The following is a 57,277-nucleotide window of genomic DNA, read 5'->3' on the forward strand; positions in this document are numbered from 1 at the left end:
CCCCGTCCGGGTAGACCGGGCGGATGTCCACGGGCAGTTCGGCCATGCTGGCGATCACCGCTTCGGCCTGCGGGTCCAGCTTCGCCCAGCGCGCCATGAAGGCCTTGGTGCCCTCGTAGTCGCCCTTGGCCTGGAGCATCAGCATGTCGTGCAGCAGGTCGCGCAGGCCGGCTTCCATCTTCGCGTCGTCAAACGTGTAGCGCTTCGTCGCCGCGTCGTAAGTGAAGGCACCCTTGGCGCGCAAATAGCCGTACTGAAGCGCCGCGCCCTTGCCATGCGCCTCCACCGCCCCGAAGCGCACCGCGCGGAAGATCCCGGCGACATAAGTGGCGAACAGCTGCGGCCGTTCGGCGGCGGGAATTTCGCCCTTCTTCATCATCAGCAGGATGTCCCAGACCCCCGCGACGTCGGCCTTGGCTTCCTCGATCGCCGAGTTCTGCTCCTTGAGCGCCTTGTCGACCGTGGTGGTCTGCCCGTTCACGACGATCGTGCCCGGCCCCAGGCTGTGCGACAATTCGTGGAACAGCGTTTCCAGCTGCATGTACTTGCGGTCGACCAGGCCCGCCTGTGCCGGCACCAGCACGAGCGCGCCCATCGGCTTCAGGATGCGCTCGAACTTGGCGCCCAGCACGTTGGACAGGATCACCTTCTTCGCACCCTTGGCTTCGCGCACGCGCTCGTCGTTGGGCAGGTTGAAGGCCACCGTCTGCGGCCCCGGCACGTTGTCTCCGCCGCCGCGGATCTGCTCGGCCACGGCGATCGGGCTCTCGAACCCGCGCTGGAAGTTCTTGTATTCCTCCGCGATCGGCAGGTTCGCCTCCATGTCGCGCAAGTAGTTCTTGTACTTGGCGAGCGAGGCCGATTCCTCCGGGTCCTTCAGCGTCACGAAGCTCTCGAACGAGGTTTTCGCACCCATCAGCCGATCGGTATAGACCTCGTAAGGCCCGATAGCGACTTCGATCGGCGTGTCCTTCAGGTCCATCCAGGCCAGTTCGCTGGCATAGTAGTCATCCGTGCGGAAGGCCTTGGCGCGCAGCGAGAGGAATGTCTTGAGGCTGGCATTGCTGGTCCGCGCCGCCGCCTGGTCGAGAAGCTGCGCCGCCGGCTCCAGCCACTCCTTGTAGGCCACCGAATAAGGCACCGCGACCAGCTTCGCGCCGTCACGGCGAACGACGGTATAAGGGCTGGTCAGCGCCGCCTTCTGCTCGGGATGGGCCGTCAGATAGGCCTCGAAATCGGCGCGCGTCAGGTCTTCGGGATAGAAGCCGGCGCCTTCCGGCATCGGTGTCGTGCCCCAGAACGGATGCAGGTCGGCCAGTTCGTCCCAGGGACCGAAATTGCGGTCGAACATTTCCACCAGCAAGTCCCGGTCGGCCCGGCGGTTCATCGAGATCGCGCCGCGAACCTGCGGATTCTCGGCATAACGCTGGCGCAGATAGACCGCGCTCATCAGGTCGGACGCCTTGATGAGCAGGTTCACCACGTCCCGCTCCTCGGCAGAGAGGAACTTCGTGTCCACCTCCATCGGGATCGTCGCCAGCTTCGCCTTCTGCGCGGCAAGATCGTAGGCCGGCTCGGCCGCGAGGACCGGTACCGAAACGAGGCTGGTCGCAGCCAGAAGCGCGGGAGCGAGGAGGAATTTGGGCATGATCGGGTCCGTATGGTGGGATTTGTCGGGGCGGACCCTAGGCTTCCTGTCCCGGGAAGAAAAGGCAGAAGCAGGGGACCAAAGCCCCCCCCCTGCACCCCCGGGAATGTCGAAGTCATGTCCAGCCTATCCGTCTGGCGCCCACGGCTGCGTCAGGAGACTTGATGGCTGCGCCGCAAGGAGCGCACCACGGGCAGGCAGCGCGCGAGGCTGACATTCCGAGGGTCCGGGGGATCATCCCCCGGGTCTTCCCTCTCTTCAAACGCCTTCCAGCAACCGATCCGCCTGCGCCCGCGCCTCTGCCGTCACTTCCGCGCCGGAGAGCATCCGCGCGATCTCTTCCTTGCGCTCGCCCTCGTCCAGCAGCGCCACCGAAGTGCGCGTCACGGTGCCCTCGCTGGACTTGGCGATCATGTAGTGCCGCCGTCCCCGCGCCGCGACTTGCGGGCTGTGAGTGACGGCCAGGAGCTGCCCTTCCGAGGCGAGCCGCGCCAGACGCTCGCCGATCGCGCTGGCCACCGCACCGCCCACGCCCCGGTCGATCTCGTCGAAGATCACCGTGGCCGCCCCGCCCTCTTCCGCCAGCGCCACCTTGAGTGCGAGGATGAAGCGCGAAAGCTCGCCGCCCGAAGCGATCTTGGCGAGCGGCGCGAAGTCGGCACCGGGGTTGGTGCTGATGAGGAATTCCACCGCATCCATGCCTTGCGCGCCCCAGCGCTCCTCGGGCAGGCGGATCACCGAAGTCTGGAAACGCGCGGCATCGAGCTTGAGCGGCGCCAGCTCCGCGGCCACGGCCTTGTCGAGCCGCTTGGCGGCCGAACGGCGAAGGTCGTGGAGCGCCTCGGCCTGCTCGCGGTAGACCAGCGCCGCCTTCTGCGCGCTGCGTTCCAGCCCGGCGACATGTTCTTCCCCGCCCTCGATGGCATCGAGCGCGCTGCGCATCTCGCGCATCTTCTCGGGCAGGTCGTCCACCTGGCAGCCCTGCTTGCGCGCGGCGGCGCGAAGGTCGAACAGGCGGGTCTCGATGCGGTCGAGTTCGTCGGGATCGAAAGCCAGGGCCTCGGCGGCGCGGTCCAGGCGGTCTTCCGCTTCGCTGGCCTCGATCACCGCGCGGTCGAGCGCTTCCAGCGCCTCGGCCAGCAGCGGATGCTCCCCGGCGATGCGGTCTAGCCGGCGCGATGCCCCGCGCAATGTTGCCAGCGCCGAATCGGAGCCGGTCCACAGGTGCTGCAGCGCCACGAGATCGTCGGACAGCTTCTCGCCCTTCTGCATCCCGGCGCGCGCCTCGGCGAGTTCTTCCTCCTCGCCTTCCAGCGGCGAGAGAGCGTCCAGCTCGGCCAGGTGCGCCAGGAGAAGGTCCTGATCCTCGGCCGCCTTGGCGACTTGCGCACGGGCGGCATCGAGCGCGTTCTGAGCGCTGCGCCAGGTCTTCCAGGCCGCTTCCACTCCGGCCACGTCACCCCCGGCGAACCGGTCGAGCAAGGCGCGGTGGCCCTTGGAATTGACGAGACCGCGATCGTCGTGCTGGCCGTGGATCTCCACCAGCGCAGGCGCGATCTCGCGCAGCAGGGCGACGCCCACCGGCTGGTCGTTGAGGAAGGCGCGGCTGCCGCCGTCGGCCTTGAGCTGGCGCTTGAGGATCAGCGGCTCGCCCGGCTCGATGTCGATATCGGCATCGTCGAGCACGGCGCGGACATGGGCGGGAAGCTGGGGAAACTCGAAACTGGCGGTCACCGTGGCGCGGCCTTCGCCGGCGCGGACGAGGCCGCTGTCGGCACGGTTACCGATGACGAGGCCCAGCGCGTCGAGCAGGATCGACTTGCCCGCGCCGGTCTCACCGGTGAGAACGCCCAGTCCCCTGGCGAAATCCAGGTCGAGCGCTTCGATCAGCACGATGTTGCGGATGGAGAGGCGGTTCAGCATGTTCGCGATCCGTTCTAACGAAAACCGTGCCGCCCGTCACGCCTCTTCGTGCGCCCGCCATCCTGCCGGCTCGGCGCAAGCACGGCAGGACTCTCGGGAATGCCGCAAGGGCACCCCCGAGGCAACCGTCAGGTCAGGTTGCTGGGCGCGTTCTTGTTCATCAGCTTGTAGGCACGTTCGTACCACTTGCTGCTGGGATAGTTGTGTTCGAGCACGGCGGCGGCCTTCTGCGCTTCCTCGGGAACGCCGAGTGCGAGGTAGCCTTCCACCAGGCGGAACAGCGCTTCGGGCGCGTGGCTGGTGGTCTGGAAATTGTCGACCACGTTGCGGAAGCGCAGCGTTGCCGCCAGCCACTTGCCGCTGGCCTCGTAGCCGCGGCCGATGGTCATTTCCTTGCCCGCAAGGTGATCGTTCACGAGGTCGATCTTCAGCTTGGCGTCCGAGGCGTAGGACGTGCCGGGATAGCGGCGCATCACGTCGGTAAGGGCCTGCTTGGCCTGCTCGGTGGTCTTCTGGTCGCGCGTCACGTCGCTGATCTGTTCGTAATAGCAGATCGCGATCAGGTAGTAGGCGTAAGGCGCGTCCTTGTTGCCCGGGTGGATCGAGAGGAAGCGCTGCGCCGACTGGATCGACTTGGTATAGTCACGCGAGGCGTAATAGCTGAAGGCGCTCATCAACTGGGCGCGGCGGGCCCAGGGGGAATAAGGGTGCTGGCGCTCGACTTCGTCGAACAGCGCGGCGGCCTGGCGGGTGCGGCCCTGGTTCAGGCGCTCCTGCGCGGCGGCGTAGAGCGTGTCCACGTCGCGGGCGACATAGGCAGTATCCTTGTTGCCGCCTCCGCGTCCGGCACATCCGGCAGTCAATACGAGCGCCCCGGTAGCGGCGGCAGCGAGGGCGATCTTGAAGCGCGAACGTTCGAACATGCGCCGGTCTATAGCCAGCGCTTTGCTGAACGCCAAGTGAAGTTGCAGGACGTTACGCACAAGAGCGTTGCGCCGATCCTCTCCCCGTCCAACCCCGGCCCCTCGTGAAGCGGCGTCAATCGCAGAAATACTCGGATTCAGGGCGGTTTGGCGGTTGTGCCGAGCGCCGTCCCTGCCATAGTCGCGGGAACATGGCCGGCACCAACGCACTCTCTTCCCCCGTCATGTCCGACGCGCTCGTGATCCTGGGCGCCGCGGGCATCGTGATTCCCGTCTTCAACCGATTCCGCATCACCCCGGTGATCGGGTTCATCCTGGTCGGCCTGCTGGTCGGTCCGTTCGGTCTCGGCCGGCTGGTCTTCGACCATCCCTGGCTGTCCTGGGTGACCATAACCGACCCGGACGGGCTGGAGATATTCGCCGAGTTCGGCATCATCCTGCTGCTGTTCTCGATCGGGCTGGAGCTGTCCTTCGGCCGATTATGGGCCATGCGCCGCTTCGTCTTCGGGCTGGGCTCGCTCGAACTGATCCTGACCGGCAGCGCCCTCACTTTCTTCTTCGCCGCGATCGGACAGGGCTTTTCGGGTGCCATGGCGCTTGGACTGGCGCTGGCGCTGTCCTCCACGGCGCTGGTGCTGAAGATGACGGACACCACCACCCCGGTCGGGCGCGCCGCTTTGGCGATGCTGCTGTTCGAGGATATCGCCCTCGTCCCCATCATCTTCCTGCTCGGCGCGCTGGCGCCCCATGCCAAGGGCGCGGGCATGGACGAACTGGTCCACACGCTCGTCTGGGGCACGCTGGTGGTCACCGCCCTGCTGGTGCTCGGCCGCTACCTGCTGCCGCCGCTTTTCGCCCAGGCCGCGCGCACCAAGAGCCCGGAGCTGTTCCTGGCCGCCAGCCTGCTGGTGGTGATCCTGGCCTCGCTGGCGACCGGCGCCACCGGCCTCTCGCCCATCGTCGGCGCGCTGGTGGCCGGCCTGCTGATCGCCGAGACCGAATATCACACCGAGGTCGAGCAGATCATCGAGCCGTTCAAGGGCCTTGCCCTCGGCGTGTTCCTGATCACCATCGGCATGAGCATCGACTTGCGCGTCGTGTGGGAAAACCTGGCCTCGATCCTGATCGCCACCGTCGGCGTGATCCTGCTCAAGTCCACGGTCACCGGCCTGCTGCTGCGCATGATGGGCGCCCGGCGCGGCACCGCGACCGAGACCGGCATCCTCATGTCGAGCCCTTCGGAAACCACCCTGATCGTGCTCAGCGCCGCGGGCGCCGCGCAGCTCATCCAGCCCGGCACCGCGATGTTCTGGCAGATCGTCACCGCGCTGGGGCTGACGGTGACGCCGCTGCTCTCCATGATCGGCAAGGTCCTGGCGCGGCAAGTGGACAGTGTGGAAACGCCGCATCAGCCCGCCGAAGCGCCCGACAAGCCCCGCGTCCTCATCATCGGCTTCGGCCGCGTCGGCCGGCTGGTCGCCGACATGCTGGCACGCCACGGCCGTCCCTACCTGGCGGTGGACAGCAATACCGATCTCGTCACCGACGGGCGCCGCCACGGCTACACGGTCGCCTTCGGCGATGCCGGCCGGGGAGACGCCATGCTGCGCTTCGGTGCGGCGGGCGCGGCAGCGGTGATCCTGACCATGGACGAGCCGGTCACCGCCCAGCGCATCGTCCGCAAGCTGCGGGCCGATTTCCCCGAACTGCCGATCATCGCCCGAGCCCGGGACGCCGAACACGCCGCCGTGCTCTACCGCGCCGGTGCCACGCACGCCGTGCCCGAAACGCTCGAAAGTTCGCTGCAGCTCTCCGAAGCCGCGCTGACCGAGATCGGCGTGGCCATGGGTCCGGTGATCGCCTCGATCCACGAAAAGCGCGACGAATTCCGCGAGCAGATCATGGAACAGGGCGGGCTTTCCCAAAAGCCGGCGCTCAAGTCGAGCCAGTTGCGAGAGCCTGAGAAGGCCTAGTTCACGGGCCTGCTCGGCGCCGCGGCGTCAACCGGCGCGCGGCTCGAACACGGACCACCCGGTGCGCTGGACGAGCCGCTCCAGCGCCATCTGGCCAAGCTGGGAATTGCCGCTCTCGTTGAGCCCCGGCGACCAGACCGCCATGCTGGCGATCCCGGGCGCGACCGCAAGGATACCGCCGCCCACCCCGGATTTGCCCGGAAGGCCGATCCGGTAGGCGAAGTCGCCCGAGTTGTCGTAATGGCCGCAGGACATCATCAATGCGTTTATTCGCCTGGCCCGCTTCTCGCTGATCACGCGGTGCCCGTCCGACCGGCCGCCGTTCATCAGGTAGCGCCCCGCCAGCGCCAATTGCCGGCAGCTCATGGTCAGCGCGCAGAAATGGAAATAAGTGCCCAGCACGCGTTCCACCTCGCCCCGGACATTGCCGAAGGCCCGCATGTAATTGGCCAGCGCGCGGTTGCGGAAACCCGTGGCACTCTCCGCGGCGGCCACGACTTCGTCGACGGCGATGGTATCGTCACCCGCCAGTTCCCGCACGAAGCGCAGCAACTGGCCGATCGCCTCGCGCGGCTCCAGGCGGCCGAGCAGCACGTCGGTCACGACGATGGCCCCGGCATTGATGAAAGGATTGCGCGGAATGCCGTGCTCGGTTTCGAGCTGCACGATCGAGTTGAAGGCGCTGCCCGAAGGCTCGCGCCCCACGCGCTCCCAGAGCTGATCGCCTACGGCTCCAAGCGCCAGGGTAAGCGCGAAGACCTTGGAGATCGACTGGATCGAGAACGGTTCGTCGGCATCGCCCGCGACGTGGACGGCGCCGTCCGCCATGACCACCGCCAGCCCGAACTTGTCGAGCGGCACCTGGGCCAGCGGCGGGATATAGTCGGCGACCGCGCCGCGGCTGCCGACTTGGCGCATTTCTTCCGCCACTTCGGTGACGATGGCGGCAATCGGCAACATTGATGCCCCTTCCCCGTCTTCCCGGACCAGACCCGAGACCGCTGGCCGTGAACGGCCCACCTCTTGGCAGGGCGCCCTGCCCAAAGCTATCGCCTCGGGAATTGCCGGCGGCCCCGGATCAAGTCCGGGACGACGCGCGAATTACCCCGCCAGCACCGCCTTCACCGCGGCAATGGCATCGGCAGCCTTGTCGCCGTCCGGACCGCCGCCCTGGGCCATGTCGGCACGGCCGCCGCCGCCCTTGCCGCCCAGTGTCTCCACGCCCTTGCGGACGAGGTCGACGGCGCTGATCGTGCCCATCAGGTCTTCGGTCACGGCCGCCGCGATCGAGGCCTTGCCCTCGTTCACCGCGACGATCGCGGCCACGCCCGAACCCATGCGTTGCTTGGCCTGATCGAGCAGTCCGCGCAGTTCCTTGGGATCGAGGCCTTCGAGCACCTGGCCCGAGAACTTCACGCCGCCCACTTCCTCGTCGGCCGCCTCGGACTTGGCGCCGCCGCCGCCAAGGGCGAGCGCCTTCTTCGCTTCGGCCAGCTCGCGCTCCAGCTTGCGGCGCTCATCGAGCAGCGCGGCCACGCGGGCCTCGACGTCTTCCGGCGTGGTGCGCAGTGCGCTGGCCGCAGCCTTGAGGGCTTCCTCGCGGGCCACGAGCCACTGGCGCGCACCTTCGCCGGTCAGCGCCTCGATACGGCGAACGCCCGAGGAGACCGCGCTTTCCGACACGATGCGGAACACGCCGATGTCGCCAGTGGCGCGGACGTGAGTGCCGCCGCACAGTTCGACCGAATAGTTGCGCTCCCCGCCTTCGGTGCGAGCGGTACGGCCCATCGAGAGCACACGCACTTCATCGCCGTACTTCTCGCCGAACAGCGCCATGGCACCCGCTTCGATCGCATCGTCGGGCGTCATCAGGCGGGTGAGAACGGGATCGTTGGCGCGGATTTCCGCGTTCACTTCGGCTTCGATCGCCGCAATGTCCTCGGCGTCGAGCGCCTTGGGGTGCGAGAAGTCGAAGCGCAGGCGCTCGGCCGCGACCAGCGAGCCCTTCTGGGTGACGTGATCGCCCAGGCGGTTACGCAGCGCGGCGTGCAGCAAGTGCGTGGCCGAGTGGTTGGCGCGCACGGCATCGCGGCGCTCGACATCGACCGTGAGGTTGACGGCGTCGCCCACCTTGATCGTGCCGGCTTCCACGGTGCCGCTCATGGCATGGAGACGGCCGAGCGGCTTCGCGGTGTCGACGATGGCGATCTTCAAGCCGCCGGCGCCGGCAATCGTGCCGCGATCGCCTTCCTGGCCGCCCGATTCGCCGTAGAACGGCGTCTGGTTGGTCAGCACGACCACCTGCTCGCCGGCCGTGGCCGACTGGACTTCCTTGCCGTCCTTCACCAAGGCCACGACCTGGCCTTCGCCGGTGGTCGAGGCATAGCCGGTGAATTCGCTGGCGCCTTCGCGCTCGGCGATGTCGAACCAGACTTCGCTGTCGGCAGCCTGGCCCGAACCCTTCCACGCGGCGCGGGCGGCAGCTTTCTGCTGGGCCATGGCGGCATCGAAGCCGGCACGGTCCACGGCGATGCCGCGCGAACGCAGGGCGTCCTCGGTGAGGTCGTAAGGGAAGCCGAAGGTGTCGTAGAGCTTGAACGCGGTCTCGCCGGGAAGTTCGCCGCCCTCACCCATGTCGCCGGTCGCTTCGTCCAGCAGCTTGAGCCCGTTGGCGAGCGTGCGGCGGAACTGCACTTCCTCGCGCTCCAGGGTTTCCTCGATCAGCGGCTGCGCGCGGCCGAGTTCCGGATAGGCCTGGCCCATTTCGGCCACGAGCGCCGGCACCAGGCGGTGCATCAACGGATCACGGGCGCCGAGCAGGTGCGCGTGGCGCATGGCGCGGCGCATGATGCGGCGCAGGACGTAGCCGCGGCCCTCGTTCGAGGGCAGCACGCCGTCCGCCAGGAGGAAGCTGGTCGAGCGCAAGTGGTCGGCGATCACGCGGTGGCTGGCGCGCTGTTCGCCCTCGGCGGCGACGCCGGTGAGGCTTTCGGAAGCGGCGATCAGGGCCTTGAAAGTGTCGATGTCGTAGTTGTCATGCACGCCCTGCATGACCGCCGAAATGCGTTCGAGGCCCATGCCGGTGTCGATCGAGGGCTTGGGCAGGTTGCCGACGATTTCGCCGGCCGACTGCTCGAATTGCATGAACACGAGGTTCCAGATCTCGATGAAGCGGTCGCCGTCTTCTTCCGGCGATCCCGGAGGGCCGCCCCAGATGTGGTCGCCGTGGTCGAAGAAGATTTCCGAGCACGGGCCGCACGGGCCTTCGTCGCCCATCGCCCAGAAGTTGTCCTTCGTGGGGATGCGGATGATCTTCGATTCCGGCAGGCCGGCGATCTTCTTCCAGAGATCGAAGGCTTCGTCGTCGGTGTGGTAGACGGTGACCAACAGCTTATCGACCGGGAGGCCCCATTCCTTGGTCAGCAGGGTCCAGGCGTGCGTGATCGCCTGTTCCTTGAAGTAATCGCCGAAGGAGAAATTCCCCAGCATCTCGAAGAAGGTATGGTGGCGCGCGGTGTAGCCGACATTGTCGAGGTCGTTGTGCTTGCCGCCGGCGCGAACGCACTTCTGCGAGGACGTGGCGCGCGGCGCGAAGGGCGTTTCAAGACCCGTGAACACGTTCTTGAACGGCACCATGCCGGCGTTCACGAACATCAGCGTCGGATCGTTGTAAGGAACGAGCGGCGCGGACTGAACGGCCTCGTGACCATTGCTGGCGAAATAGTCGAGGAAGGACCGGCGGATTTCGTTGGTCGTGTGCATGACCCGCGCCGATAATCCAGCGAAGCGGCGGCGGCAAGCGGCTTGCTGCGGTCAGACTGTTCGGTTCTCGCGATAAGCGGCAGCCACTTTGGCGGTGTTGCAAGCGTGCCACGGGTTTTGGCTGCTTCTCGTCCCGGACTTGATCGGAGATCGCCGGCAGTCCTTGAGGCGCGCGTTAGCGCGAGGGCGCCTTGCCGTGCGGTGGGCTGCTCATGGCCAGCGGTCCCGGATCAAGTCCGGGAAGGCGGGTTCCCTATGTAGGGCCTTAAAACAAAAACCCCGGCGCGATGGCCGGGGTTTTCTTCGTTCTGCGGGGACACGCAGATCTATTGGCCCAGATTTATTCGGCCCGGATTTACTCTACCCAGACTTACTCCGCGTCGTCTTCCGCCGAAGGCCCGACCATCATTTCTTCGGCAAGGCCCGCGGTCTGCGCGCGGATGGCCTTTTCGAGGCGGTCGGCGACCTCGGTGTTTTCCTTCAGGTAGTTCTTCGCATTTTCACGGCCCTGGCCGATGCGGATCGAATCGTAGCTGAACCAGGCGCCCGACTTCTCGACGATGCCGGCCTTGACGCCGAGATCGAGGATTTCGCCGATCTTGGAAATGCCCTCACCGTACATGATGTCGAATTCGACCTGCTTGAACGGCGGCGCGACCTTGTTCTTCACGACCTTCACGCGGGTAGCGTTGCCGACGATATCGTCGCGGTCCTTGATCTGGCCGGTGCGGCGGATGTCGAGACGGACCGAGGCGTAGAACTTGAGCGCATTGCCGCCCGTGGTCGTTTCCGGGTTACCGTACATGACGCCAATCTTCATGCGCAGCTGGTTGATGAAGATCACCATGCAGCGCGAGCGGCTGATCGAGCCGGTCAGCTTGCGGAGCGACTGGCTCATCAGGCGAGCCTGGAGGCCCACGTGGCTGTCGCCCATCTCGCCTTCGATTTCCGCGCGGGGGACCAGCGCGGCAACCGAGTCGACCACCAGCACGTCAATCGCGTTCGAACGGACCAGGGTATCCGTGATTTCGAGCGCCTGTTCACCGGTATCGGGCTGCGAGACGATCAGTTCATCGATGTTGACGCCCAGCTTCTTGGCATAGACCGGATCGAGCGCGTGCTCGGCGTCGATGAAGGCAGCGGTGCCGCCCGACTTCTGCGCTTCGGCAATGACATGAAGGGCGAGCGTGGTCTTGCCCGAGCTTTCCGGCCCGTAGACTTCAATCACGCGGCCGCGCGGAAGACCACCGACCCCCAGCGCGATGTCCAGTCCCAGCGAGCCGGTGGAGATCGCTTCGACCTGCATCGCCTCCTTGGAACCCAGCTTCATCGCGGAGCCCTTGCCGAACGCCTTGTCGATCTGCGCAAGCGCGGCTTCGAGCGCCTTCTGACGGTCCATGTTGTCCTTTTCCTTGCCTTCCTGGATCAGCTTGAGCTGAGCAGCCATGTCACTTCCCCTTTGCTACCGGCCTGACCGGAAAGGTCAACGTCGCGGGGATCTATGTATCGCCTTTGTTCTCATGGAACAAGAGGGGAACGTCGGCTTATTTCCTATTTTTAACGCCGCCTGCCGTGCGTGCGAGAACATCCCCGACTTTTTCGGAGAGCTGCTGCACCGAGAACGGTTTGGGCATGAACCAGGCATTGGCGATGCCGATTTCCTTGCGCAGCTGCTCCTCGGCATAGCCGGACATGAACAGCACCGGCAGGTCTGGCGCGATGCGGCGGATCTCGCGCGCCATGGCCGGGCCGTCGAGCGAGGGCATCACCACATCGGAGACGACGAGATCGAACCGGCCGCCTTCCTCCACCAGTTCGAGGCCTTCCTCGCCGTCGCGGGCGCAGGTCACTTCATAACCCTGCCGCGTCAGCGCGCGTTCGGCGACGATGCGGACGGGATCCTCGTCTTCCACCAGCAGGATCGCGCCGCCCCCGGCCCACTGGCTCGGCTCCGCCTCCGGCTCTTCCACCGGCGAGGGCTCGGGCGCCGCGCCCGGCGCGACGTGATGGACCGGCAGGTAGACCACGAAGCGAGTGCCCCGCCCCGGCTCGCTTTCCGCGAAGATGAAGCCGCCGGACTGCTTGACGATGCCGTAGACGGTGGAAAGGCCGAGGCCGGTGCCCTTGCCCTGCTCCTTGGTCGTGAAGAACGGCTCGAAGATCTTGCCGAGATGCTCGGGAGGGATACCCCCGCCCGTGTCTTCCACGAAGAGCGCGGTATAGTCGCCGGCGGGAATGATCTCGCTGCGCATGGCCCGCACGTCCGTGTTGCTGATGCGGCGGGTCGCGAGCGTCAGGATGCCCGCGCCGTCGCCCTTCATCTGCATCGCATCGCGCGCGTTCACGGCGAGATTGACGATCACCTGCTCCAGCTGCGTCGGGTCGGCGCGAACCGGCCCGAGATCGCGATCGTGACTGACGACGAGCTGGATCTTTTCACCGATCAGGCGGCGCAGCATCTGCGATACGTCCGCCACCACGTCGGGAAGCTGGAGCACTTCGGGGCGCAGTGTCTGCTGGCGCGAAAACGCCAGAAGCTGGCGCGTCAGCGAGGCGGCGCGGTTCGAGTTGGCGCGGATCTGCTGGATGTCGTCATAGTCGGAATCCCCCGGCGTATGGCGCATCAGCATGAGGTCGCAGGTGCCCAGGATGGCCGTGAGCACATTGTTGAAATCGTGTGCGACGCCGCCGGCGAGCTGGCCCACGGCCTGCATCTTCGTCGCCTGCGCGACCTGGCGCTTGAGGCGGGTTTCCTCCGATGTGTCGGTCAGCCCGAGAAGCACGGCCGCCTCGCCAAGCCCGCGAACACCGGCAAGGCTGAGGGAAACCGGGTCGTCCGGCTGCGCGGTCAGGCGCACGGCGATGTCGCCGGCAGCGGCGGGGCCCTGCGCGAAACGGCGGATCGCTTCCGAGAGCGCGCGCTTGTCGTCCCGCACGACCAGGTCTGTCGGGTAGCTTGGCGGATGCTGGCCTTCCTGCCCGGCGGCGCGCATGAAGGCCGGGTTGGCGAAGAGCAGGCGTCCATCGCGGTCGGCCATGGCGAGGCCGAGCGGCAACTGGCTGAGCAGCGCTTCCAGATGCGGCGCGGCCGTGCCGCCGCCGCCGCCCGCACCGATGCCCTGCCCGGCCTCCACCACCAGCATCAGCGACGGCGTGATGTTGGGATCGGGCTCGACCGGCGATTCGGGGTCGGCGATGGGAACGTGATAAAGCACCAGCGGACCGCCGCGCCCCGCATCGCGGGCCCAGCCGATCCTTTCGCCTTCTTCCTGGCTGATAAGCGAAACGAAATCGAGCCCGGTCATGTCCGAGAGGGCATCGCCCGTCGCGCGCTGGGAAAAGCCGGCGCTGGCGGCCCGGATCATGCCGTCGGGATCGACCACGGCCGCGGAAATGCCTGCCCGCGCCAGGCCCTTGCCGAGCCGGCCGTCGACCTGCCGCACCAGTTCCCCCACGAGATCGACCGCGCTGACGGGCTGGATGCGCCAGACCAGGAAGTCGTCCCCCCGGCCCGAGCGCTGGATTTCCACCCGCCAGTCCGCGGCGGTATCGCCTTCGGTGCGCACTTCGGCGCGGGCATGGCCATCGCGCCAGGCCGCGCGCACGGCATCGGTGAGGCGCTCCATCGCGGCATCGTCGACCGGCAGGCGCGGCGGCGGGTTGGCGGTGCCGAACCAGAGTTCGAAGCTGCCATTGGCGCAGGCCAGGCGGCCGGCGCGATCGGTGACGGCAATGGCCGTATCGGTCCGGTCGATCGCAGCGACGGTGACTGACCAGTCGGGCTGCGCGAATTCGATATCAGACGCTTCGGGCCGACGATTGGCGATCATCCAGGCCAGACCGGCGAAGACCAGCAACGTGCCCGTGAGCACGGCGACCAGCAGGCCGTCCCCGCTCACCAGCCAGACCAGCGCGGCACTGGCCACAAGCGCCAGGCCGACAACGGCGGTGTCCGAAAGGCCGCCCATCCGGTTCCGGCTGACGGCCTGCGAAACGCCCGACCGCTGCTGGCCTGCCTTCATGCAATTCCTTCCGTGTCGCCGGTCTTTACCGAAGCCTTCGCCGCAGGCGTCGAGGATGCGGCCAGGGATATGGAGGCGGCCTCGTTCTCGGCATGGCGGAACAGCGCGCGGTGGCGGCGGGCGCGGTGCTTGCGGCCGATCCAGTAGCGCCAGAACCACATGGTGAGGAAATAGCTCAGGAAAGCGGCGACGATCGACTGGATGAACAGGCCGATGAGAACGGCCGGCGCCGTGTCGGACAGCAGCCAGCTGCGCCACTGGGCCAAGCCCGCGCCTTCGCGCACCATCGCCTCCACCGTGGCGATGTCGGCGTGATAGCCGAAGCTGTTTCCGATCGCGACCGCGAGCGGCAGGATGATGAGCAGCGTCGTCACCGGGTTGCTGATGAAGGTGACGGCCGCCGCGAGCGGGATATTCCCGCGGAACGGCACGCACATGAGCGCCGCGCCGACGATCTGGACACCGGGGATGAGAGCGAAGATCCCGATGAACATGCCCACGGCCACGCCGCGCGGCACCGAGCGGCGGGTGAAGCGGAACAGTTCCGGGCGGCGGGTGAACGGCGCGGTGAAGCGATTCGCCTCCAGCTGTGCATGCGTGGGCATCTGGCCGTGCAGCCAGGCCCCCAGGCGGTGCAGCAGGTCGCTCACTTGTGTTCGCGCAGGATGCGGCCCTGCTCCCGCTTCCAGTCGCGTTCCTTGATCGTGTGGCGCTTGTCCGCCGCGTTCTTGCCCTTGGCCAGCGCCAGTTCGACTTTGGCACGGCCCCGGCCGTTGAAGTAGATCGAGAGCGGGACCAGCGTCATGCCCTTGCGCTCCACCGAGCCCTGCAGGCGCGAGAGTTCCCGTTCATGCAGAAGCAGCTTGCGCGGGCGCTTGGGGACGTGATTGTAGCGATTGCCGTGGCTGAATTCGGGCACGTTGGAGTTCACCAGCCAGCACTCGCCGTTCTTGATCTCGGCGTAGGATTCCGCGATCGAGCCTTCGCCGAACCGCAGCGACTTCACTTCCGTGCCGGTCAGCGCGATGCCGGCCTCGAAAGTTTCCTCGATGTAGTACTCGAATCGCGCCTTGCGGTTTTCCGCGACGCTCTTGTGCTTGTCGAATGTCGTGTGCTGCGGGCGTGCCATGATGACCCGGCATGTAGGGATTGGCGCGGGAAAAGGAAACGCCCCTTTGCGTCATTTCGTCCTGCGGCGATGGATAGTCGGCCGTCGCTGGATCGGGAGCACGAACGGCGCCGTCGTCCCGGACGTGATCCGGGAGGACGGCGCCTTGTCGCTCAGACCAGTCCGGCGTGGGCCAGGGCTTCGTCCACGGCGGTGCGGGCCTTGTCGCTGCAGGGGACGAGCGGGAGGCGCAGTTCGTTTTCGATCCAGTCGTGGACTTGCGCCAGCGCGTACTTGCACGGGCCCGGCGAGCTGTCCTCGAACATGGCGTAGTGCAGCGGATAGAGCAGGTCGTTCAGGCGTCGCGCTTCTTCCAGATCGTTGGCGGCGCAGGCCGCCTGGAATTCGGCGCAGAGCTTCGGCGCGACGTTGGCGGTCACCGAGATGCAGCCCACGCCGCCTGCCGCGTTGAACGGCAGCGCGAGTTCATCGTCACCGCAGAGCTGCACGAAGTGCTTGCCGATGCCCATGCGGTGATCGGTGACGCGGCTGAGATCGCCGCTGGCATCCTTGATGGCGATGAAGCGATCCGGGAAGCGGCGCGCCAGTTCGCAGACGGTTTCCGGCAGCAGGTCGGTGACGGTGCGGCCGGGCACGTTGTAGAGCACGATCGGCAGGTCGTTGTTTTCGGCCAGATACGTGAAATGCGCCAGCAACCCTTCCTGGCTTGGCCGGTTGTAGTACGGCGCCACCAGCAGCGCCGCCGAGGCGCCGCACTTCTTGGAGAAATTCATGTGCAGCAGCGCGTTCATCGTATCGTTGCTGCCGCAGCCCGCGATCACCGGCACCCGGCCGGCGGCCTGCTCCACGCAGAGTTCGATGACGCGATGGTGCTCGGCATTCGAAAGCGTCGAATTCTCGCCGGTCGTACCGCAGGGCACGAGGGCTGAAGAACCCGCTTCTATCTGCCAGTCCACGAGTCGCCGAAAAGCCTGCTCATCGAACGCTCCGTCGCGAAACGGTGTAACAAGCGCAGGAATGGAACCCGAGAACATGGACTTTACCTCACCTGATGTTCATTGATCGAGCCCGACGGACCCGATGTTCAGCGCCTGATAAGGAGCCTTTTCCCAAAATGTCCAGCATGCAGCGTGTCGCCCCCCTCGTCCTGCTTGCTTCGACCGCCGCATTCGGCATCGCCATCGGCAGCCCCGCAGCCGCGCAAGACGGCCGCGAATGGGACCTTGCCAAGGCTCAGGCGATGCAGTCGCACGACATGGCGGTTCACCAGTCGATCGACCGCTGGCGCCAGCTCTCTGCGTCGGACAGCTTCGATTTCGGCAGCTATTCCGGCTTCCTGCTGACTTATCCCGGTTATCCGCAGGCGGACAAGATTCGCGTATCGGCCGAACGTGCGCTGCTGAACCAGTCGCCCGACGCCAATTCGGTGGTCTCGTTCTTCACCCGCTATCCGCCGCTGTCGAACCAGGCCGCCGGGCGCTACGCCGTGGCGCTGACCACGCTGCGCCGCCCCGATGCGCAGCAGCGTGCACTGGCCGCCTGGCGCGGCGGCACGCTGGCGCCGAACGACGAAGCCCTGATTCTCGCCACCTACCGCGGCATGCTGACCCCGGCCGACCATGACATCCGCATGGACCGGCTGCTGTGGCAAGGCGAAACCGCGCAGGCGGAGCGGCAGGTCTCCTTCGTGTCGGCCGAGCGGCGCGCCCTGTTCATGGAGCGGCTGGCGATGTTGCAGGGCTCGCCGCCGGGCACGCTGGGCCTCGTGCTGACGCCGCAGATGAACGCCGATGCCGGCTATATCTACAGCCGCGCGGTCCAGGCGCGGAAGAGCGGCAACCTGCCCGGCGAAATCGCCCTGCTCTCGAATCGCCCCACGCTGACCGCGCCGGTCCCCGAGCCGGAAAAGTGGGTGCGCGAACTGCTCACCGCCGCCAAGGGCGCGGGTGCCGATTCGGCGGTGCGCATCGCCGCCAGCATCGACGACGCCTTCGCGCCCGGCACCGACATCAGCCAGCTCTCCTTCCGCCTGCGCGACGACTATACGACGCTGGTCTGGCTGGGCGGCACCAAGGCCCTGTGGCAACTGGGCGACGCGCGCCGCGCAGCGCCGCTGTTCTATCGCTACGGCGCCGCGGCGCAGACGCCCGGCACCCGGTCCAAGGGCTTCTACTGGGCCGGCCGCGCCCTGGCCCGCGCCGGGGACACCGCCGGCGCCAACCGCTATTTCCAGATGGCCGCGGCCTATCCGCACTACTTCTACGGCCAGCTCGCGCTCGAACGGCTGGGCCGCCCCCTGCCCGACCTCGACACCCGCCCCCGCGCGGTGCCGACCCAGGCCGAGCGCTCCGCCTTCTTCGCTAAGCCGCTGACAAATGCCGTGCGCGATGTCGCCCGCGACGGCGACTGGCGCACGACGGTGCAGTTCTTCCGCGAAATCTCGGACCAGGCGCAGAGCGAATCCGACCATGTGCTCGTGGCCGAACTGGCGCGGCAGATCGGCCGCCGCGACCTTGCCGTCATCCTCGGCCAGAGCGCGCACGGCGACGGCTACCAGGACTTCGGCCAGATCGCCTACCCCCTGATCCCGATGCCGCCCGGCGCCGACTTCGCCATGGCACATGCCCTTACCCGGCAGGAGAGCCAGTTCGCCCAGAACGCGCTGAGCCATGCCGGTGCGCGCGGCCTGATGCAGCTCATGCCCGCCACGGCGCGCGAGCAGGCAGGCAAGCTCGGCATGGCCTATGACGAGAGCGCCCTGATCAACGACGCCAGCTACAACATCCGCCTCGGCGATGCCTACTTCACCCGCATGCGCAATTACTTCGGCGGTTCGCTTCCGCTGGCGGTGGGCGCCTACAACGCGGGCGCGGGCAATGTGAACAAGTGGCTGCGCGCCAACGGCGATCCCCGCACCGGCGCGGTGGACTGGATCGACTGGCTGGAACAGATCCCGATCTACGAGACCAAGAACTACATCCAGCGCGTGCTGGAAAACGCCGTGGTCTACGAATCGATGTATCCGAAGGAATCGGGTTATCGCGGGAATACGCCGCTTACGCAGCTGATCGGCAAGCGCAGTCCGGGGTGAGGGTTAAGGGAAGAAGCAGGGGAGCATAGCCCCCCTGCACCCCCACAACTGTCCAGGTCACGCGGACCAACCGCGTCGTGCGCCCATGGTCGCGTCGGGAGACTTATTGGCTGCGCCGCAAGGAGCGCACGACGGACAGGCCGGGCGCAAGGTCGACATTCCGAGGGTCCGGGGGATCATCCCCCGGGTCTTCCTCTTCTTAAATACCCTTCACCCTGAACAACCCCGCCCCGTGCGAAGCAAGCCGCGCCGAAACCCGCCCTTCGACTGCGCCAAGATCCTTGCCCTCCCACAAGTCCCGCACGGAAGCCTTCGCGCCCAAACCAAGCAGCGAAAGCGGCACGCTCACCTCGCGCTCCTTGTCCGACACGTTGAACAGCGCCACGTAGCGATCCCCGCTACCCTCGGCGCGCGCGGTCCAGACCTTGGTGCCGTCGTCGAGGAACAGCGGCGTGTTGTCGGTGCTCGCCTGGTTCACCGCCAGCACTTCACGGTTGGTCAGCAGCGCCAGCGTCGGCGCGTCGAGGTGGCGCAAGTCGCCGCCCATGATGAGCGGCGAGCGGGCGATCGACCAGAGCGTCATCAGCGTGCGCTGCTCGTCCGGGGTGAAGCGGGTGTCGCGATCGCCCAGGGCGAGGCGGCCGAGCGGTAGCATGTCGGCGTCGGGCCAGGAGCCGGGGCCGCGGAACGGCGTCCAGTTCTCCAGGCGCGTGAACTGCGTGTAGAGCTGCGCCCATTCGTCCCAGAAGTCGTCGGAGATGCGCCACATCTGCGCGTGCTGGCGAACGTGGGCGCCCCGCAGGACGGGGGTTTCGCCCGGCGAGAGGCTGAGCACGATGGGGCGGCCGCAGCGGGCGATGGCCTTGGCGGCGGCCTCGATCTCGGGCGCGTGGGCATCGTAGGGACGGCTCATGTCGTCCATCTTGACGAAGTCGACGCCCCACGAGGCGTAGAGCTTGAAAATGCTGTCGTAGTAGTCCTGAGCGCCCGGCTTGCTCATGTCGACACCGTACATGTCCGGGTTCCAGGAGCAGATGCTGGCGGTGTCGGCGATGTCCTGCGCGCGCAGCTTGGTGCCGAGCACCGGGAGGTTGAGCTTCACGGCATGGCGCGGGATGCCGCGCATGACGTGGATGCCGAACTTCATGCCCATGGCGTGGACTTTGGCGGCGAGCGGCGCGAAGCCCTTGCCTCCCTTGGACGAGGGGAAGCGGTTGGGCGCGGGGATCATCCGGCCGTTGGCGTCCAGCGCCGGCACCGGGTTGGCGTTGTAGGTGTAGCTCTTGGCATCCGGTTCATACCACTGGATGTCTACGGTGAAGACATCGTAGCCGAAGGGCAGCAGCTTCTCGCGCATGATCGCGGCGGTTTCGAGCGCCTGCGCCTCGGTGATGGTGCCGGCGAAGCTGTTCCAGCTGTTCCAGCCCATCGGCGGGCGGGGCGCGAGCGCAGCGCCCGGTGCGGGTGCCAGGCCGGGCATCGGCGCGGCAGCGCCGACGGCTGCCGGGCTGCCGGCTTCGGCTCCGGCCCTGGCGGCCAGCCCGAGCAACGGTGCGGAAGCGGCAGCGAACAGAGCGGCGCGGCGTGAAATGTCCATGACGATCCTCAAATCCCGTTAGATATTGCTCGCTCTTTTGTCGGACTAATAGGCGGCGCGCAAGCCGGTGACGAAGCGGATCAGGGACTTGGCCGGACCGGCAATGCTTTATAAGGATCGGGTCATGAAACCCGCCGGTCCTCCGATCTCGCCTTCAGGCATGGCCGCGCTGCGCGCCCGCTACGACCATCTGCTGGGCAAGGAGCGCCCGGAAATCGTCGAGATCGTGTCCTGGGCCGCGGGCAACGGCGACCGCTCCGAGAACGGCGACTACCTCTACGGTCGCAAGCGCATGCGCGAGATCGACCGCGAACTGGGCTATCTCGCCCGCCGCATGAAGGCACTGCGCGTGGTCGACCCGCGCGAGCAGACCGAGCGCGGCAAAGTGTTCTTCGGCGCCACGGTGACCCTCGCCGACGAGGACGACCTCCAGATGACCGTGACCATCGTCGGCGACGACGAGCAGGACGCCTCGAAAGGCCTGATCGGCTGGAGCGCCCCCATCACCCGCGCCCTGCGCGGCGCGGCCGTGGGAGACCTCCGCATGGTCCGCCTGCCATCGGGCGAGAAGGAATGGGAAGTGCTGGAGATCGGGTACCCGGCCCCGTGACGCCGCGAGTGCGTGGGATTGCGCTGAACGTGGCGGCTCTGGCGATGGCAGGCCTCGCCCTGACGTTCTCGCCCGCGCCGGCACGCGCCCGGGAAAGCCTTGGGATCTACGCCGGTTGGGGCGCGTTCCGCGATCCGGTGATACCGCGGTGCTATGCCATAGCCATGGCCGAGCCCAATGCTGCGGCGCGGGAGTACCAGCCTTTCGCGGCAGTCGGCACCTGGCCCCGGCGCGGCGCGCGCGGGCAAGTTCATTTCCGGCTGTCGCGGCGGATCGCGCAGGGCGCGCAAGTGACGCTGTCGCTCGGCGGGGAGCGCTTCGTGCTGACGGCCGGTGAAGGCGATGCCTGGGGGCGGGACGAGAAGGACAATGCCGCCATCGTCGCGGCCATGCGCTCCGCGCCGCGCATGACCGTGACGGCGCGCGACCGCCAGGGCCACCGCTTCGTCAATGCCTGGGCGCTCTCCGGCGCCGCTTCCGCCATGGACGCGGCGCTGATCGGCTGCGCGAAGCTGCAATAGGGGCGGTATGTCCGGGCTTTCCGCCCGGCTGTCCGCACTGACGGAAACCGGCCGCGCAACGGAAACGCGCCACGGAAAAGGGCGGGAACTCTCGCTCCCGCCCTCCCCCTGCAATCGCGTGTCGCCTTAGAAGCGGACGCCGACGCCGGCCATGACCTGGTGACGGTCGAGGTCGAGGTCGAAGCGCTGGCCGTCCGCGATGTCGCCGGTGTAGTCCATCTCGCCCTTCTCGTAGTTCGAATAGCGATATTCGAGCTTCACGAAGGCATTGTTGGTGATCGCCTGCTCGACACCGGCGCCGATGCGCCAGCCGTCGGCATCGATGTCGCGGTTGGTTTCCACGGTGCCGAACGTGCTGCGCACGTCGAACTTGGCGTTGGTGTAGCCGCCCTTGGCGTAGACCATCGTGGTCGGCGTAACGACATAGCCCACGCGCGCGCCGACATAGAGGTCGCGGTTGGTCTTGACGTTGCCGAGGCCGAAGCCTTCGAAATCGCCGTCGTCGAACTTGGTCTTGGCGGTCGACCAGGTCACTTCGGCTTCGGGACCGAAGACGAGGTTGCCCGACCGGAAGTCATAGCCGGCGCCGACGCCATAGGCGAAGCCGTCGATCGACTGGTCGTTATCGACATTGGCATCGTCGTCGACGCTGCTGCCGGCCTTGGTCACGTCGTAACCGGCCAGCGCCTCGACATGGAAGCCCGAGAACGGCTCGACCGGGCCGGTGTCCTGCGCCATGGCGGGGACGGAAGCGATAGCGGTGCCGAGGGCGAGGCAGGCGAGAATCTTCTTCATGGGATGCTCCATTCGTTGTTTTTTCCGACGGGCATCCGTTGGCGGCGACCGGCCCGTCTGGACTGGTCAAATGATCGTCATACGGGAGGAGTTTCCTGAACCTAACACAACGAAATTGCTGATGTTTTTGTGTCACACTTGATCGACGGAGCGAGGGCATGGAGCGCCAGGCGGCGGGAACCCGCGAAGCATTGCAGCGGTTCGCGCAGGCCTGCGCGAGCGCGCATCTTCCGTTTTGAGCGCGGATGCACTATATGCCCCCCCGATCATGACAGACGCGAACCAGACTCCTTCCGGCCCCTCCGGCGCCGGGCCGATGCCGATCCCGGGCCATATCGATCCCGTGCCGGTGCCCCGTCCCAACCTCGTGGAGGGGGTGACCCCGCGCGAAGACGGCCGCCTGGACCTGATCGGCCTGCCCAAGAAGCGCATCGCCGAAATGTTCGAAACGGCCGGGCTCGACGCCAAGGCAGCCAAGCTGCGCGCCAAGCAGGTCTATCACTGGCTCTACCACCGCGGCGTCACCGAGTTCGAGGCGATGACCGATATCGCCAAGACCATGCGCCCCTGGCTGGCCGAACGCTTCGTGATCGGCCGCCCCGAGATCGTCGAGGCCCAGCACTCCAGCGACGGCACCCGCAAGTGGCTGCTGCGCACGGCCGACGCGCACGATTTCGAGATGGTGTTCATTCCCGACGCCGATCGCGGCACGCTCTGCGTCTCGTCGCAAGTCGGCTGCACGCTCAACTGCCGCTTCTGCCACACCGGCACCATGCGCCTGGTGCGCAACCTGACGGTGGGCGAGATCGTCGGCCAGGTCATGCTGGCGCGCGATGCGCTGGGTGAATGGCCCAAGGGCCGCATGGACTTCAGCTTCGGCGACGGCATCGACGGCGCGGATGTGGCCGACGACGAGGAGGAAGGCAGCTACACCTCGGATGGCCGCCTGCTCACCAACATCGTGATGATGGGCATGGGCGAGCCGCTCTATAATTTCGACAATGTGCGCGACGCGCTGAAGCTGGTCATGGACGGTGACGGCCTGGCGCTTTCCAAGCGCCGCATCACGCTCTCCACGTCGGGCGTGATCCCGCAGATGGCCCGCTGCGGCGAGGAAATCGGCGTGAACCTGGCGGTCTCGCTCCATGCCGTGACCAAGGATGTCCGTGACGAGATCGTGCCGGTCAACAAGAAGTACGGCATCGAGGATCTGCTCCAGGCCTGCGCCGACTATCCGGGCGCGTCGAACGCGCGCCGCATCACGTTCGAATACGTGATGCTCAAGGACAAGAACGACAGCGACGACGACGCGCGCGAACTGGTCTGCCTGCTCAAGAAGTACGACCTGCCCGCCAAGGTCAACCTGATCCCGTTCAACCCCTGGCCGGGCGCGCAATACGAATGCTCGACGCCGGAGCGGATCAAGTCGTTCTCGGAAATCGTGTTCAGGGGCGGCATTTCGGCTCCGGTGCGCACCCCGCGCGGGCGCGACATCGATGCAGCCTGCGGCCAGCTCAAGACCGCTGCCGAGAAGAAGAGCCGCGCCGAACTGGAGCGCCTCTATGCCGAGAAGGAAAAGGAACTCGGCTGAGCCTTTCGCGCGATCCTCGTACCTTTCCCGGAATCTTTCGGCCGGATGCTTTCGGCCGGACAGTTTCGGCATGACGCCGTGAACTCGGCATTTGGCGCGGGGCAAATCCGCCCCTAGACAGGGACGAGATCGACCGAGAGGACTTTGGATGACCGAGACCCTGCCCCCGACTTCGGCTGAAGGCGAAGAACCCCTGCGCGGCATGGTCCGCCTGCCGGGCGGCACTTTCACGATGGGTTCGGAAAGCTTCTACCCCGAGGAAGCCCCGCTGCGGCGGGTGGCCGTCGATGCCTTCTGGATCGACGAGACGCCCGTCACCAATCGCGACTTCGCCCGCTTCGTGGAGGCCACCGGCCATACGACCGGGGCCGAGATCGCACCCGATCCGAAGGACTATCCGGGAATGCCGCCCGAGATGGCGCATGCCGGCTCGCTGGTCTTCCGCAAAAGCGCGACCCCGGTGGACACGTCCAACCCGGCCAACTGGTGGAATTTCGAATTCGGCGCATCGTGGCGCCATCCGCTCGGGCCGGGCAGCGACATCGACGCGCTGGACCTCTGGGACCATCCGGTGATCCACGTCGCTTATGCCGATGCCGAAGCCTACGCGACGTGGGCGGGCAAGGATCTTCCGACCGAAGCCGAGTTCGAATTCGCCGCCAAGGGCGGTCTCGATGATGCGGCCTATGCCTGGGGCCACGAACTCGCGCCCGAAGGCCGGATGATGGCCAATTACTGGCAGGGACTGTTCCCTTTCGCGAACCAGTGCCTGGACGGCTGGGAACGCACTTCGCCGGTGCGCAGCTTCCCGGCCAACGGCTACGGGCTTTACGACATGATCGGCAATACCTGGGAATGGACGCGCGACTGGTGGTCGGAGCGGCCGGACGCCGGCAAGAAGCAGGGCGGCTCCTGCTGCGCGATCAGCAACCCCAAGGGCGCGAAGCTGAAGGACAGCTTCGATCCCGCGCAGCCGCAGATCCGTATCGGCCGCAAGGTCATCAAGGGCGGCTCGCATCTTTGCGCTGCGAATTACTGCCAGCGCTATCGCCCCGCCGCACGCCATCCCGAAATGATCGACACGGCGACGACGCACATCGGCTTTCGCTGCGTGGTCCGGGAAAAATAGAAATCCGATCAAGGCGCAGCGTGTAGGAAGCGGCGCTTCGGGAAGCAGCGGCCGGCCGATGGGATCGGCCGGCCAGCACTGTCATTCAGGTCCGTTGCGGCAAAATCGCGCTCGGGACGTTTTCTAGCGGGCGATGGCCAGGGCCACCGGCGCGCGGACCGTTTCCTCGACCGGCACGAAGTCCGGCGTTTCGCGGAAGTCGCCGCCGTGCGTGATGAGCCCCTGGTTCACGGCCCAGATCGCGGCCTGGGTACGGTTCTGGACCATGAGCTTGCGCAGAATGGCCTTGACGTGAACCTTGACCGTGGCCTCGCTGATGTCGAGACGATAGGCGATCACCTTGTTGGGATAGCCCATGACCAGGCAGCGCAGCGTATCGATTTCGCGATCGGAAAGCAGCTCGCTGAGCTGCACCTGCACTTCGGCCTTGCCCTCGGCGATGACCTGCTTCTGCGGCAGATGCTGCAGCAGCGCGCTGGGCAATACCTTTTCACCCTGATTAACCAATCGCAGGGATTCGATCAGGGGTTCGGAGCCGATTTCCTTCAACAGGAAGGCATGGGCGCCAAGCTGGAAGGCTTCCACCATCTGCCCGAACTCGAATTCGTCCGCCAGCAGGACCGCCCGCATGTGCGGATGGCGCTCCTTCATGGCCGGAAGGCATTCGAGCAGGTCTCCACACGTTCCCATGTCGAAAACGGTAAGACCAACGGTTGGTGAATCGCTGTCGCTGAGCACCGCGTCACAGTCCTTGAAGAACCGGGTGCACTTGAACTCGCACTTGTCGAGAATCTTGCAGATCCCTTCCCTCACGAGGGAGTTGAAACCGACAATGCTCACGCACACTTCATCAAAAGTCGACATCGTCTTTCTCTCCTGAATAACGGAAATACGGACGACCCAAGCGTATTATGATATTATTTTGGGACTGATCCTGACTCACCCAAGCGCAGGACGGAACAGTCAAAGAACTTCCCTTTCGGAAAATCCCAAATCAGAAAATCAACGACAATCGCTGGATGACCTTGCCAGAATGGCGAGCCCCCCCTTTGCATGCCCCCTATTTCCACCCACACCTTAGGTAGATCACCTTAGAACATATTGTCGTCTTCAAGTCGAGGGGGTGGTTAGGTTCTATTCGAGCCGTGAATGAGCATTCTAGGTGCCTTCGAATTCCCCCTATGATCAGTGGGATACCCCCCCTTTCCAAAAGTTCATTCTGGAGGGCAGGGAGTCAAACGTATAATTCTGGTACACTGTACCTCCAAAGAGGTAGTCTTTCGATAACTTACACCTTTTCAAGACGTTAACTCACAAAAGTTAACATACCTTCCTCTGTCAGGCACGGCTGAAGGGGGTCCGCGCCAGCCTGCGGAACGGGTGCGAGCGGGGCGTCTTTTTCCGGAAGTCGAGGATTTCCGCCATGCGACTCGCGCTGCGACTGCCCAGTCGCTGCAATCCTCTGCAACCTCCTAGGATCAGGAGATCGGGCCGGCGAATCGGTTGAGGCCCAGGGCGATTCTCTTCGCGGCTGCAGCACGCGTCTCGCGGCACTGCGGTGAGAAGCTACCGGCAACTACCTCGCCGGTTGTACGGTAAACTAACCGGACGAATCGATTCGGAGATTTTTCGGGCTCGTTCGAGCCTTTTTACGATGCTCGATCGGGTCGGGGTGAAAGACCGCCCGAAACCGGCGTCATGATGCCGCGGCAAAGTATTCACCATCTATACATATTCGGATCGTGTCAGAAAAACCGAAGTATTCCCGCTTCAATAGCTGACGCGCAGGCCGCTTCTTGGCAAAGACCGGCCGCCCAACTGTAAAGAGCAGCCCAGCGGCGGCGACTGGCGGCCGGCGATCCCGCCCCTGCCGGGACGGTGCGACGAGCCGCCCGCGTCTTGCGCCGGGCGGGACCCGAAGCCCGGTCACGGCTTTCAGCGCCGAGCGCGATCGAAAGATGACCTTTCGCGCGTGCCGAGAGTCGCGCCGGCCGTGGCCTCAGCGCTCTATGGCGCGAACCAGGACGAAGCCTTCGGCGGCCTCGGAAAACACGGTGGAACCCCGCAGCCGGGCCAGGGCCTCGATGGTGATGAGCGAGCGCTCGTCGGGAAAGTCGCGAACCTGGCTTTCGAACAGCGCGAAGGCATCGAGCTTGCGCTGCAGGGTGGCCGAGATGTCGATATGGACGTTGGGCACGAAAGGCGGCGTCATCGGCGCTGCGTACCAGTTGGTCTCGGACAGGGTCTCATAGGCCAGCACCCGCGTCGGCACGGTGCGGTCGCGCGGGCGGGCAGCGACCATCGCGGCCAGGAAGCTCAACTGGTGGTCCTGGTGAATGTCCCCCAGGAACGGCACGAAGAGCGTATCCGGCGCGACTTCGCGGACCACGCGCCCGAGCGCCGCATTGAGTTCCGCCGCAGGCACCACGTCCAGCGAGGCGGCCGGAAAATCCAGCATGTGCACCTGGCTCACGCCGATGTGATCGTGCGCGCGGCGCATCTCGGCCTGGACCCGCGCGACGCCGTCTTCCGAGAAGGCGGGAGGCCGCCCGCTGGTGACGACCACGACCTGCACGTCCATGCCCGCCGCCGCCATGCGCGCCATCGTGCCGCCGCAGCCGAGGATCTCGTCATCGGGATGGGGCGCGACGACGAGGACCTTTCCATAGTGATCGAGAGCCAAGCGCTATCCTTTCAGCACGGCATGCAGGGCCGGTGGCTTGCCCTCGGCAAGCTCCCAGTCGGTCAGTTCAAGCAACCCGTCTCCGGTCTGCACGGTCAATATTCCGTCGCGGCTGGCCATGACCTGCCCCGCGATGGCGTGATGCCGGTCCGCACCGCCCACGGGCCGCGTGGCCCAGACGGTCATCCTGCGTCCGGAAACATGCGTGAAAGCGCCCGGATAGGGCCGCCCCACGGCGCGGACGAGCCGGTCGATCCCGGCCGCGGAATCGCGCCAGTCGATCTGGCCGTCGGCCGGAGTGCGCTTGGTCGCCCAGGTCGCATAGCGCTCGTCCTGCACCTGCCTTGGCTGCTCGCCTTCCGCCAGGCGGGGCAGGAGCGCGCGCAACATCGTGCGCAGGGCATCCATGTGCTTGTCGTAGAGGCCCTGCGCCGTTTCATCGCGCGCAAGGTGGAAATAGTGCTGCCCCAGGATGTCGCCATCGTCGGTGCCCTCGGCGATCCAGAACAGGCTGGACGCTGAGATCGGCTCGTCCAGCAGGATCGTCCAGGGAATGGCGGCGCGTCCCCGCAGGCGCGGCAGCGGTGCGGGATGATAGCCGATCGCGCCTTTCGCGGCGATCGACAGGAATTCCGGACCGACGATCTGCGACCAGCCGACCACGAAGACGTAGTCGGGCCGCTCGGCGCGAACCATGTCCAGCACCTCGGCATCGTTGGTGCGCGCGATATGGGCGAGCCGCGCCCCTGCCCTTTCGGCGAATGGCGCCATGTCGACCAGGTCCGAGTGCCGCCCGTGCAGTTCGGGCGGCAAGGTGCCGATCAGCGTGAGATCCCAGCCCGGCGCCTCGGCCAGTTCTTCGACGAGCACCTGCGTGCTCCCCACGGCGCCGATCACGACAGCCCGCATTGCCTTGCCCCCGATCCTGACTTCAGAGCATTTTCGCATCGGGTGGGACACCGGATGACTCGGAAAATGCGAAAAACGAAAAACTGGAGTGACCGCTCTAACCCGCGATCGCCCGCGAAGGCCCGGCACTCTGGAGGCGCGGCCCGGCGGATTCGGGCGGCCGGTCGTCCGACGGCGCCGGTTCCGAGCGGATCGTCGCCGGCTCGTTCCAGGGTTCGCGCAGGAGGTCCATCTCGTCGAGCAACTGGTGGTTCACCTTGCGCACGTCGTAGATCTTCTCGGCCAGATCCCGTGAGCGCGCGGCCATGCTCGTCACCAGCGAGGGCGCCTCGATGAAGCGCTGCATCGCCGCCTTGAGCGCGCCCGCGTCGCGCGGTGCCACCAGGAAGCCGTTCTCGCCCTCGATGATCGGCTCGCGGCAGCCGGGCATGTCGGTGGTGATGATCGGACGGCCGGTGGCCATGGCTTCGAGGATCGTGCGCGGCAGGCCCTCGCGGTAATAGGACGGCAGCACGAAGACCGAGCAGCTCGCGAGATAGGGCCGCACGTCGCTGGTGCCGGGGATGAACTGGACGGGGAACTGCCGCGCCAGCCGGGCGCATTCGACTTCGTCGATCCCGGTCGGATTGTCGCGCTCGTAATGGCCGAGCACGCAGAATTCGACTTCGGGATTGTCCAGCTTGAGCTGCCGGGCCGCCTCGACGAATTCGTAGATGCCCTTATCGCGCATCAGCCGGCCGACCAGCAGGAAGCGCAGGCGGTTGCGCGGCAGCGGCTCCAGCCGGAAGCGTTCGAGATCGATACCCGAGCCTGGCACTTGCACCACGTTCTGGCGCGACGTGACGATGCCGAGGTCGATCATGTCCTGCCGGTCGTCGGCATTGAACACGAAGACGCCCCGGGCGCGGCGAACCGCCTCGCGGTAAAGCCGGGTCACGGCCCAGCGCAGGCCCTTGCGGGCGCTGGAATCCTCGCTGAAGACGTAGCCCAGCCCCGACATCAGCGCGAAGAAGCGCGGCACGCAAAGCATGCGTGCGGCGATCCCGCCGTAGATGATCGGCTTCTGGGTATAGGCCAGGACCAGGTCCGGCTTTTCGGCCATCATCAACTTGACGTAAGCGGACAGCAGGGCCGCATCCTTGACCGGATTGGTGCCGGTGCGCGCCATCGGCACGATCCTGAAGCCTATGCCCCAGGCCGCGAGATCGCGTTCCACGGCGGCGTTCTGGTCAGGCGCCACGGCGACGACTTCATGCCCGTTCGCCTTCAATTCCCGCAGCAAGGCGCCCCGGAAATTGGTGAGCGAATAGGCAAGACTGGACAGGACGAGTATCTTCATTGCGTAATCGAGCCCCAGGCTGACGGATGGTGCCGCAAGGCAGCCCCCACGCCCCCGCGTGTGTGCCCCATCCCGATGTCGCCCTGAATGATGACCCTCGGACCGCCGATCGCAAGCGACTAATCGGCTGATAGCCCTTCGAGATGGCCCGCGGCGATTAAGGGATGGTTTCCGGCAAGGGCGCCCGCTCCCTTTGGATCACCCCCATGTCCGACAGTCGAAGGCGCGACCTATTCGCAAGAGAATCGGCAATTACGGCTGATGGCTTCATGCACAAGTGCGCGCCCTGAAATTGGTCAATAGATCATGAATCGATGAGGCCGGGTGCGGCCCCCCGAGCATTTTTCCGGTCCTGAAAAACGGCGCCGGAAAGAAGGAGCCGGAAAAGCCGGACCCGCGGAAACTGCCACGGGCACTGCTCCGGAACGCCGGGAGGCAGGATGCACCGGGGAAATTGGGCCCGAAAAGCTGAAAAGGTCGACGCGATGAGTCATACCGCCACGGGAAGCAGTGCCTCGACGATGAGCGTCGGCTCCGCAAACAGGTTCCTGCGCGTACGCAAGTTCGGATCGACGGGCGGGCGTTCGCGCTCTCCGTCCACGCAGTTCAGCCTGCGGCGGACTTTCCGCAATACCGTGCTGATGACGATCGACTTCATCGTGCTGTCGATCACGCTGGCGCTGGCCTTTACGCTGATCGGCAAGACCGGCTTCCCCAAGTCCGACGGCCACATGGGCGCCATCCTGGGCTTTGCCCTGGTGGTGATCGGCGTGTTCTACACCGCCGGGATCTATCGCCGCAGCTGGCGCTACTTCAGCTTCGCCCATGCCATCCAGCTGGCGATGCTGACGGTGCCGGCCTTCGCGCTGGCCTGGGTGGCGATCATGATCGTGCCCGGTGTACGCGCCGAACGCGCGCAGCTGCTGGAGATCGCGCTGGCCCAGTGGCTCTTCGCGATGACCGCGCTGTTCTTCGTGCGCGGCGCCCGCCGTGCCCTGCGCGAGAAGATGACGCACACGGCCAAGATCCTGCCGGCGCATGTCGACAACAAGAACCTGCGCGGCGCGCTGCTGGTGGGTTCGCCCGACTGGGCGCTCTCGATCATCGAGATGCTGCGCCGCGAGGCCACGCCCAGCTTCTTCGTCACCGGCGTCCTGCTTCCGGCCGACAACGATACCCTGCAGCAGATCGCCAGCGTACCGGTGCTCGGCAGCCACGACGATCTGGCCCATGCGGTGGAAACGCTGGAACTCCAGGGCCGCCGCCCTTCGCTCGTGATCGCCTGCGACGACGGCACCGACCTTTCCAACCGCGAGATGGCGCGGCTGACGTCGCGCGCGCGCAACCTCGGCCTCGAACTCTCGCGCATTCGCGACGGCTGGAGCCATATCCTCCAGCGCAACCACGGCGCCGCGCCCGACGAGCTTTCGGTGAAGGACCTGCTGGGCCGCAGCGAATTCACGCTGGAGGGTGAGCAGATCACCAGCCAGATCACCGGCAAGTGCGTGCTGGTGACCGGCGCGGGCGGCACGATCGGCGGCGAACTGTGCTGGCAGCTCGCCAGCTTCCGCCCCTCGCGCATCGTGCTGGTGGAGCATAGCGAATACCATCTCTATGCCATCGAGATGAAGCTGCGCGAGCAGTATCCCGACCTCGACGTCCAGCCCGAGCTTTGCAACATCCGCGAACGCGACGAAGTGCGCCGCGTGTTCGAGCGCCACCGGCCGGTCATCGTCTACCATGCCGCCGCGCTCAAGCATGTGCCCATCGTCGAGGCCAGCCCTTGCGCCGGGGTCCACACCAATATCCTGGGCACGCGCATCGTCGCTGACGCGGTCTGCGAATATTCCGCCAAGGCCATGGTCCAGGTCTCCACCGACAAGGCGGTGAACCCGGTGGGCATGATGGGCGCCACCAAACGCGTGGGCGAGCTTTACAGCCAGGCACTGGACATGTGCGGCGTGGACGATCCGGAAGCCCCGCGCTTCATGACCGTGCGCTTCGGCAACGTGCTGGGATCGAGCGGCTCCATCGTCCCGCTGTTCCACCGCCAGCTTCGCGAAGGCCGCGCGCTCACCGTCACTCATCCCGATATCGAGCGCTTCTTCATGACCGTGCGCGAAGCGGTGCAGCTGATCCTCCAGAGCAGCTCGGCCGCGCTCAGCCAGAACTCCCAGCGCGGCACGATCTTCGTGCTCGACATGGGCAAGGCGGTGCGCATCGTCGACCTCGCCTACCGCATGATCCGGCTCTACGGACTTCAGCCGGAGATCGACGTGCCGGTGGAATTCGTGGGCCTGCGCCCCGGCGAGAAGCTCTACGAAGAGCTGTTCGACATCTGCGAGGAACAGCTTCCCTCGGGCATCAAGGGCATCTTCGAGGCGCAGTCCAAGCCGATCCCCCTGCCCTTCATCTCGCGCAGCATCGACCGGCTCGCCCGCGCGGTGGAACTGGGCGACCACACCGAAGCGCGGCGGATCACGCACACCCTCGTCAAGGTGCCGAGCGGCAGTGCCGGGTTCGAAGTGGTCGAGAACCAGAGCATGATCCACCCGCACGGCACCGGCGAACCGGTCAAGGCTTGAGGAGAGCATTGTCGTGAACCTGGCTTCCCCGCCCGCCGTCGAGGATGCGTCCTCGCCGGCGGCAGACACCACCCGTCCCCTGCACGCCTCCGCGGCATCCGCCGTGACGACGACCGCGACCGAGCCCGTGCCGCCCCGGCCCGTGCGCAGCCTGTGGCCCCGCCACGAGGCCGACGAGATCGAGGCGGTCGCCCATGTCCTGCGCTCGGGCAAGGTCAACGCGCTCGTGCACGGCGGGGAGAACCGCGCCTTTGCCGCCGAGTTCGCCCGCTTCGTCGGCATGCCGGAAGGGATGTGCCTGGCCAATGGCACGCTGACGCTGGAAGTGGCGCTGCGCGCGCTGGGCGTCGGGCCGGGCCATGAAGTGATCGTCCCCGCCCGCAGCTTCTTCGCCACGGCCAGCTGCGTGCTGGCGGTGGGCGCACTGCCGGTCTTCGCGGATGTCGACCCGGTCAGCCAGAACATCGATCCGGCCTCGGTCGAGCGGCTGGTGACGCCCGCGACGCGCGCCGTGCTCTGCGTCCATCTGGCCGGCTGGCCCTGCGACATGGATGCGCTCGGCCGGATCTGCGAGGATCACCGCCTCCACCTCATCGAGGACTGCGCCCAGGCCCACGGCGCCACCTGGCGCGGCCGCCAGGTCGGCTCCTTCGGCGCGGCATCGTCCTTCTCGTTCTGCACCGACAAGATCATGTCCACCGGGGGCGAAGGCGGCCTGCTGCTGCTGCGCGACCATCAGGTCTGGCTGCGCGGCTGGGCCTTCAAGGACCACGGCAAGAGCTACCTCAAGGTCACCGACGGCGGCGGCACGCCCGGCGCCTTCCGCTATATCCACGACACGCCCGGCTCCAACTATCGCATGACCGAGATGCAGGCCGCGCTCGGCCGCTGCCAGCTCGGCAAGCTGCCGCGCTGGCTCGCTGCCCGCCGCCGCAATGCCGAGGCGCTGCTGGAAATGCTGGCCGATGTGCCCGGGCTGATCCTGCCCGAAGCACCGGCGGAAGTGGGCCATGCCTGGTACAAGTTCTATGTCCGCCTGGAAGGCAGCGCCGACCGGGTGGAGGAGCGCCGCCGCGCGGTGCTGGCCGGTCTGCTGGCGCGCGGCATTCCCGCCGGAAGCGGATCGTGCCCCGACATGAGCCGCGAACATGCGCTCTCCGGCCTGCCCGTCCGGCGCGACGGCGCGCTGGCGAATGCCGTGGATCTCGGCCGGCGAACCTTGATGTTCCCGGTCGATCACACGCTGGAACCGCAGGACATGGCACGCATGGCCGAAGCCCTGCGCGAGGCGATGATGGAGACGACGGCACGATGATGACCCCCGAATGGCATCCCGGTTTCATCGTCATCGGCGCGGTCAAGGCAGCCACCACCTGGATCCAGGCGCGCCTTCAGGACAATCCGGCGATCTTCATGCCCGATGCCGAGCCGCACTACTTCAGTTCCGAATTCGATCGCGGCGAGGACTGGTATCGCGGCTTCTTCGCGAACCGCCCTGCGCAGGCCCAGGTGATCGGCGAGAAATCCGCCGACTATCTTGCCCATCCGCTGGCCGCGCATCGGATCGCCCGCGCGCTGCCGCAGGCGCGGCTGGTGCTGCAGCTTCGCAACCCGGTGGAGCGCGCTTATTCCGACTACAAGATGTTCTACCGCCGCGGCACCTTGAAAGGGCCCCCGGAAGAATACCTGCGCTCGATGGACAATCCCTATCCGCGCTTTCTGGAGGACGGGCTTTATGCCCGCCATCTGGCGCGCTGGTACGACCTGTTCCCGCGCGAGCAGATCCTGATCTACCTCTATGACGACGTGACGGTGCAGCCCGAGCGAATCGTCGAGGCCGTGTCCGAACATATCGGCGTCTCGCCGGTCTATCGGCCGGAAGCCGCGCGGGAGCGCGCCAACAACAGCCGCGCCGCGATCCTGCCGCTGCCGCTGCGCAAGGCGCTGGCCCCGCTGAAAGACACGGTGCGCCCGCTGCGCGGCACCCCGGTGTTCGAAAACGTCCGCTCGCTGCTGGCGCGGGAAATGACCTATCCCCCGCTCGCGCCGGGCCTGCGCGAACAGCTGCGCGATTTCTATGCGCGCGACGTGGAGACGCTGGAAGCGATCTGCGGGCTGGACCTCTCGCGCTGGAAAGTGACGGCGCGAACCGCCGCCTGAACGCGCAAAAAGCCCGTCGTCCCGGAACCGTTCCGGGACGACGGGCTTTTTTGGCTTACTCCACTTCTAGCCGCGTCGGCGCGCCCATGCCGTCCATGAAATTGGCCAGGTTGCGGTGGAGGTTGATGACCTTCTGCTCCTGGTGCGGGTTGGGCAGCGGGCCGCGGAAGCCGCTGGACTTCATGCCCTTCTGCACGAACTGCATGTTCGAGAAGTCCTGCGCCAGAACCGAACCCCAGTTCTCGCCGATCGGGTCGGCATAAGTCCATTCGGTTTCCGGCGCCTCGCCATCGGGGAAGCGTTCGAGCGCGTAGCTTTCGAACACGCACTTGTCCGGGTCGTTGCCGTAAGGACGCACGCGGTAGCAGAGCGCGAAAGTCTCGCCGTGGAGGATGTTCTGGTTGGGGAACAGGCCCCAGGCGAGGCCGCCCTCCTTCTTGATCTCCGGCGGCACTTCCGGCCAGATCACCCCGCGCGCGGCATCGTCGGCACGGGCGGACTTCAGCCAGTGAGCGATGATCTCACCCGGCGTGGCGGTGTCGGGCAATTCGTCCACCAGGCGGCTGGCGGCATTGACCAGCGTTTCGGTGGAGGCGGAGTAGTTCACCGTTTCGTAGTTTTCGCGGATGAGTTCGTACGTGGAGACGCGCGCGTCGTCGCCCTTGCCGGCGCGGGTGGTGCCGGCGCTTTCGCTCATCTGGAACTTGCTGTCGCGGGTGTCGTAGCTGGAGACCGAGTGCAGCCCGTACTGCTTCGACAGCGCATAGTAGTCGCCATAAGCGAGCAGCTGCGTGTGGGTGCCGGCGACGTGGTAGGGTTCCAGGAACGCCTCGATCGCGGTCTTCCAGTTGCAGTCGTAGATCGCCCACTGGCGCCACTTGTAGTGCATACCGGCCAGGTCGAAATGGTCCAGGATCTCGCCCGCGCGGCCCATCCATTCCTTCAGCGGCACCGCATCGGGGTCCATGCTGATGTAGATGTAGCCGCCCCAGGTATCGACCTGCACGTCCGAGAGGCAGGTCATCTCCGGCGTCAGCTTGTTCTGCCAGTCCTGCGGGTCAAGGATGTAGGTGTTCTTGCCATCAAGGTCGAACGTCCAGCCGTGGAAGCCGCAGACGAAGCTCTTGCGGTTGTTGCCGCGCACGTCGTGGACCTTGCCCGGCAGCATCGACGGCACCGAGACGAGCTGGCGGCCGCGGTGCGGGCAGACATTGTGGAAGGCGCGCAGGCTGCCGTCATCCCCCCGCAGGACGATGATCGATTCGTCCGCGACATCGTACGTCATCCAGTCGCCGGGATTCGGCAGGTCGCTCTCGCGCTCCACCATCTGCCAGACCTTGGGCCAGAGCAGCGTCTTTTCCGCGGCCAGGTAGTCCTTCGAAAGGAAGGCGGTGGTGGGGTAGGTGGCGAGACGTTCCTCGTCCATGTCCTGCGCGGTCAGCGTGGTCCTGGTGCTTGCTTGCCCGTTGCCATATTGCGGCTTGCCCGTCTCTTTCACGCGGCCTCTCCTGTTATCAACAGGACTGTTCATTAAGCCATCGCGGGCACCAGTTCCAGCGGCAGTATCCCCTCGGCGCAACGCCGGGGCGATACGACCGACGCGCCCCTGAACGAAAAGAGGAGGAGACGCGCTGCGTCCCCTCCCCCTCGATCGCTAAAGGATTTCGATCAGAGCGCGATAACGCCCCCATCATCGCTCACAGAGCGATAACGCCCCATCATCGCTCACAGAGCGATAACGCCTCCGTCATCCTTGGTGATCGCAACGATCGCCGAGCGCGGACGCACGGTGGCAGCCGCCGCGCCCGCCTGGCTGTCGGGCCAGTGGCTCGACGGTGCGGCCGGGGTGCCGTCCTCGCCCGGGTGCTGGATGCCGACGAAGAGCGTGCGGCCGTCCGGCGTCATGTCGATGCCGGTGATCTCGCACTGGACCGGTCCGACGAGGAAGCGGCGCAGGTTCGCGGCGGTCGCTGCCGCGCCAACGATGGTCGCCTGGGTAGCGGTGGCGCCGGTGGAGCCGGTGTTGGTGATCGTTTTGGCGCCGCCGTCTCCGACATGGCCGGGAATGGCCGCCAGCAGCATGCAGTTGGTGCGATCGGTCATCGCGCCGTCGTCCGTTTCGATCCAGAGCACCGGATTGAACTGGCCTGCCGCATTGGTTGCGCGCGAGAAGTAGCAACCGTCCGGGCTGGAGAAGTCGTTGTCGGCGGTCAGGCCCGAGATGTTGACGTTGGCCCCAGCATCGGCGGCATCCGCGCCGAACAGGTAGATGTCCCACTTGAAAGTGAGCGCGGCCGTGGTGTCGCCGTCTTCGCGCAGGCGGACGATGTGGCCGTTGGGGTTGCCGTACTGCGCGGTGTTCGAAGAACCCTTGGGGTCGTTGTAGTGTCGCGGGTTGGCAGCGTCAGTGCCGGTGAGCGGACGGCCGGCGGCATTGTTGTTGGTGAGGGTAAGGTAGATCTCACCGGTCACCGGGTTGCCGGCAGTCCATTCCGGACGGTCCATCGGCGTGGCGCCGAGCGCGTCGGCGGCCAGGCGGGTGTTGACGAGAATGTCGGCCTGGTCGGCGAAGACATATTCCGGGGTCGTGCCGACGGCCGCACGGTTCGGCACCGAACCGAAGACCATGGGCAGCCACTGGCCGGAACCGTCGGCATTGAACTTGGCGACGTAGAGCGTGCCGGCGTCGAGGTACTTGTCGCCCATGGCCAGGCGGCTGGTCGTGGCGGCATCGGCTGCGGCGTAAGTGGCCGAGGACACGAACTTGTAGAGGTATTCGCGGCGCGAGTCGTCGCCCATGTAGACGCCCAGCTTCTGGCCATCGACGGCGCGAACGAAGGCGCCTTCATGGCCGCAGCGGCCCAGTGCCGTGCGCTTGCGCGGGGTCGATTTGGGATCGTAGGGATCGATCTCGACCACCCAGCCGTACTGGTTGGGCTCGTTGCGATAGTCTTCGGCCGCACTGGCGCCGATGATGGTCGCATTCCACTTGGTGTAGATCGAGTCGGCCGAGTCGGCGAACGACCAGGCATAGCTGCCGGTGCGGCTGGTGACGCCGAAACGGGCAAGCGCGGTCATTTCGCGAACGCTGCGCTTGGCGTCGTCCGCTGCGTCGCGGCGGAAGTAGCCGGCCCAGTTTTCCTCACATGTGAGGTTGGTGGCCCAGGGCGTGATGCCGTTGGCGCAGTTGTTGATGGTGCCGCGGCCGATCGACCCATTGGTCGAGTAAGCCGTGACCAGCATCGCCGAACCGGCTGCCGGACCGTGGAAGCTCATCGGCGTGTTCGGGGTGATGCGGCGATTGAAGCTGCCGGTGGGCACGTAGGACCACTTGCGGCTGCCGGCATCGACATATTCCGACACCGAGACGCCGTGGGCCTCGATTTCCTTGAGCGCCTCGGCAGCCGGGCGCGGGCCGGTGGAAACGTTCGTGGGGCCGTTCGGGTGGAGGTACTGGACGTTCAGGTTCTCGTGGTTCTGCACCATGAGGCCGCGGGTCGAGCTGGCATCGTCGCGTCCGCCGGCGGCCGAGAGGCCGAAGAAGTGCAGCGCGTCGCCGTGATCGCCGATGCGCTGGGCGAAGTTGCTGTCCGAACCGTCGTTGGCATAAGCCGAAACACCGGTGGCGAGCGGGTCGCCAAGGCGGGTCATCACGGTGACCGAATAGCCCGAGGGCACCTTGACGCTGTCTTCCAGGCTATGGGCGACGGCGGCAAAGCCGAGCACCGCCGGCGAGACGCGCACGGTGGTGGTGGCGGTGCGCACTTCGCCGGTCACGCTGGTGGCCGAGAACGTGAAGACCAGATCGCTGGCGGCGCTCACGGCCGGGGCGAGGAAGCTGACGGTGGAGCCGGTGCCGGTGAGGGTCACGGCGGTGCCGGACGTCTGGGCCCAGCCGGTGGCGAAGCCGCCGAAGCCGTTCTCGGGCGTGCCGGTCAGCGTGACGACGCGGCCGGCGCTGGTCGCGGCATTGGCGCCGGCGCTGACCGAAACGGTGTTTTCGTTGTCGTCATCGCCGCAGGCGGCCAGCAGGGCCGTGCCCATGAAGGCCATGGTCGTGGCGCCGGCACCGCGGAACAGGGCCTGGCGGCGCGAATAACGCTCCGCGGCCATGCTCTCCAGCGAGCGCTCGGTAGTTGGATTCGTATCGACATCGCCATCGGTATAGCCGTTGGCGGGAAGCCCTTCAGTCATGGTGTGCCCCTGTTCTTGTGACATTCGCACAGGGGTAGCTAAGAGCGCTTCATGGCAATTGAGCGCAAATTCGATGTCACTTCGATGTCTATTTCACGACATCACTCCGTGTTGCAGCAGAACGCCGGCAACTTTGCTCGATTACGGAGGCGATTGCGGTATTTCTTGGGGGATCACCGGCGCGGCGGACAAGCCATTCTCTTTCGCGCTCAGTCCTCTTTCGGGTAGACCCCGCCCAGCACTTTCTCGAAATGCGCGGCAACGTGCTCGTTGCACGAACAGGCCTTCTCGCTCAGGCTTTCACGGTCCGCGACATGGATCCCGCCGCGCCGGGTGCGTACCAGCCCCTCGCGCTTGAAGCGCTGGAGCACGCGGCTGGCATAGCTGCGCCCGATCCCCATCATCGAGGCGAGCTGTTCCTGGGTCATCGTCACGTCGTTGCGGCCGATCCGGTCCACCGCGGCGATCAGCCACTTGGCCGCGCGTTCCTCGATGGTGTGGACCGCGTTGCAGGCGATCGACTGGAACACTTGCGCCATGACGCAGTCTGCATAGCGCGCGAACAGGCTGGCGACCGACGGGGAGCGGCTTTTCACGTCGTCGAGCTGGCGCGTGGGGATGCGCCAGAACAGGCCGCCGTGAAGCACGTTGGCGCGCGCATATGCCGGCAGGCTGCCGTGGCTCACCACCCCGCCCAGCGCGCCTTCGCGGCCCACCAGGATCGTCTCCACCGAGATGCCGCTGTCGAGTTCGACGAAATAGGAGCAGATCGCGCCGCCGCGCGGCAGGAAGCAGTAATCGACCGGGTCTCCCGGCTGGTAGATCACTTCGCCGGGCCGCATCTGCACTTCGGCCAGGTGGGGTTCGAGCAGGGCAAAATCCGCCGGCCTCAGGGCAGCGAGAAGATCGCTCTGCTCGTGGCCCGACTGGACGGCCATTTTCATCGGCTCCCTGATATAACTCACCATATTCTCCCGCGCCTTAAGGCCAGTAATGCGGCTGGCCGCTTGCGGTTCCCTTGGGCCGCGTACAGAAGTGAACAGACGCAGGGGTGCCGGGCCGTTAAAGCGTTACGGAGGAACATTTCTCCGGCGCCGGAGTTGTGATGCCTCGCAAGATGCGCGGGGCACGGGGTGTTGGGACGGGATGTGCCAGGACAAAAGGGCGGGGCAAAGGCGCGAGGCGCACAAATGCTGGCGCGTCGGGGCATCCTTGTGCTTAAGCACGTCCCGTATGCAGGCGCGCCCGGGCAACGCCCGCGTATCCTGAACCAAGTGCTTGTAGATATTTCCTTTTAGGCGAACGAATTGATGCGGACCGAGGACCTGACTGCCCAAGAAGCCGACCTGCTGGCTGCCCTGCGCGGCGCCACCGCTCCGGCTCACGAAGGGCTCGACAGTGCTTTCGGCTCGCTCGACCTGAGCCGCCGCGAAGAGCAGGCGCGCTTCCTGGCCGCCCATGCCATCGGCCTTGCGCCGCTGTTCCCCGTCGTCCGCCACTTCGCGGAGACGGTGCTGGGCCAGTCCATCCCGGACTATCCCGCCATGCTGCGGGCCGACCTTGCCGAACTGGGCATGGATGCCGCGCGCCTTGCGGCGCTCCCCACGCCTGACGACGCGGCGCGCGGTGCGCCAGCCCCTAATGTCAAAGCCACCGATGCCGGAGCCACCGATGCCGGAGCCGCAGGCACCTGCTATGTCGTCGCCGGTTCGCGGCTGGGCATGACGGTGATCCGCCGCGAAGGCTATTGGGGCCGCGCGCATGGCACGCCCTCGCGCTACATGGAGGACGAGGCAGGCCACGGCCTGTGGAAAGCGCTGGTGCCCTGGCTCAAGGCGCAGCCCGCCGGGACCCTGGAGGGCCAGGCGGCGGTCTCGGCCGCCCGCAGTGCCTTCGCCACTTTCGCGCAGGCCTTCGATCTTGCGCAAGGCGCGGCTCCGGCACCGGAAGGCGATGTTCGTGGCTGACGACATGCCCCAGGTCGACCTCACCACCTGCGATCTCGAACCGATCCACGTCATCGGCCGTATCCAGAGCTTCGGATGGCTCCTGTCGTTCTCCAGCGACTGGATCATCAACCACGTCTCGCTCAACTGCGCGGAGCTGTTCGGCATCGCGCCGCGTGAACTGGTCGGTCTGCCGGCCATGCAGTTCCTGTCCCCCGCCGCCATGCACGACATCCGCTCGCGCCTGCAGGTGCTGGGCGGGGCGAGCGCGGTGGAGCGCGTCTTCGAGGTGGACCTGCGCGGCGATGGCCGGCTGTTCGACATGGCCATCCATGTCTCCGGCCGGTCCTACGTGCTGGAGATCGAGCCGCACGAAGGCGGCCGCCGCCGCGACTTCGTGAGCTACGTGCGCCCGATGATCGACCGGCTGCGCCAGGCCACCTCGATCGAGCAGCTCTGCACCAACGCCGCCCGCCACTTGCGCGGGCTGACGGGGTTCGACCGGGTGATGGTCTACCGCTTCGAGAACGACGGCGCAGGCGAAGTGATCGCCGAAAGCCTGAATGGCATGGTCGACAGCTTCAAAGGCCAGCACTTCCCCGCGTCCGACATTCCCGCGCAGGCACGCCGGCTCTACACCCGCAACCTGCTGCGCATCATCAGCGACATCGACGATCCCACCGTGGCGATCCATCCGGTGACCGACCCCAATGGCGACCCGCTCGACTTGTCCATGTCGGGCCTGCGCGCGGTTTCGCCGATCCACATCGAATACCTGCGCAACATGGGCGTGAAGGCATCGATGTCGGTTTCGATCATGCGGCGCGGCAAGCTCTGGGGGCTGATGGCCTGCCATCACTATTCGCCGCTGCGTCTGTCCTACTCCGTCCGCACCGCCAGCGAGCTGTTCGGCGAGTTCTTCGCCTATCTGCTGGAGCAGAAGGAAACCGACTTCGCGCTGGAACAGCGCGCAGCCTCGATGCGGCTTCACGACGAGATGATGTCGCGGGTCGCGGGTGGCGGGTCGCTGCTGGAGGCTTTCGAGGACTTCTCGGAATCGATCGGCCGCGTAATCCCCTTCGACGGCGCGATCGGCTGGGTAGACGGACGCTTCATGAGCCACGGCGCCGCGCCCGGCGAGCAGCAGTTCGCCGAACTCGCCCGCTTCCTCAACACCGCCGGCGCCAGCACGATCTGGTCCACCGATTCCATCGGCGCGGTCTTCGAGCCTGCCCGCGAATGGCTGGACAAGGCCGCGGGCCTGCTGGCGCTGCCGGTCAGTCGCTCCCCGCGCGACTACATCGTCCTGTTCCGCCAGGAGCAGGTACGCGAGGTCAAATGGGCCGGAAACCCGGAAAAGGCGGTCGAGCTTGGCCCCAGCGGCGCGCGCCTGACGCCGCGCAAGAGCTTCGAGATCTGGAAGGAGGAACGCCGCGGCTTCTCCCTGCCCTGGGCCGAGGAAGAGGTTCTCGCCGCCGAAGCCTTGCGCATCACCCTGCTCGAAGTCGTGCTGCGTCTGTCCGATGCCGCCCATGTCGAGCGTGAGCAGGCCACCCGCCAGCAGGACATGCTGATCGCGGAGCTGAACCACCGCGTGCGCAATATCCTCAACCTGATCCGCGGCCTGGTGGCGCAGAGCAAGGAGGGAGCCGCGACGATCGACGAATTCGCCGATATCGTCGGCAGCCGCATCCACGCCCTCGCCCGCGCGCACGACCAGGTGACGCAGAAGGACTGGACGCCGTCCTCGATCTACGACCTCATTCGTACCGAGACCGCCGCTTATGCCAGCAACAGCGCCGCCCGCGTGGTGATCGACGGCCCCGACGCGCTGGTCGCACCCAGCGCCTTCACGACGCTGGCGCTGGTGTTCCATGAGCTGATGACCAATTCGTGCAAGTACGGCGCCCTGTCGGATCCGCGCGGGACCGTGACGGTCACGCTCGACCGCGGCGACGACGGCTCGCTGGAGATCGACTGGCGCGAAGCCGGTGGTCCGCCCGTCGCCACGCCCACCCGGCGCGGCTTCGGCTCCACCATCATCGAGCGCACTATCCCGCACGAACTGGGCGGATCCGCCTCGGTGATCTACCCAAGGGAGGGGATGAAGGCGCTGTTCCTCCTGCCCGCGGACCATGTCGCCAGCTTCGAGACGCCCAGCCCATCCGAACTGCGCCCCGCCCCCGCACCTGCGGACGGCGCGGACCTCACCGGCGCGCTCCAGAACGGCATCGCCCTGGTGGTGGAAGACAACATCATCATCGCCATGGAAGCGGAGGACCTGCTGCGCGACATAGGCTTCCAGGACTGCCGCGTGGCCGGTTCGATCCAGCCGGCGATGGCGCTGATCGAGACCGGGGAAGTCTCCTTCGCCATGCTCGACGTCAATCTCGGCCGGGAAACCAGCGAGCCGGTGGCGCAGGCGCTTGCGGAGCGCGGCGTGCCCTTCATCTTCGCCAGCGGCTATGGCGAGCGATCGCTGATGTCAGGCCTGTTCAAGGGCGTGCCCGTGGTCACCAAGCCTTACGGCGAACGCGAAGTGCGCGCGGCCATCGCGCGGCTGCACGAAGGGTAAGGGGATCGGGCCAAGGCGCTTGTCCTGGCTCTCCAGACCTGACCTTCTCGGGCACTAACCCCAGCTTGCCGCCGGCGGCGCGGCTTCGAGAAAGGCCATCAATCCCCGTTCCTCGCGCGCGAGCCACCGGGTTCGGCGCGGGAGTTCGGCGGGCAGCTTCGGCACCGGATCGCTTGCGCGCACGAAAGCGATCAGCGCTGGATGGACGTAGGACTTGCGGGCGATCGCCGGCGTATTGCCGAGATGCTCCGCCACGTCCTCCAGCAGGCCCTTGAGTGTCACGTCCGGCTCCTGCCAGATCCGCGCAAAGGCCAGGGCACTGGCAGCGAACGTGCGGAAATCCTTGGCCGAAAAGTCATCGCCCATGGTTTCGTGCAGGTAATCGTTCACATCCTGCGAACCCACGGGACAAGCGCAGCCCTCCTCATCGAGATACTGGAACAGATGCTGCCCCGGCAGGTCCTGCATCTTGCGCACGCAGGCCACCACCGCGCGGTCGCTGGACATGACCTCGCGCAGCTTGCCGTGCTTGGCGCGGAACCGCAGCTTCAGCGTGCGTCCTTTCACCGTCGCGTGCCGACCCCGCAGCGTCGTCGCGCCGAAACTGCGGTTCTGTTCGGCATAGCGCTCGTTGCCGATGCGGATCGCCGCACTGTCCAGCAAGGCCACGACCGAGGCGATCGCCCGCTCCCGGCAGAGGCGCGACAGGGCGAGATCCTCGGCCACGCGCTGGCGCAGGCCGGGCAGCGCCTCGCCGAAAGCGGCGCAGCGGTCGAACTTGCGCGCGTCGCGGTCGGCGCGCCACTCGGGATGGTAGCGATATTGCTTGCGCCCCCGCGCATCGAAGCCGGTCGCCAGGAGATGCGCCTCGGGATCGGCGGAGAACCAGCAGTCGACATAAGCGGGCGGCAGGGCGATGCGATTGAGCCGGTCGATCTCGTCCCGGTCCTTGATGCGGTCTCCATCGGGGTCGAAATAGGCCCATCTGACGATCTTGCCGCCCTTCACCGGCTTGCGGCTGATGCCGGGCTCCGTTTCTTCGGCAAATGTCAGACGGGGCATCGATCTATCCTGTGGTCGCGATATCGGTCAGCCTCGGGGCGTTTCGGCCTGCGGGCATCTCCACCAGGAAAACGCACGATATGGCGCGAGGTTGTCGGCCACCGGTAGGCGCTGCGGAACCGCAACGCGGGGGCGCCCGTTCCTTCGGCAACACGAATTGCCCCAGGAAGGAGCGACACCATGGCCGATGCCCGTATTTTCAAGGATCTCAAGGCGGACCACGACCGCCACCGCGACATGCTGGCCCGTCTGGGCGACACCCAGGGCGACAGCCCCGAACGCCGCGAACTGTTCGAAGCGCTGCGCCAGGAACTCCAGGCCCATGCCGCCGCCGAGGAGGAGTCCCTCTATGCGACGATGCTGGCCTGCCCCGACCTTCGCGACGAGGCGCGCCACTCCGTTTCGGAGCACAAGGAGATCGACGATTTCCTGGGCGAGCTGCTGGACATCGACATGAGTTCCAGCGCCTGGCTCATGAAGTTCAAGGACATGCGCCACCGCTACCTGCATCACATCGACGAGGAAGAGGAAGAGATGTTCCCCTCGGCCGCGAAGACACTTTCGGCCGAAGCCGAACGGACGATGGCGAAGACTTTCGAAAGCCGCAAACCCAAGGAACTCCAGCTGGCGGCGGAACAGAAGCCGGGCGATGAGCGCGAATAGCCGGCCCTGCCCCGCCACGCCGTTCGGTGCGTTTGCGAACGCGCCGAACGCGCCATGCGGTACGGGAACATCCGGGGCTTTGGCGGCGTTGCTTCGTTAACAACCAGGAGGAGACCTGCCATGGAAAGCCACGTCCGCGAGAGGTTCTGGAAAGCCTTCGCCGCCAGCCCGTTCATGATGATCAAGCTCGATGCCGCACATGGCCATGCCGAGCCGATGACCGCCCTGCTCGACAAGGAAGCGCACCACGCCGTGTGGTTCTTCTGCAAGCGGGACAACCGCATCGGCGCCGGTGGCCGCGCCATGGGCCAGGTCATGACCAAGGGCCACGATGTATTCGCCTGCGTTTCCGGCACACTGGTCGAGGAAACCGACCGCGCCGTGCGCGACAAGCATTGGAGCAATGCCGTGGAGGCATGGTTCCCCAACGGCAAGGACGATCCCTCCATCGTCATGCTGCGTTTCGAGGTCGACGATGCCGAAGTCTGGACTTCGGACGTCGGGATCACCGGCCTGTTCAAGCTGGCGACCGGCGGCACGATCGATCCGTCAAAGGCTGGCGAGCACGAGGTAGGCGCGGTCTGAATCCCTCGTCGATCGCGGGACCGAGTGCTCCCGGGGGGCGCGAAGGCCAGCCCCTTCGCGCCCCTTCTCGTGTCCGGCCGTAAGGGTCAGGGCGTCAGAGGAAGGATCGGGACTGCTTGAGCACCATGTTGCACACGGTCTTGCGGACGGACTTGGGCGCCTTGTCCAGAGAATAGGGCGCCTTGCCCGCGCTGATGAGGTTGCCCGAAGTGCCGGACTGGTAGTCATCCGATTGCTGGGAGACCTCCGGCTTCTTGGAAAGCTGGCCGAAGACGGAATTGCCCTCCACCGAATCCACCAGCTTCTGCTTCATGCAATAGCTCAGCACGCCCGCGGCATTGCCTGCGCCAGTGGAAGCGACATCGGGCAAGGCCGAGCTGCCGATGGCGCCAGGATTGATCTGGCTGGGGATTTGCGCCTGCGCAGTGCCGGTCAGCACGGCGAGTGCGATAAGGGGGAAAGTGTAGCGGCGAAGCGTCATGGTCGGCTCCCTGCAAAAGGCCTGGGACCGAACGGTCCCGCGCCTTGCGGCCATACCATACACTATCGCCGCCGTCAGGCGGGAAGCAGCCCCATCAGGCGCGAAGCAGCGGTTCCAGTTCGGCGGGACGCGCGTGGTCCGGGCAGTCTTCCATCGCGTAAGCGATAGCGGAGAGAATCGCCTGCCGAGAAAACGGCTTCTGGACGATGCCCACAGCGGTCTGGGCCGGCTTGTCGATCTGGCCGGGATTGGCGGTGACGTAGATCACGCGGGCGCCGAAGCGCAGGGCGAGATCGCGCGCCACGGCCGGGCCGGTGAGCCCGTCGCGCAAGTTGAGATCGACCAGCGCAACATCCGGGGCTTCCCCGAATGCCGCCACGGAGGCGGCATCGGGGAAAGTGCCCAGGACGGCGTGGCCGCCGTCCGAAAGGATGTCTTCGAGTTGTAGCGCCACCAGAAACTCATCTTCCACGATGAGGATCTTGGCGGCTGCCTGTATCATCGCGCCCAAGACACTGTTCCCAAAGACTCAGGCCTTGAAAGCGAGGGCCTTGAAAGCGAGGGCCTCGAAAGCAAGCGAGTTGTAAGCGACCGGGGGGCCACTGCGGCGTCAGGCTGCGATGGCATCCCGTTCGTCCACGTTGGCGATCTTCACCAGTTCGGCGAAGAAGGCGTCGATTGCTTCGCCGGTGAGGACGAAGTTGTGGCGGAAATCGGGAAGCTGGCCCGATTCGATCACCTTCGACAGCATCGCGCGGGCGCGGCAGATGCGGCTCTTCACGGTACCCAGGGCAATGCCGCAGATACGCGCGATTTCCTCGTAGGAAAGATTGCCGGCAGCCACGAGGATCAGGGCCTCGCGATAAGTTTCCGGAATGGCGGTGAGTGCACGAAGCACGTCCGCCAGTTCGACAGCGCTCTCCTGGCTGGCTTCGGCGCGCAGGATGCGTTCCGCCGCCAGTTCGTCGTACTCACCGTGAAAGCGGGCGCGGCGGGCTTCGCTATAGAAGTGGTTGCGCAGGATCGTGAAGGTCCAGGCCTTGAAGTTGGTGCCCGCTGCATAACGCTCGCGTGCGGCCCATGCGCGCAGCATGGCTTCCTGGGCGAGATCGTCGGCACGATCGCGGCAGCCGCAGAGGCCGCGGGCGAATGCACGAAGATGCGGCGCCACTTCGGCAAGCGCGCGCTTGAAATCCCGGTCGCTGAGGGCTGCCACTGGCACGGCCACGGCCTTCACTGCTTCGGTGCCGGCGCTGGTTTCGGTTGCTGCGGACATTGCGTTCCCTCCTTGGCTGACCACGTTTCATGGTCCGTCGAATTGGCAAACGCGACTAATGCACACAAAGTTCCCGAAGAGTTCCGCAGACACGCAGCAGCGACGGTTTTCTACGTTCGATACAAGACAGAACGAGCCGGATGCGCGATCTTCAGTGAAACCCGCGAGTTGGCAGCCTCGATGGTCCAGGCTCGGCAACTCGCAACCGCAGGTCAAATCCACGGCAGCCAGTGCAATTTTTTTCGTTCATCTTGGGAACATCGCCGGCCCGTAAACTTTGAGGCCTCCGTCCACTCGAAAGTGAACGAAGGCCTCCGGGATCGGGTCACCACCGGTTTGCGGGGGGTGGGGGAGCCAGTGGTGATACCGAGCAAACGAGCGACCCTCGACTTGGTTCCCGCGAATGCTGGCTTTTGGAGAAAAATTTTGAGGTTGCCCTGCACCCCTTGCGGCGTCAGAAATCGATGACTGGTCGGGAGGGGCGCGGGCCACCGATACGATGAAGAACACAGGAAGATGACTTCCCACGATCCGAGGAATTTCAATGTCCGTCTCTGATCAGATCGCCATGCAGCTGCCCTATCTGCGCCGTTACGCACGCGCGCTGACCGGCTCGCAGCAGTCGGGCGATACTTACGTTCGCGCCACTCTGGAAGCGGCCCTGGCCGACAAGCTGCTGCGCGAGGATATCGCCCGCAGCCGCGCCGCGCTCTACGCCGCCTTTACCCGCATCTGGGCGACCGGCCATGTCGAGGAACCCGGCCTTTCGGGCGAGAGCGGCCAGCACGAACAGGCGGCGCAGACCCGCCTCGCCACGATTGCGCCCACCCATCGCCAGGCCCTGCTGCTGACCACGGTGGAAGAATTCTCGCGCGAGGATACGGCCCGCATTCTTGCGGTTTCGCCCGAAGAGGTCGATGCCCTCGTTGCCCAGGCGATCCTCGAGATCGAGAGCGAAAGCACCACCGACGTTCTCATCATCGAGGACGAGCCGCTGATCTCCATGCAGCTCGAAGGCCTCGTCAGCGAACTGGGCCACCGCGTGGTCGGGACTGCCGCCACCCATGCCCAGGCGCTCGACATCTTCGAACGCTCGCCTGCCGGACTGGTGCTGGCCGATATCCAGTTGGCCGATGGCAGCTCGGGCATCGAAGCGGTGGAAGACCTGCTCAAGTTCGGCGACGTACCGGTGATCTTCATCACCGCCTATCCCGAACGCCTGCTCACCGGCGAGCGTCCGGAGCCGACTTACCTCGTCACCAAGCCCTTCCAGGAAGCGACCGTGCGCGCGGCGATCAGCCAGGCGCTGTTCTTCGGTTCCAGCAAGCCGCTCGGCTGAACCTGTTCCAGACTTCGGCGTCGCGCCCGGCCCAGCGGCCGGCGCGGCGCTGACGCGTTCAGGCCCCTGATACGGGCTCGACGCATGGAACATACCGGCTCGGGTGAAAGGCAGTCGTCCCCCCGCCCCGGCCAGTTATCCGCTCGTCACACCCGAGGCGCGCTTCTGCGCTCCCCTGCGTCCAGCGGCGGCAAAGTCCGGCCGAAACGGTCGCGCGGGGTCTGCTCGTCGAACGAGAGCGGCGGCGGCTGGAAACCGAGATGGCGCACGACGGCCTCGTGGATCGGCGCCAGGAACCGCACCCCGGCGCATCCCCCCACTTGCCAGACGACTTCCCCCGGCACGAGCTGGTCGCGGCAGAGATCCAGCTCCAGCCGCGTTCCCCTGCTGGGTCCGTCCTTCGGAAATTCCAGCATGCAGCCACCGGCCGACAGGTCGTAGAGGAAAGCGCTCCCCACCGTTTCCCCGTCCCGGCATTCGATCTTCTTTTCGACGATGTGTCGATCCCAGCTACGCGCGTCCATGTCCCACCTCCTGGATGAACGATTGTTCATCCTAACCGGCATTCACCTAAGTTTTGGTGAAAATCCCGAAAGACGACATGGAGTACCGGCGCGCGCTATTTGCGGTCGGTCCTCAGCGCGAATTCGCGGCTGGCGCGCACCGGCACCTTGAGGCGGCATTCGACGCCTTCCGGCTTGAAGCGAAGATCCACTTCGGACTTGAGTTCATGCGCGACGATCTTCTCGATCAAGTCGCGGCCGAACCCGCGCTTGACGGGTTCGCGCACGGGCGGACCGCCCTCCTCGCGCCAATCGAGTTCGGCCAGATCCGGGCTGACCAGCACCCAGTTGACGTGAATACGCCCGCCGCTGCTGCTGAGCGCGCCATACTTGGCGGCATTGGTCGCCAGCTCGTGAATGGCCAGGCCCAGCGACATCGCGTCGTTGGGGGCCAGGCGGATCTCCGGGCCGGACAGCTCGACGTGGCTTTCATTGCCCTCCATGTAGGGCGCCAGTTCGGAGCGGACGACGTCGCCCAGGATCGCGTGAGTCCAGTCGGACTGCGAGAGCAAGTCGTGCGTGGCCGAAAGCGCCCGGATGCGGGCGGTGAGGCTCTCGGTGAAATCGTCGATGTCCGAGGCCCGCCGCCGGGTGAGCGCGGCGATCGACAGCACGTTGGCAAGGGTATTCTTGACGCGGTGGTTAAGCTCGCGCGTCAGCGAATTGCGGATCGCGGCCTGGCTCTGCAGCCATTCCAGCACCATGCGGTCTTCCGCCGCACGCCGCGTGATCAGCCGGCCGATCGCCATGACCATCAGCGAGGCCAGCGCGCCGAAGAACAGGGTGATGCGCGAGGCGGTCGACAGCACGCCGCTCTTGCGATCGCTGATGACGACCACCCAGGTATGGCTGCCGAGATCGATCCGGCGCTCCATCTGCGGCCCCGAGGAACCCTCGGTGCGCCGTTCAGCCAGGAGCTTTTCCGGCTCCACCGCGCCGTCATAGACGCCGAGGTCGATATTGTTGTTGCGGTAGAGTTCGCTGGCGGATTCCAGGAAAGTCTCGGCGCGGAACGGGCTGAACACGAAGCCCTTCACCTGCCCGCCGGAGCGCGGCGCGATGACGGGCATGTAGATGAGGAAGCCCGGCGTCTGTTTTCTGTCGCTGACGTCCTGGACCAGGTGGACTTTGCCCGAGGCAACCGGCTTGCCGAGCTTGATCGCCCGCTCCATCGCTGCGCGGCGAACGTCTTCCGACAGCATGTCGTACCCCAGCGCGGCACGGTTCGTGCCGTCGTCGGGTTCGAGATAGACGATCGGCGCCAGATTGCGCCGCGAAACGTCGGGACGGGGATAGACCAGGAAATCCGGTCGGTCACTGCCCTGGATCGACAGCTCCAGGTTCGAAAGGCGGTCGGCCGGCACCAGCGGCGCCCAGCCCATGCCCAGCGAGCCGTAGAGATCGCCCTTGCCCTGCAGATCCTCCGCGAAAGAGCGGAACTGATCGGCGCTGACGTTTTCCTGAGTCGCGAAGAGCGCCGCCCCGGCGCGCAGCAACGCAATGTTTTCCGTGGCGCGGCGCTGCAACGCCGAAGCGATCTCGGTAAGATTGCGGTCAAGTTCGACCTGCCGCGTCTGGCGATCGGCCCGCTCGATGGCCATGACCGAAACCGCCGTGGTGATCGAGGCGATCACGAACAGCAGGAACGGCCAGCCGCGCGGGTACTTGTGGAACCACGCCTGTTTCTGAACCCTGTCCAGCAGGGCTTGGTCAATCACCGGAAATCCACGCCATTTCAGCCGAGCCGAATCACTTCTCAAGAGCATTGCCATGCTCCGGACCATTCGCAAGCCAGCCCAGGACAAGACTTCATAGCAGAGGGAACCAAGACAGGCCTCGATTGTTCCAACGAAAACGACGTTCGGTTGCCTTGCCGGCGATAGGACAGCGATCAGGTGTGCCATCGACGGCGTTGCAACGCGGTTGCAGCATGACTCTTGACCCGCTCCCCGCCAGCAAGCAAGTGTTCAGGTTGCGATGGAGTCAAAGTTGAATCAATCCGAAGGACATGGCGCCGACCGCCGCGTCGCCCCTGGAGGGGGTGATACGGCAACGCCTGGGCTACCGCCGGAAGTCCGCAAGGACGGCGAGCCGGGCTGGGCCGGAGGGTTGAGGAAGCTTTACAACTCCGTGGTGGACGAACCGCTTCCGGACAGCTTCAAGGATCTTCTCAAGAAGCTGGACGGGGCGGACGATGCCTGACGCCAAGGCTTCCTTGCCCGGCCGGTCAGGCGCCGAAAGCCCACCCCAGTCCTCCACCCCGCCCGAACCGACGAGCACCGCGAAGGAACCCGCGGCAACGCGCGTCGATCCCAGCATTCCCCGGCCCGAGGACGATGAGTTCCGCCGCGAACTCCTGACCGTGCTGCCGCATTTGCGCGCCTTCGCCCGCGGCTTGTCCGGCCGTCCGGATTTCGCGGACGACCTCGTGCAGGAGGCCGCGATCAAGGCCTGGACCGCGCGCGACCGCTACACGGCAGGCACCAACATGCGCGCCTGGACTTTCGCGATCCTGCGCAACCACTACTTATCCGAACTGCGCAAGAGCAAGCGCCAGACCGACCTCGACGAAGGCGCGGTAGAGCGGATGCTGGTGATGGAGGCCGATCAGGAAGGCCCGCTGCATCTCGGCGACATGGAGACAGCCCTGCAGAAGCTGGCGCCCGAGCGGCGCGAGGCCGTGCTGCTGGTCGGCGCCTCGGGGTTCAGCTACGAGGAAGCGGCCCAGATCGCCTGCTGCCCCATCGGCACGATGAAAAGCCGCGTCGCCCGCGCCCGCGCCGACCTGGCCCGCATGCTGGATGGCGAGGCAGACCTGCTCGAAGTGGGCGAGCGCCGCAAGGGCTGACGGCCCCATCGGCCGGACTGGCCGAGATTGCTCCCACCCCTGCCGTTCCTGGGGCTCGCTGGCCGCGAGTGTTCCGTTGAACGTCCACCGCGATGATCTGGCTCGGCAGCCGCGAGGGGGCCAATCGCTCTCCCTCGCGGTGCAGTCTCGCCGGAAGCCTCAGCCCCGCGCAGTGTCGATGGTGTGTTCGGCCATGACGGCCCAATCCCGGTCCGCATGGCCGGCCGCAATGGCTTCCCCCATGCGCGCGTGCACGGCATCGAGCATCGGCAGACTGCCTTGCGTGCCCGGAGCCGTTTCCGCCGCCAATTCACGCGCCAGGCGAAGGTCCTTGAGGCCGAGTACGGCCTTGAAGCCCGGTTCGTATTCGCGCGCGGAAATGATACCCGAATAGTTCTGATAGACCCGGCTGCCGAACAGGGTGCCCAGGATCAGCTCGAAGAACTTCTCGCGCGGGAGGCCCTTGCCTTCGGTCAGCACGACGGCTTCGGCCATGCCCTCGATCGCCATGGTAATCATCATGTTGCAGGCGATCTTGGCGGCATTGGCCACCGTGGCGTCCTCGCCCATGTCCCAGACCTTGCCGGCGATCGCCGCGAAGACCGGCTCCAGCCGCGCGCCATGTTCGGCGGGACCGCCGAGGATCACGTTGAGCTGGCCGGCCGCCGCCACATCGGGACGGCCGAGCACCGGCGCCGAAAGATAGCCCACGCCCGCCGCCGCATGTCGCTCCACCAGTTCGCGCGCGAAAGCGACCGAGATCGTGGAGCACACGAGATGGATGACGCTTTTCGGCGCAGCATCCAGCACACCGCTGTCCAGCAGGACCTGCCGGATGGCCCCGTCCTCGGAGAGCATGGTCAGCACCGCGTCGCCGGTGAAGGCCTCTGCCGGGGTGGCAACCATCTCGACGCCTTCCACCGCGCCGCCCGAACGATTCCACGCCCGCACCCGGTGCCCTGCCGCCGCCAGGTTGCGCGCCATGGCGCTGCCCATCGCGCCCAGACCGATGAAGCCGATGTCCATATTCAATTCCCGAAAAAAGGAGGAAACAGGTGTGCCGGACATGCTGCGGGCCGGATCGCGCCTTTCAGCGGCGACCCGGCCCGTTTCAGCATGTCATGTCACCCCGCGCACGCTGCGCGGAGCGAGAAATCAGGCCGGATAGGTCCAGGCCGTGCCGCGGTCGAAGTTGTCCGACGCGAACTTCCAGTTGATGAGGTTCTCCAGAACCGTCTTCACGTAGGCCGGACGCTTGTTCATCTGGTCGATGTAGTAGGCGTGCTCCCAGACATCGATGGTGATGAGCGGGTTGACGTCGGTGGTGATCGGGGTGCCCGCGTCATGGGTCGAGATGACCTTGAGCTTGCCACCGTCCACGACGAGCCATGCCCAGCCCGAAGCGAAGTGATTGACGGCTTCGTTCGAGAGCGCTTCGAGCAGCGCGTCCAGCGAACCGAAGTCGTTGGTGATCGCGGCCAGCAGGCTTTCGCTCGGCGCGGTCTTTTCCGGGCTCAGCGAGTGCCAGTAGAAACCGTGGTTCCAGGTCTGGGCGGCATTGTTGAACAGCGGGCCCGAGGCAAGCTTGGCGATTTCCTCGACCGACTTGTCGGCGTTGTCCGTGCCTTCGACGGCAGCGTTCAGCTTGTCGACGTACGTCTTGTGGTGAGCGCCGTGGTGAATTTCGAGCGTCTTGGCCGAGATATGCGGTTCGAGCGCGTCCTGCGCGTAGGGCAGCGGCATCAGCTGAATGGTCATGGCTGTCTTCCTGTTTCAGGTTGTCAAAGGCTTGGACCTGCACGCCCACCTTGGCAGGGTTGGACGGCACGTCATATGGGACGTCGAACTTTCGGGGGCTATGTCTGCCCTCTTGCCCGACAATTCAAGCATCTATTGGCGGCATTTTGATTGCACGGCCGGATAGTTTGGCTTCGCACCGGGTGCCTGTGCCTTCCCCTTGCCCGGGAAAGGCGGCACCGGGAAATGGGCCTGACGAAAGGAGCCGGCCCAACGAAAGAAGGATGGCGGAACCCGCCATCCTTCCTGTCTTCTTGCGATGAGGGTCGCGTAACGGATCAGTGCTGTTCCTTGATCCGGTCTGCCTTTTCTTCCAGCGCGTCCGACTTGGCCTCGCCTGCCGCCTGGACGGCATCGGCCTTTTCATCCACGGCCTCGGAAGCAGCGCCGGTCATCTGGTCCGCCTGGTCGCGCATGGCGTCTGCGGCGGAGTCGGACGACTGCTCGACCGCGTCGGCCTGCTGCTCGGTGGCATCGTCCGCCTTATTGTTGCAGGCCGCGAGGCCCAGCGAACCGGCAGCGACGACAGCGATCATGGCAAGACGCGAAGTGTTGATGGCTTTCATGTCAGGCTTCCTTATCCCTGTTGAAAAGGGCGCGTTCGGGGTTGGAGGACGCGCCAGCCTCCTTGGCGACTTATAAGAGTCGCAACCTACCGTTTAGCCGCCAATCTTAGCGAATGGAACCGCGACGGAAGAGGTTCACGATCGCCAGAAGGACAACCGCACCCAGGAACGAAGCGAACAGCGACATGATGTCGAACGCACCGCTGGTGATGGGCGCACCGCCGATCAGCGGGGTGATGATGAGGCCCGCGATCAGGGCGCCGACGACACCGACGACCACGTTGAGGAAGACGCCCTGCTGCGCATCGGTGCGCATGAGGATCGAAGCGAGCCAGCCGATGACGCCACCGACCAGGAGAATAAGAAGTAGGGTCATTGTTGCTTCTCCGAAATTGTCTCGTTGGCGGAATAACGATGATGTCGAGCCATGGTTCCGCAACATGTGATCGTCCTGCCGCAGCACAGGCGATTCGTCGGCACCGGTCGCCACTTGCGGGACCTTTCGCAGGCGCGACTTGTTTTCCCGGCACCGGGTTGGCCCGGTGGGTCTCGACGGGGAAGGAGCAGGTCTTGCACGCGCCGCGACGCGACAGGTGGGTTTCCGCACTGGCATCGGCCACCGTCGTCGGTGCCGGGCTGGCCGCCCTGGCGTTCGGGCTGGGCGTGGACCTGCCGCAGCTTCCTGACCGCGCTGCGCTGACGGCCATGGTGACCGTGCCGGATCGGCCGCCTCCCACCCCCACACCGACGCCCACGCCCTCACCGCGCAAGCAAGAGTCCGCCGCAGCCCCCAAGGCCGCCGCCGCGCCCGAGGGACGCAAGGCCAGGGCCACCCTCCTGGTCGCGCCGCCGCCGCGGATCGTCCTGCCCGTTGCCCCGCCGATCATCGCCGCGCCGCGCCCCGGACAGGGCGCGCAATCGTCCCAGGGCACGGGAAACAGCGGATCCGGCCCCGGTGCGGGCGGCACCGGGAGAGGCAACGGCGGCGGCGGCCAGGGCGGCGAGGGATCGGGCGCGAATGCCGGCGTGGCGCAATTCCCCCGCCAGACCTCCGGACGCCTTCACTACTCCGACCTGCCGCCCGACTTGCGCAAGTCCCGCAGCGGCGGCGACATCACGGTACGCTACCGGATCGGGACGGACGGCCGGGTCAGCGGCTGCACCGTGGTTTCCTCCAGCGGCCGACCGGACCTCGACGCCGGCACCTGCCAGCGCATCACCGCACGTTTCCGCTTCCGCCCGGCCCGCGACGCGCGCGGCGATCCGGTGCCTTTCGTCATGACCGAGACCCATGGATGGGACGATGTCCAGGAAGGCCCGTGACGCGGCCTGTGCGACCGGCTAGTGAAGCGCTCCCATCGAGAAACGCGCGTCACGGACGCCCAGCACCAACGGAAGAGGTAAGACCATGGCCACGATCGACGAAACCCATGACCGCGCTCTGCGCTCCTGGGTCGAAAGCGCGAACGGCCACGGCGATTTTCCGATCCAGAACCTGCCCCTCGGCGTCTTCTCGCGCCGCGATGAAGCTGCCCGGGGCGGCATCGCCATCGGGGACATGATCCTCGACCTCGGCGCGCTGGCCGCCACGACCCTGCTCGAAGGCGATGCGCTGGACGCCGCCCGCGCCGGAGCGGGCGAAACGCTCAATCCCCTGCTGGCCCTGGGTGCCGGCCCGCGCCGCGCGCTGCGCCGCCGTGTCTCCGCGCTCCTGGCCGAAGGCGCGGCCGAGCGCGCGCAAGTCGAAGCGCTGCTGGTGCCGATGGCCGAAGCCACGCTGCACCTGCCCGCGCGCATCGCGGACTACACCGATTTCTACGTCGGCATCCATCACGCCACCAATATCGGCAAACTGTTCCGTCCCGACAATCCGCTGCTGCCCAACTACAAGCACGTTCCCATCGGCTATCACGGCCGTGCCTCCACCGTACGGGCCAGCGGCGCCCCGGTGATCCGCCCCAACGGCCAGACCAAGGCGCCCGATGCCGAAGCGCCTTCGTTCGGCCCCATCGGACGGCTAGACTACGAATTGGAACTCGGCGTGTGGATGGCGCAGGGCAACACGCTCGGCCAGCCCATCCCCATCGACGCGGCGCTCGACCACGTCGCCGGACTGACCCTGCTCAACGACTGGTCGGCGCGCGACGTCCAGGCCTGGGAATATCAGCCGCTCGGGCCGTTCCTCGCCAAGAACTTCCTCACCACCGTCTCGCCCTGGATCGTGACCATGGAAGCGCTCGCCCCGTTCCGCATGGCCCAGCCCGCGCGGCCCGAAGGCGACCCGCGCCCCCTGCCCTATCTCTGGAACGAGGCCGACCAGCGCGAGGGCGCGCTTGCGCTGGACCTCGAAGTCAGCCTCAGCACCCGGACGATGCGCGAACAGGGCCTGCCCGCCCAGCGCCTCAGCCGCGGCCCGGCCCGCAACATGTACTGGACGATCGCGCAGATGGTGACGCACCATGCATCGAACGGCTGCGAGATGAACCCGGGCGACCTGCTGGGCACCGGGACGATCTCCGGCCCCGAGGACGGCTCGCAGGGCAGCCTCATGGAGATCACCCGCTCCGGCCGGGAAGCCCTGACCCTGCCCACCGGCGAAACGCGCACCTTCCTTCAGGACGGCGACGAACTGGCGCTGTCCGGCCGCTTCGTGGCGGAAGGCACCGTGTCGATCGGGTTCGGGGCCTGCACCGGGGTGGTGCAGCCGGCGATGGCCCTGAACTAGTGCGGAAGGGTTTGCCGGGGTAGCGCCAAAACCGGGCTACCTCGGCGCCGTTCGATTAGCGGGATCCGCTCAAAGCCAGTCGTTCGCGCGGTACCACTCGGCCGTGGCGCGCAGGCCGTCGCGCGTATCGATACGCGGCTCCCAGATCGAGGCCGGCACCGCCGCCCCGGCGCTGACCACCCAGTCCGGGTGGCTGAAATAGGCCGCGCGGTCGGCGGTCATCTTCGCCCCGTCGCCGCGCAGGAACTGGTCCACTTTCGCCGCCTT

Annotated in this window: 48 protein-coding genes (2 of these 48 running past the window's edge); 18 read left to right on the forward strand and 30 right to left on the reverse strand. The window is 66.3% G+C overall.

Annotated elements, in window-relative coordinates; genetic code table 11:
* From EDF57_RS16640 to EDF57_RS16650, 3 genes are all read right to left on the reverse strand, one after another.
* On the reverse strand, window positions 1-1,648 hold the 5' portion of the coding sequence (locus EDF57_RS16640; protein WP_134095082.1) for a hypothetical protein. The gene continues 5 nt to the left of window position 1, outside the view; the window shows 1,648 of its 1,653 coding nt (coding positions 1-1,648); its start codon is at window positions 1,646-1,648; the stop codon falls past the left edge of the window.
* 258 nt (window positions 1,649-1,906) lie between these two features.
* Window positions 1,907-3,571: a DNA repair protein RecN gene (recN, locus tag EDF57_RS16645; RefSeq protein WP_134095083.1), complete on the reverse strand. Its 1,665-nt coding sequence runs from the start codon at window positions 3,569-3,571 to the stop codon at window positions 1,907-1,909.
* A 128-nt stretch (window positions 3,572-3,699) separates the two neighbouring features.
* On the reverse strand, window positions 3,700-4,494 hold the full coding sequence (locus tag EDF57_RS16650) for an outer membrane protein assembly factor BamD (RefSeq protein ID WP_132261849.1): 795 nt from the start codon (window positions 4,492-4,494) through the stop codon (window positions 3,700-3,702).
* Between the two features lie 191 nt (window positions 4,495-4,685).
* On the opposite strand from EDF57_RS16650, the gene EDF57_RS16655 reads away from it, so the two are divergent.
* A complete protein-coding gene (locus EDF57_RS16655) occupies window positions 4,686-6,467 on the forward strand; it encodes a cation:proton antiporter (protein ID WP_132261847.1) in 1,782 nt (593 codons plus the stop codon).
* A 27-nt stretch (window positions 6,468-6,494) separates the two neighbouring features.
* On the opposite strand, the gene EDF57_RS16660 is transcribed toward EDF57_RS16655, so the two are convergent.
* From EDF57_RS16660 to dapA, 7 genes are all read right to left on the reverse strand, one after another.
* Complete coding sequence (locus EDF57_RS16660; RefSeq protein WP_134095084.1) at window positions 6,495-7,427, reverse strand: glutaminase; 933 nt, start codon at window positions 7,425-7,427, stop codon at window positions 6,495-6,497.
* Between the two features lie 141 nt (window positions 7,428-7,568).
* On the reverse strand, window positions 7,569-10,229 hold the full coding sequence (alaS, locus tag EDF57_RS16665; protein WP_134095085.1) for an alanine--tRNA ligase: 2,661 nt from the start codon (window positions 10,227-10,229) through the stop codon (window positions 7,569-7,571).
* 370 nt (window positions 10,230-10,599) lie between these two features.
* Window positions 10,600-11,676, reverse strand: coding sequence for a recombinase RecA (recA, locus tag EDF57_RS16670; protein WP_132261841.1), 1,077 nt, complete (start codon window positions 11,674-11,676; stop codon window positions 10,600-10,602).
* A gap of 97 nt (window positions 11,677-11,773) precedes the next feature.
* Window positions 11,774-14,197, reverse strand: coding sequence for an ATP-binding protein (locus tag EDF57_RS16675; protein WP_134095191.1), 2,424 nt, complete (start codon window positions 14,195-14,197; stop codon window positions 11,774-11,776).
* A gap of 50 nt (window positions 14,198-14,247) precedes the next feature.
* Window positions 14,248-14,901 (reverse strand): DUF2062 domain-containing protein, encoded by a 654-nt coding sequence (locus EDF57_RS16680; RefSeq protein ID WP_132261840.1) that lies wholly within the window; start codon window positions 14,899-14,901, stop codon window positions 14,248-14,250.
* Complete coding sequence (smpB, locus tag EDF57_RS16685) at window positions 14,898-15,380, reverse strand: SsrA-binding protein SmpB (protein ID WP_132261838.1); 483 nt, start codon at window positions 15,378-15,380, stop codon at window positions 14,898-14,900. Before smpB ends, EDF57_RS16680 begins: the two co-directional genes overlap by 4 nt.
* Before the next feature lie 152 nt (window positions 15,381-15,532).
* Entirely contained in the window at window positions 15,533-16,414 is an 882-nt protein-coding gene (gene dapA, locus EDF57_RS16690) for a 4-hydroxy-tetrahydrodipicolinate synthase (protein WP_132261837.1), read from the reverse strand.
* An 89-nt stretch (window positions 16,415-16,503) separates the two neighbouring features.
* Between dapA and EDF57_RS16695 the strand changes: the two genes are divergently transcribed.
* Window positions 16,504-18,471: a lytic transglycosylase domain-containing protein gene (locus EDF57_RS16695; protein WP_243841111.1), complete on the forward strand. Its 1,968-nt coding sequence runs from the start codon at window positions 16,504-16,506 to the stop codon at window positions 18,469-18,471.
* Window positions 18,472-18,670: 199 nt separating this feature from the next.
* Here the strand turns inward: EDF57_RS16695 and EDF57_RS16700 are convergent, their stop codons facing one another.
* Window positions 18,671-19,951 (reverse strand): glycoside hydrolase family 27 protein, encoded by a 1,281-nt coding sequence (locus tag EDF57_RS16700; RefSeq protein ID WP_243841126.1) that lies wholly within the window; start codon window positions 19,949-19,951, stop codon window positions 18,671-18,673.
* Window positions 19,952-20,192: 241 nt separating this feature from the next.
* Between EDF57_RS16700 and greB the strand changes: the two genes are divergently transcribed.
* Window positions 20,193-20,678, forward strand: a complete 486-nt coding sequence (greB, locus tag EDF57_RS16705) for a transcription elongation factor GreB (RefSeq protein WP_132261832.1) — start codon at window positions 20,193-20,195, stop codon at window positions 20,676-20,678.
* 44 nt (window positions 20,679-20,722) lie between these two features.
* Window positions 20,723-21,199: a hypothetical protein gene (locus EDF57_RS16710; RefSeq protein WP_132261830.1), complete on the forward strand. Its 477-nt coding sequence runs from the start codon at window positions 20,723-20,725 to the stop codon at window positions 21,197-21,199.
* 126 nt (window positions 21,200-21,325) lie between these two features.
* Here EDF57_RS16710 and EDF57_RS16715 read toward each other — a convergent pair whose 3' ends face one another.
* A complete protein-coding gene (locus EDF57_RS16715) occupies window positions 21,326-21,994 on the reverse strand; it encodes an outer membrane protein (protein ID WP_134095088.1) in 669 nt (222 codons plus the stop codon).
* A 268-nt stretch (window positions 21,995-22,262) separates the two neighbouring features.
* Between EDF57_RS16715 and rlmN the strand changes: the two genes are divergently transcribed.
* Both rlmN and EDF57_RS16725 read left to right on the forward strand, forming a co-directional pair.
* Window positions 22,263-23,585, forward strand: coding sequence for a 23S rRNA (adenine(2503)-C(2))-methyltransferase RlmN (rlmN, locus tag EDF57_RS16720; protein ID WP_243841112.1), 1,323 nt, complete (start codon window positions 22,263-22,265; stop codon window positions 23,583-23,585).
* A 202-nt stretch (window positions 23,586-23,787) separates the two neighbouring features.
* Window positions 23,788-24,714 (forward strand): formylglycine-generating enzyme family protein, encoded by a 927-nt coding sequence (locus EDF57_RS16725; protein ID WP_134095193.1) that lies wholly within the window; start codon window positions 23,788-23,790, stop codon window positions 24,712-24,714.
* A 123-nt stretch (window positions 24,715-24,837) separates the two neighbouring features.
* Here EDF57_RS16725 and EDF57_RS16730 read toward each other — a convergent pair whose 3' ends face one another.
* The 4 genes from EDF57_RS16730 to EDF57_RS16740 form a co-directional block, all read right to left on the reverse strand.
* On the reverse strand, window positions 24,838-25,578 hold the full coding sequence (locus EDF57_RS16730; protein ID WP_132261827.1) for a response regulator transcription factor: 741 nt from the start codon (window positions 25,576-25,578) through the stop codon (window positions 24,838-24,840).
* A gap of 1,135 nt (window positions 25,579-26,713) precedes the next feature.
* The gene (locus EDF57_RS25820) at window positions 26,714-27,397 is read right to left on the reverse strand and encodes a PIG-L deacetylase family protein (protein ID WP_132261826.1); all 684 of its coding nucleotides are present in this window, start codon (window positions 27,395-27,397) and stop codon (window positions 26,714-26,716) included.
* A 3-nt stretch (window positions 27,398-27,400) separates the two neighbouring features.
* Entirely contained in the window at window positions 27,401-28,306 is a 906-nt protein-coding gene (locus EDF57_RS25825) for a formyltransferase family protein (RefSeq protein WP_208324888.1), read from the reverse strand.
* Between the two features lie 97 nt (window positions 28,307-28,403).
* Window positions 28,404-29,645 carry a glycosyltransferase family 4 protein gene (locus tag EDF57_RS16740; RefSeq protein WP_132261823.1) on the reverse strand — a complete coding sequence of 414 codons (1,242 nt, stop codon included), beginning with the start codon at window positions 29,643-29,645 and terminating at the stop codon, window positions 28,404-28,406.
* A gap of 485 nt (window positions 29,646-30,130) precedes the next feature.
* On the opposite strand from EDF57_RS16740, the gene EDF57_RS16745 reads away from it, so the two are divergent.
* The 3 genes from EDF57_RS16745 to EDF57_RS16755 are packed head-to-tail and all read left to right on the forward strand — an operon-like array spanning window position 30,131 to window position 34,390.
* A complete protein-coding gene (locus EDF57_RS16745; protein WP_165921304.1) occupies window positions 30,131-32,230 on the forward strand; it encodes a nucleoside-diphosphate sugar epimerase/dehydratase in 2,100 nt (699 codons plus the stop codon).
* A gap of 13 nt (window positions 32,231-32,243) precedes the next feature.
* A complete protein-coding gene (locus EDF57_RS16750; protein WP_243654012.1) occupies window positions 32,244-33,545 on the forward strand; it encodes a DegT/DnrJ/EryC1/StrS family aminotransferase in 1,302 nt (433 codons plus the stop codon).
* On the forward strand, window positions 33,542-34,390 hold the full coding sequence (locus EDF57_RS16755; protein WP_243654011.1) for a sulfotransferase: 849 nt from the start codon (window positions 33,542-33,544) through the stop codon (window positions 34,388-34,390). Before EDF57_RS16750 ends, EDF57_RS16755 begins: the two co-directional genes overlap by 4 nt.
* Before the next feature lie 55 nt (window positions 34,391-34,445).
* On the opposite strand, the gene EDF57_RS16760 is transcribed toward EDF57_RS16755, so the two are convergent.
* The 3 genes from EDF57_RS16760 to EDF57_RS16770 form a co-directional block, all read right to left on the reverse strand.
* Window positions 34,446-35,816: an aromatic ring-hydroxylating dioxygenase subunit alpha gene (locus tag EDF57_RS16760; protein ID WP_134095194.1), complete on the reverse strand. Its 1,371-nt coding sequence runs from the start codon at window positions 35,814-35,816 to the stop codon at window positions 34,446-34,448.
* 299 nt (window positions 35,817-36,115) lie between these two features.
* On the reverse strand, window positions 36,116-38,584 hold the full coding sequence (locus tag EDF57_RS16765; protein ID WP_134095089.1) for a PhoX family phosphatase: 2,469 nt from the start codon (window positions 38,582-38,584) through the stop codon (window positions 36,116-36,118).
* 209 nt (window positions 38,585-38,793) lie between these two features.
* A complete protein-coding gene (locus tag EDF57_RS16770; protein ID WP_243654009.1) occupies window positions 38,794-39,549 on the reverse strand; it encodes a Crp/Fnr family transcriptional regulator in 756 nt (251 codons plus the stop codon).
* A 345-nt stretch (window positions 39,550-39,894) separates the two neighbouring features.
* Here EDF57_RS16770 and EDF57_RS16775 point away from each other — a divergent pair, with 345 nt between their 5' ends.
* Window positions 39,895-40,551 carry a biliverdin-producing heme oxygenase gene (locus EDF57_RS16775; RefSeq protein WP_134095090.1) on the forward strand — a complete coding sequence of 219 codons (657 nt, stop codon included), beginning with the start codon at window positions 39,895-39,897 and terminating at the stop codon, window positions 40,549-40,551.
* Window positions 40,544-43,105: an HWE histidine kinase domain-containing protein gene (locus tag EDF57_RS16780; RefSeq protein ID WP_134095091.1), complete on the forward strand. Its 2,562-nt coding sequence runs from the start codon at window positions 40,544-40,546 to the stop codon at window positions 43,103-43,105. Before EDF57_RS16775 ends, EDF57_RS16780 begins: the two co-directional genes overlap by 8 nt.
* Before the next feature lie 54 nt (window positions 43,106-43,159).
* Here EDF57_RS16780 and EDF57_RS16785 read toward each other — a convergent pair whose 3' ends face one another.
* Complete coding sequence (locus EDF57_RS16785) at window positions 43,160-44,167, reverse strand: DNA topoisomerase IB (RefSeq protein WP_134095092.1); 1,008 nt, start codon at window positions 44,165-44,167, stop codon at window positions 43,160-43,162.
* Between the two features lie 180 nt (window positions 44,168-44,347).
* On the opposite strand from EDF57_RS16785, the gene EDF57_RS16790 reads away from it, so the two are divergent.
* Window positions 44,348-44,830, forward strand: coding sequence for a hemerythrin domain-containing protein (locus EDF57_RS16790; protein ID WP_134095093.1), 483 nt, complete (start codon window positions 44,348-44,350; stop codon window positions 44,828-44,830).
* A 120-nt stretch (window positions 44,831-44,950) separates the two neighbouring features.
* A complete protein-coding gene (locus tag EDF57_RS16795; RefSeq protein WP_134095094.1) occupies window positions 44,951-45,415 on the forward strand; it encodes a pyridoxamine 5'-phosphate oxidase family protein in 465 nt (154 codons plus the stop codon).
* A 94-nt stretch (window positions 45,416-45,509) separates the two neighbouring features.
* Here the strand turns inward: EDF57_RS16795 and EDF57_RS16800 are convergent, their stop codons facing one another.
* From EDF57_RS16800 to EDF57_RS16810, 3 genes are all read right to left on the reverse strand, one after another.
* Window positions 45,510-45,896 carry a DUF2501 domain-containing protein gene (locus EDF57_RS16800; RefSeq protein ID WP_165921303.1) on the reverse strand — a complete coding sequence of 129 codons (387 nt, stop codon included), beginning with the start codon at window positions 45,894-45,896 and terminating at the stop codon, window positions 45,510-45,512.
* A 94-nt stretch (window positions 45,897-45,990) separates the two neighbouring features.
* On the reverse strand, window positions 45,991-46,398 hold the full coding sequence (locus EDF57_RS16805; protein WP_134095096.1) for a response regulator: 408 nt from the start codon (window positions 46,396-46,398) through the stop codon (window positions 45,991-45,993).
* A 108-nt stretch (window positions 46,399-46,506) separates the two neighbouring features.
* Window positions 46,507-47,172: a sigma-70 family RNA polymerase sigma factor gene (locus EDF57_RS16810; protein WP_243841114.1), complete on the reverse strand. Its 666-nt coding sequence runs from the start codon at window positions 47,170-47,172 to the stop codon at window positions 46,507-46,509.
* 544 nt (window positions 47,173-47,716) lie between these two features.
* On the opposite strand from EDF57_RS16810, the gene EDF57_RS16815 reads away from it, so the two are divergent.
* A complete protein-coding gene (locus tag EDF57_RS16815; protein ID WP_132261806.1) occupies window positions 47,717-48,511 on the forward strand; it encodes a response regulator in 795 nt (264 codons plus the stop codon).
* Between the two features lie 146 nt (window positions 48,512-48,657).
* Here the strand turns inward: EDF57_RS16815 and EDF57_RS16820 are convergent, their stop codons facing one another.
* Both EDF57_RS16820 and EDF57_RS16825 read right to left on the reverse strand, forming a co-directional pair.
* Window positions 48,658-49,035, reverse strand: coding sequence for a PilZ domain-containing protein (locus EDF57_RS16820; protein ID WP_166675300.1), 378 nt, complete (start codon window positions 49,033-49,035; stop codon window positions 48,658-48,660).
* Window positions 49,036-49,130: 95 nt separating this feature from the next.
* A complete protein-coding gene (locus EDF57_RS16825; protein WP_134095098.1) occupies window positions 49,131-50,792 on the reverse strand; it encodes a CHASE domain-containing protein in 1,662 nt (553 codons plus the stop codon).
* Between the two features lie 271 nt (window positions 50,793-51,063).
* Here EDF57_RS16825 and EDF57_RS16830 point away from each other — a divergent pair, with 271 nt between their 5' ends.
* Together EDF57_RS16830 and EDF57_RS16835 are read left to right on the forward strand one after the other, a co-directional pair.
* Window positions 51,064-51,276 (forward strand): NepR family anti-sigma factor, encoded by a 213-nt coding sequence (locus tag EDF57_RS16830; RefSeq protein ID WP_132261800.1) that lies wholly within the window; start codon window positions 51,064-51,066, stop codon window positions 51,274-51,276.
* Entirely contained in the window at window positions 51,269-51,922 is a 654-nt protein-coding gene (locus EDF57_RS16835; protein ID WP_243841115.1) for a sigma-70 family RNA polymerase sigma factor, read from the forward strand. The genes EDF57_RS16830 and EDF57_RS16835 overlap by 8 nt, the downstream gene beginning before the upstream one ends.
* Window positions 51,923-52,081: 159 nt before the next feature.
* On the opposite strand, the gene EDF57_RS16840 is transcribed toward EDF57_RS16835, so the two are convergent.
* The 4 genes from EDF57_RS16840 to EDF57_RS16855 form a co-directional block, all read right to left on the reverse strand.
* Window positions 52,082-52,948, reverse strand: a complete 867-nt coding sequence (locus tag EDF57_RS16840; RefSeq protein ID WP_132261798.1) for an NAD(P)-dependent oxidoreductase — start codon at window positions 52,946-52,948, stop codon at window positions 52,082-52,084.
* 129 nt (window positions 52,949-53,077) lie between these two features.
* Window positions 53,078-53,680, reverse strand: a complete 603-nt coding sequence (locus tag EDF57_RS16845; protein WP_132261797.1) for a superoxide dismutase — start codon at window positions 53,678-53,680, stop codon at window positions 53,078-53,080.
* Window positions 53,681-53,997: 317 nt separating this feature from the next.
* On the reverse strand, window positions 53,998-54,285 hold the full coding sequence (locus EDF57_RS16850; protein WP_132261795.1) for a hypothetical protein: 288 nt from the start codon (window positions 54,283-54,285) through the stop codon (window positions 53,998-54,000).
* Window positions 54,286-54,391: 106 nt separating this feature from the next.
* Window positions 54,392-54,661: a GlsB/YeaQ/YmgE family stress response membrane protein gene (locus EDF57_RS16855; protein ID WP_054439274.1), complete on the reverse strand. Its 270-nt coding sequence runs from the start codon at window positions 54,659-54,661 to the stop codon at window positions 54,392-54,394.
* 194 nt (window positions 54,662-54,855) lie between these two features.
* On the opposite strand from EDF57_RS16855, the gene EDF57_RS16860 reads away from it, so the two are divergent.
* A complete protein-coding gene (locus EDF57_RS16860) occupies window positions 54,856-55,608 on the forward strand; it encodes a TonB family protein (RefSeq protein ID WP_243841116.1) in 753 nt (250 codons plus the stop codon).
* An 85-nt stretch (window positions 55,609-55,693) separates the two neighbouring features.
* The gene (fahA, locus tag EDF57_RS16865) at window positions 55,694-57,010 is read left to right on the forward strand and encodes a fumarylacetoacetase (RefSeq protein ID WP_134095100.1); all 1,317 of its coding nucleotides are present in this window, start codon (window positions 55,694-55,696) and stop codon (window positions 57,008-57,010) included.
* A 69-nt stretch (window positions 57,011-57,079) separates the two neighbouring features.
* Here the strand turns inward: fahA and EDF57_RS16870 are convergent, their stop codons facing one another.
* Window positions 57,080-57,277 carry the final stretch of an NAD(P)H-binding protein gene (locus EDF57_RS16870; protein WP_134095101.1) on the reverse strand. 726 nt of this gene lie beyond the right edge of the window, so the window shows 198 of its 924 coding nt (coding positions 727-924); its start codon lies off the right edge, out of view; the stop codon is at window positions 57,080-57,082.

The sequence above is a fragment of the Novosphingobium sp. PhB55 genome (assembly GCF_004368805.1).
GTDB lineage: Bacteria > Pseudomonadota > Alphaproteobacteria > Sphingomonadales > Sphingomonadaceae > Novosphingobium.

What these genes read in the sequence shown, in the direction of transcription:
- EDF57_RS16850 (WP_132261795.1), bottom strand. Translation starts at nt 54,285, where the DNA reads ATGAAAGCCATCAACACTTCGCGTCTTGCCATGATCGCTGTCGTCGCT.
- EDF57_RS25825 (WP_208324888.1), bottom strand. Translation starts at nt 28,306, where the DNA reads ATGCGGGCTGTCGTGATCGGCGCCGTGGGGAGCACGCAGGTGCTCGTC.
- EDF57_RS16695 (WP_243841111.1), top strand. Translation starts at nt 16,504, where the DNA reads ATGCAGCGTGTCGCCCCCCTCGTCCTGCTTGCTTCGACCGCCGCATTC.
- EDF57_RS16660 (WP_134095084.1), bottom strand. Translation starts at nt 7,427, where the DNA reads ATGTTGCCGATTGCCGCCATCGTCACCGAAGTGGCGGAAGAAATGCGC.
- EDF57_RS16765 (WP_134095089.1), bottom strand. Translation starts at nt 38,584, where the DNA reads ATGACTGAAGGGCTTCCCGCCAACGGCTATACCGATGGCGATGTCGAT.
- alaS (WP_134095085.1), bottom strand. Translation starts at nt 10,229, where the DNA reads ATGCACACGACCAACGAAATCCGCCGGTCCTTCCTCGACTATTTCGCC.
- EDF57_RS16710 (WP_132261830.1), top strand. Translation starts at nt 20,723, where the DNA reads ATGGCAGGCCTCGCCCTGACGTTCTCGCCCGCGCCGGCACGCGCCCGG.
- EDF57_RS16820 (WP_166675300.1), bottom strand. Translation starts at nt 49,035, where the DNA reads ATGGACGCGCGTAGCTGGGATCGACACATCGTCGAAAAGAAGATCGAA.
- EDF57_RS16805 (WP_134095096.1), bottom strand. Translation starts at nt 46,398, where the DNA reads ATGATACAGGCAGCCGCCAAGATCCTCATCGTGGAAGATGAGTTTCTG.
- EDF57_RS16655 (WP_132261847.1), top strand. Translation starts at nt 4,686, where the DNA reads ATGGCCGGCACCAACGCACTCTCTTCCCCCGTCATGTCCGACGCGCTC.
- EDF57_RS16700 (WP_243841126.1), bottom strand. Translation starts at nt 19,951, where the DNA reads ATGCCCGGCCTGGCACCCGCACCGGGCGCTGCGCTCGCGCCCCGCCCG.
- EDF57_RS16855 (WP_054439274.1), bottom strand. Translation starts at nt 54,661, where the DNA reads ATGACCCTACTTCTTATTCTCCTGGTCGGTGGCGTCATCGGCTGGCTC.
- EDF57_RS16835 (WP_243841115.1), top strand. Translation starts at nt 51,269, where the DNA reads ATGCCTGACGCCAAGGCTTCCTTGCCCGGCCGGTCAGGCGCCGAAAGC.
- EDF57_RS16815 (WP_132261806.1), top strand. Translation starts at nt 47,717, where the DNA reads ATGTCCGTCTCTGATCAGATCGCCATGCAGCTGCCCTATCTGCGCCGT.
- EDF57_RS16795 (WP_134095094.1), top strand. Translation starts at nt 44,951, where the DNA reads ATGGAAAGCCACGTCCGCGAGAGGTTCTGGAAAGCCTTCGCCGCCAGC.
- recN (WP_134095083.1), bottom strand. Translation starts at nt 3,571, where the DNA reads ATGCTGAACCGCCTCTCCATCCGCAACATCGTGCTGATCGAAGCGCTC.
- EDF57_RS16785 (WP_134095092.1), bottom strand. Translation starts at nt 44,167, where the DNA reads ATGCCCCGTCTGACATTTGCCGAAGAAACGGAGCCCGGCATCAGCCGC.
- EDF57_RS16745 (WP_165921304.1), top strand. Translation starts at nt 30,131, where the DNA reads ATGAGTCATACCGCCACGGGAAGCAGTGCCTCGACGATGAGCGTCGGC.
- EDF57_RS16790 (WP_134095093.1), top strand. Translation starts at nt 44,348, where the DNA reads ATGGCCGATGCCCGTATTTTCAAGGATCTCAAGGCGGACCACGACCGC.
- EDF57_RS16760 (WP_134095194.1), bottom strand. Translation starts at nt 35,816, where the DNA reads ATGGACGAGGAACGTCTCGCCACCTACCCCACCACCGCCTTCCTTTCG.
- EDF57_RS16775 (WP_134095090.1), top strand. Translation starts at nt 39,895, where the DNA reads ATGCGGACCGAGGACCTGACTGCCCAAGAAGCCGACCTGCTGGCTGCC.
- EDF57_RS16730 (WP_132261827.1), bottom strand. Translation starts at nt 25,578, where the DNA reads ATGTCGACTTTTGATGAAGTGTGCGTGAGCATTGTCGGTTTCAACTCC.
- rlmN (WP_243841112.1), top strand. Translation starts at nt 22,263, where the DNA reads ATGACAGACGCGAACCAGACTCCTTCCGGCCCCTCCGGCGCCGGGCCG.
- dapA (WP_132261837.1), bottom strand. Translation starts at nt 16,414, where the DNA reads ATGTTCTCGGGTTCCATTCCTGCGCTTGTTACACCGTTTCGCGACGGA.
- greB (WP_132261832.1), top strand. Translation starts at nt 20,193, where the DNA reads ATGAAACCCGCCGGTCCTCCGATCTCGCCTTCAGGCATGGCCGCGCTG.
- EDF57_RS16800 (WP_165921303.1), bottom strand. Translation starts at nt 45,896, where the DNA reads ATGACGCTTCGCCGCTACACTTTCCCCCTTATCGCACTCGCCGTGCTG.
- fahA (WP_134095100.1), top strand. Translation starts at nt 55,694, where the DNA reads ATGGCCACGATCGACGAAACCCATGACCGCGCTCTGCGCTCCTGGGTC.
- EDF57_RS16675 (WP_134095191.1), bottom strand. Translation starts at nt 14,197, where the DNA reads ATGGGCGGCCTTTCGGACACCGCCGTTGTCGGCCTGGCGCTTGTGGCC.
- EDF57_RS16845 (WP_132261797.1), bottom strand. Translation starts at nt 53,680, where the DNA reads ATGACCATTCAGCTGATGCCGCTGCCCTACGCGCAGGACGCGCTCGAA.
- recA (WP_132261841.1), bottom strand. Translation starts at nt 11,676, where the DNA reads ATGGCTGCTCAGCTCAAGCTGATCCAGGAAGGCAAGGAAAAGGACAAC.
- EDF57_RS16725 (WP_134095193.1), top strand. Translation starts at nt 23,788, where the DNA reads ATGGTCCGCCTGCCGGGCGGCACTTTCACGATGGGTTCGGAAAGCTTC.
- EDF57_RS16755 (WP_243654011.1), top strand. Translation starts at nt 33,542, where the DNA reads ATGATGACCCCCGAATGGCATCCCGGTTTCATCGTCATCGGCGCGGTC.
- EDF57_RS16715 (WP_134095088.1), bottom strand. Translation starts at nt 21,994, where the DNA reads ATGAAGAAGATTCTCGCCTGCCTCGCCCTCGGCACCGCTATCGCTTCC.
- EDF57_RS16740 (WP_132261823.1), bottom strand. Translation starts at nt 29,645, where the DNA reads ATGAAGATACTCGTCCTGTCCAGTCTTGCCTATTCGCTCACCAATTTC.
- EDF57_RS16810 (WP_243841114.1), bottom strand. Translation starts at nt 47,172, where the DNA reads ATGTCCGCAGCAACCGAAACCAGCGCCGGCACCGAAGCAGTGAAGGCC.
- smpB (WP_132261838.1), bottom strand. Translation starts at nt 15,380, where the DNA reads ATGGCACGCCCGCAGCACACGACATTCGACAAGCACAAGAGCGTCGCG.
- EDF57_RS16840 (WP_132261798.1), bottom strand. Translation starts at nt 52,948, where the DNA reads ATGGACATCGGCTTCATCGGTCTGGGCGCGATGGGCAGCGCCATGGCG.
- EDF57_RS16650 (WP_132261849.1), bottom strand. Translation starts at nt 4,494, where the DNA reads ATGTTCGAACGTTCGCGCTTCAAGATCGCCCTCGCTGCCGCCGCTACC.